Here is a 57,671-nt window from a genome sequence, read left to right as displayed (position 1 = left end):
TCTGGAGCCCATGATCATCGATTACCTTGGCTACCAGTGGGGATCGGACAGCAAGGTGTACCAAGCAAAGCTCTCGTATATGAGACCCAATCACTTTTCTCTAGAAGGTTCGGTTATTGTTCATCGACAGGGAAAGCTGACCTATGGGGCTGCCCATCATGTTGATTCTGTTAGCAACAATACCGACTCTCCCAATGTAGATGGTCCCTCTCCCTCCGGTGACAGCATCACCGAACGCCTCATCATCGGCCTTACGGGTATCTATTATACAGAATGGAAGAATCTTGATGTGTATGCCCAAGCCAACTGGATAGGAAGGAGAATCTACACGAAGAGTACGGCCCTCTATTCCTCTGAGGCTTCAGACCTGCAATTGGTATTCGGTATGAAGTTCAAGTTCTAGAAATCTGATAAACCTAACCTTGTATTCCTTGACGTCAGCTTTATCTTACAGAAAGCTGACGCACCCTTCTTCTACGTAAGGTATTTCTTTCCAAATACTATAATTAGGTCCTCATCGGACTTGCGTTTTTGTCTACAATGGCGGTAGTATCTGCACGGGACCAACCTACCATGAAGAAAAGAACCGCCTCGTTGCTCAAACCCTATATCCTCATACTGCCCGCACTCGCCCTTGCGGTGGTTTTTGCATATCGACCCTTCCTGCTTACCTTGCTCAACAGTCTGCATACCGTCTCCCTTCAGGGACAGCGGCTCAGTTTTGTAGGCTTTGAGAACTACCAACGGCTGTTCGTGAGCCAATCATTCCAAGCCAGCCTTTCCAACACCTTGCGTTTCACCCTCTACTTTGTTCCTACCAATTTAATCATCTGCTTAGGCGCAGCGTTGCTTTCGAACCGCAAGGGAAAACTGGCAACCCTTAATCAGATATTCTTCTTTCTTCCCATGGCCGTCGGTCTTTCCAGCGCCATGATGATCCTGAAAATGATGTTCAACCCTTCCATCGGCATCATCAACCAGTTGTTCGGCTCTGACATTCAATGGTTCAACGACAAGCATGCAGCGATGGCCTTGCTTGTCATCGCCGGGGTATATCTCGATATCGGACTGAACTTCCTTTTGCTGCATGCAGCATTGCGTAACGTCCCCTCCGAACTTCATGAAGTTGCAAAGATTGAGGGAGCGAACAGCCTGCAGGTCTTTCGGTACCTCCAAGCCCCGCTCATCGCTCCCACCTTTGTATTTGTCCTGATGACCAACATCAAAGATGCAATGCTTATATCCTCTCCGGTCCTCATTCTTACTGAAGGGGGCCCCTTCCGTTCCACCCAGACATTGGTTTATCAGATGTACCTTGAAGGGTTTAAGAGCGGCAACTATGCCATGGGTTCGGCGATAGCAACAGTAGTTTTTCTGCTCACCTTATCGGCACTGTTGCTGCTTCTCCATCTGGAACGAAGGAGGGTCTACTACCAATGAAAAAACTGACAGCCCTCATCGCCACGCTCTGTTCCCTCGTTATCGTGTTTCCCATTTTCTACTCTATCAGCGCCTCGTTTTTCAGCTATGCCGACTTCACCAGTATTCCGGCTAGACTCCTTCCTTCAGTGCCGACGCTGGAAAATTATGCCAGAGCGTTCAAGGAATCGAATCTTGAGCGGTTCTTGGCAAATTCGTTACTTACCGCTTCGCTGGGAACTGCATTACGCATGGCTATCAGCATTATAAGTGCCTATACGTTCTCCTTTTTTACATTCAAGGGAAGGGATACTCTGTTTGTGCTCATAGTGGCAACCATGCTCCTTCCCTCCGATGCCCTCTTGCTTGCCAACTACACAACCATCCGCGCTCTCAGGCTCACCGATTCCTACCTGGGGATTATCAGCACCCTGTTGCTCGCCCCTACCCACATATTCATGCTTAGGCAGTACTTCAAGACGGTAAGCAGCGAATATCGTGAGGCAGCAATCCTTGAAGGGTGTGGGGATATCCGCTTTCTGACCACCCTCCTGATTCCCATCAGCAAGGCTGTGGTGATCACATTGGCAATCCATAGCTTCAGCACCATTTTCAACGATTACCTTTGGCCTTTGCTGGTCACCAACAAGGAGAGTATGAGAACCGTCCAAGTCGGCCTTACCATGCTCGGCTTCTCGGAGAACCTCGATTACGGTCCGCAGTTTGCCGCAATTACGTTGTTGATAACCCCGATTCTCATCGCCTTCGTCGCGATGCATAAACCAATCCAAACCAGCGTGAGTACACGCTTTGCAGGGAGATAACCATGAAACGATTGTTCATCTATGCACTACTAGTTCTTTTGGCTACCCAGAGCTTGTCCGCCCTTGGACAAGAAGAAAACCAGACCGATGCGGTAACCACCATTACCTGGTGGCATCCAAATAGCGGCCTTGCCGGCAAAGCCGCAGAGGCCCTTGTTGAAGAATTCAACAGCACCGTTGGTAAAGAGAAGCATATTCAAGTACAAGCTGTGTACCAGGGAAAGGCCAACGATGTGCTTACCAAGGCAAAGGCGATTCTACAGTCATCCATAACCAGCGACCTTCCCGACTTGGTCCAGCTGGATGGTGCTGCAGTCCTGGACATCCGGGACAATGCCAACCTGATAGCCATGGAAGATTTGGCAAAAGCCGACAACTACGACCTGGCCCAGATCATGGAAGCTGCCCGGCTCTCGATCACGTACAAAGAGAAAATGATCGCCATGCCCTTCAATAGCTCCACCATCCTTCTCTACTACAACAAGACTGCCTTTGATGAGGCGGGAATTGCCAAAGCTCCCCGTACTCTCGATGAGCTAGCCCTCGTTGCAAGCAAGCTCAAGAAAACAGACGACAAGGGAAAGGTAACCCGCTATGGCTTTGCCAATGTCCCCACTACCTATGAGTTGATGGTTTGGCTTGGACAACAGAACGGCCTCTCGTATTTGACAGATTATGAGAATGGGCATACGGGCAACCCCACCAAGGTTCTGTTCCACGAGAATGGGACAATGGTCAACTTTCTTACCAAGTGGAGAGCCTTATATGCAACAGAGTCATTGGAGAACTTGACCAGCGACCTCAATGGAGCCTTCGCCAGCGGAAGGGTTGCCATGATCGTTGCGTCGACCAGCAACCTTACCACCATTCAGTCGATGGTCGGTGATAGATTTGAGTTCGCGGTTGCTCCCTTCCCCATGGTCGATGAGAAGGCAACCGGGGGCGTGAATGTCGGCGGTGGTGCCATATACGCCTTGAACAATGGTTCGGGTAATGAGGGGGCAGCATGGGAATTCGTCAAGTTTGCCACCAGTGCTAAGCAGCAGCTCGTGTGGCATATTGCAACCGGCTACTTCCCGGTTAATCGTGATACCTACACGCTGCCTGAGTTTGAGGCGCATCTACAAGCAAACCCCCACTACGGGGTTGCCATCAAGCAACTCTTGGATAGCAATCCTAAGCTTCAGGGCATGTGGGTTCCCAGCGCCTATCAGATCTATTATGCGCTACAGAGCGGCATCCTGAAAATGCTGACAGAGAACCTGAGCCCCGAACAGACCAGCAAGGCTCTAGAGACAGAAATAAACAGTTACTTCACCGAGTTCCTACGGATGCAGAAGTAGTGAGAATAGCTACCAGCACCAACCTTATCAGCTTCAATCGTGACGGAAGCAAGACAGAAATGATCCACCTCCTCGGCCTCTATGCCAAGGAGGGCTTCAAGGTATTGGATCTGAACCTGTGCGAGATGCTCAATCCCCAAGGAAGCCTTGCCGGAAGTGATTGGAAGCACTATGTTGGTAAGTTGAAGGAACTGAAAAGCCAACATGCCCTCACCTTCAACCAAGCTCATGCTCCCTATGCTTCTGATGGACATATCCTGGACGAGTTGCTCAATCGCTGTCTGGACATTTGTCAGCAATTGGGCATTCCCCTGTTGGTGGTACATCCCACCAAGGGGGGTGTACAGCAAAACTTGGGGGCGTATGAAAGCTATGTGCACAGTGCTGAACAGAAAAACATCATCCTTGCCTTTGAGAATTTGAATGCCGATGACGAGATGACAGAAATCACAGAGCTTGTCGAGCTAGTCAAAGCTTTCAACTCACCATCTGTGGGTATTTGTTACGACACCGGCCATGCCCACCTACGTGGCCATGACCTTGCTCTGGATATCCATGTGATGGGAAGCTATTTGGTGGCGACTCACATTGCCGACAACAAGGGAAAGGAAGATGAGCATCTGCTGCCATTCTATGGAACCATCGATTGGGATGCGGTGGTTAGGGCTTTGGTAGAGACCAAGTATGCCGGCGATTTGACGTATGAGTGCATGTTCTTCAACCAACACCTTCCCTTGGAGCTGAAGCTCCAAGCCCTGAGGCAAGCTCGGGTTGTGGGAGAGTACCTGCTTACTAGAGCTCTCTAAAACGGCAGTTTTCCTTGAAGGTGCAACTCTTGCACATCAGACCGGGGCACTGCTGGAAGTCATCGTTGGTCTCTAGTTGCTGGATATGCCAGCTAAGGTCTGCAACACGCTTTTCGATGGCGGCCTGACGTTCCATGGCTTCACTGAGCTTGCTGCGATATTGACGAAGCAGCTCGTTTCTTCGCTTCTGTCCGGTTGTGTCCTCATTGCCCATCAGAACGATGGTTCTGATTTCACTGAGGGTAAAATCCAGGTCCTTGAGTTCAGCAATTCGGTTCAGGTACACAACATCGGCATCGGTATAGTAACGCTGCCCACCATCACTGCGATGGTTGGTTTTCAAGAGGCCGAGTGACTCGTAGTACCTGATGGTTCGAACGGTCACGTTGCACTTTCTTGCCAGTTCTCCGATGCGATACGTTTGTTGCATACATGCATTTGTACCACAACTGTGCATGAGGACTCAAGCAAAGCGGTACTCTCTTTGCCTTAGCTGAGTATGAAATACCTAATTAGTGAACCAACGGAACAACGAATCCAGGAAATGGCGGCTTGTGATAGACCACGAGAGAGAATGCTTGAGCGGGGAGCTGAAGCCCTCAGCGACCAAGAATTGCTGGCCATTCTCATCGGGAGCGGGAACAAGGAGCGGTCGGTGAATGCAATCGCAAAGGACTTGTTGGAACTGCTCGATAAGAAGGCAGTGGTGTCCAATGATGAGCTGATGAACATTCCCGGCCTTGGTACCGCCAAGGCAACGCTCATAGGTTCTGCCTTGGAACTGGGAAGAAGGCGCCTACCTCCAAAACGTCGACAAATATCCACCCCCTCAGAGATCTACCCGCTTATTCAGCACTATGCCTCACGGATGCAGGAGCACTTTCTGAGCATTTGCCTCAATGGGGCACACGAGGTACTTTCAGTAAATGTTTGTTCGGTTGGGCTGGTCAATAGAACACTCGTTCATCCGAGAGAAGTATTCACCGAGGCAGTAAGACAACGAGCAACTGCAATCGTGGTTGCCCACAACCACCCCAGCGGCAACCTCCAGCCAAGCATGGAGGACAAGGATGTGACCCGCCGACTCAGGCAAGCTGGTGATATTCTGGGTATCAAGATCCTGGACCATTTGATCTTCGGGGAGGAAGGATACCTTTCCATGCTGGAAGGGAGTTTGTTTTAGTGATTACGTTGCCTAGCCGAAGAAACATGAGAGAACTATCCGAGATCTATGTTCTTATTAGGTTTGACGTTTTCAGTTTCCATGTGTATCATTATGAATATTGATACACATGGCTATCTGGAGGTTTCAATGCGTACGAACATAATCATCGATGACCAGTTGATGAGCGAAGCATTACTGATTTCTGGGTATAAAACTAAAAAAGAAGCGGTAGAGGAAGGCTTGAAGCTCCTCATTACCATGAAAAAACAAGAAAAGATCCGTGAACTCAGAGGTAAGCTCACATGGGAAGGCGATCTTGATGCAATGAGAACCAACAAATGATGGTTGTAGATACCTCTGTCTGGATTGACTATGTGAATGGGGTACGTACCGCCCAAACTGATATCCTGGACAGAGAATTGAAACAGGACCGTGTTGTAACGGGTGATTTGATCATTGTGGAGTTTTTACAGGGATTCCGGGACAACAAGCAATTCCAGCAAGCTAGGAGGCTTATGGATTCTCTTGAGTATTATGACTTCATTGGCAAGGATATGGCCATCAAAGCCGCACAAAACTTTCGTTTGCTCAGAAAGAAAGGCGTTACCATACACAAGACCATCGATGTGCTCATTGCAACCTTTTGCATTGAGCACGGGTTTGGGCTTCTTCACAACGACAAAGAGTATGAACAAATGGAAAAAATCCTTGGACTACGGGTAAGACGCTGAATATGTTTTCTGTCGCTATACCTGCTCGGGCAAAGCTCAATAAACCATTTTGAACATGCAATTCTTTAAGACAATGGGGAAATCCTGGTTAGTAGTAATACTACCAACCTACGCTGGAACCTGCACCAAGTGGGATTCTCGCAGCAAGTCCATAATGAGTTCATGACCTTTTGCACTAGGATGTATGCCATCGATGCAAATAAGAGAATTACAGTTTCTTTTTGCTAAGAAGCCGCTACGGATATCAATAAGCTGTGTTTGTGTCTCCAAAGCCACTGTTGCTATCCGTAACGAGTAGAGTTCTTGGTATCGCTCGATATTATATAAGTCACCCAGCCAATGGAGAATACGGTTCCGATCCAAACCTCCCCTACAGATATGATCGAGATACCTATCTGAATTGATGGGAGGAAGTGTCATAAGAATCGGCTCTACGGCTATTGATCTGAGTTCAGCTATCATTGCCTTCAGCGTCTGGCCGAATGGTATCAAGGGTGTCTTTGGCAGGTGTTCGCCATTCGGCTGTGCTGAGACTTCATCCCAGAGAAAATCACAGTCATTGCCACCATATTCGAGTAACACACGGGTGCAATCCAATCCCTTTCCGATGGCCTTCTGCAGCAACTGCATACCTTTTGTAATCGTGCAACCAAACATAGCACTATTCTGAAATGCAATGCCTAGGCTAATTCCTAGCTGCTCGAATCCATTCGGCTGAAGTGGCACGTAGCGATTTTCCTCCTCACTATATACCACACCTTTCAATATTGAATCTCCGAAAATGCGTATTTTTTGCATGTCTTTACTCATGGAATTTGTACCTCCAAGCACTATAAACAAATAGTACTGAGTTAAATTGCTGGGAACTATAGCCTATTTGCACCATATAGGTACGAATGAACGCTCTCTGACAGAGGGTGTAAACGTACTATGCCTAGCACAAGCAGAATTCAGATAGCGTGTAGAGTGATTCAACATCAGGTGATGAGCACGGGATCAAAATACATAAAGCATGCATTTCTCGTAGTTTTCACTATGTACCAATAAGGTAGAGGGCAACCCTCCTTTCATCCTATGCAATGAGCATCGGATCACTTACGAGTTTTTTTTCCATAAAACAATCCTTATGTGCTATTACGCACAGACCCGACTTGATTCCGGGTATATGCTCAATAGTACAGGGTGTCCGGGAATCATACTCATGATTCCGAATGTCACTGAATTCTTCGAAGACATTTCTACTCTGGACAGGGAATACCTGAAGACTACCAGCCTGATGGGAATCGGAGCAAAATTGCGATTCTGACACAAGTGACACTTGACTACACCAGAGGCTGAAGTCCTGGTGATGTCTGTTTTTATTAAAGGACTGAAAATCAGCTGTATGGATGCAAATCCAACAGTCGATGCATCGATGAGCCCTAAAAGGGATCAATTTCACACAACCCAAATATGGGAGGAGGTACGTGAAATCCCTGGATGACTCCAACGGCCGCCAGGATGGAACTGCAAAGCCATGTTCTGTCCCAGGCAAACAAGTAATCTGGAGGAATTTCATGAATAAAAGAAATACGTATACAAAATATGTGACGATCATTGCGCTCATCGCAATACTCACATTCATATGGGGATGTAAGGCAGACATCGAAGCCCCGCCAGTGGCAGTGACCGGTATTACAGTCACAGGAGCTGGTGATGCAATCACGGTAGGCAATGGTTCAACATTACAAATGAGTGCAGCAGTACTACCTGCCGATGCAACCGATATGAGTGTGACATGGTCAGTTGTTGCAGGTACAGGTACCGCGACGATCAGCGAGACTGGTCTGCTCAGCGCAACAGGCGCAGGAACAGTACGTGTGAATGCAACTGCTAACGATGACTCTGCAGCAGTGGGAGAACTTGAGGTAACCGTGACCGCTGTCATGCCAACAACTATTGATGTGACAACTATTACAGTCACAGGAGCAAGTGATGCAATCACGGTAGTAAATGCTTCAACCTTGCAGCTTAGTGCGTCTGTACTACCTGCCGATGCAACCGACAAGAGTATTACTTGGTCAGTTGTAGCCGGAATGGGAACAGCCACTATCAGTGAGGCAGGTCTGCTTACAGGAACAGCAGTTGGCACAGTCACCGCTAAGGCGACAGCCAACGATGGTTCAGGTATTGTGGGAGAATTAGCAATCACCGTGACCGCTGTTGTACCAACACCTATTGATGTGACAACTATTACAGTCACAGGAGCAGGTGATGCAATCACGGTAGCGAATGGTTCAACCTTGCAGATGAATGCAGCAGTACTGCCTATCGATGCAACCGACAAGAGTTTTGTTTGGTCAGTTGTAGCCGGAACGGGAACAGCCACCATCAGTGAGACAGGTCTGCTTACAGCAACAGGCATGGGGACAGTCACCGTCAATGCAACGGCCAATGATGGTTCAGATAGTGTGGGCACCTTAGGGATTACCATCACTGAAAAAGTGATCAGTGCCAAGGCAATCACTGGCTTGACTGCACCGGTAACGGGAGAGAGCCCCGTCACTGCAATAACGAATACTATAGAGTATACCAGCAGTAGTGTGACATGGACAAAGGCTGATCTCACCGTATTGGCACCAGAGGGCACGTACGAAGTGGATACCGTGTACATAGCAACTATTACATTGGTGCCGGTAACTGGATACACCCTGACCGGTGTTACAGAGAATTTCTTCACAGTTGAGGGAGCTACAGCGACCAACGCCATTGACATCGGGGTGGTAACGGCTGTATTCCCTGTCACAGTAACAGCTCCAATAGTACCCTTAGCCAGGGTGGATATGGGAACAGCGGATGATTTTGTAATACTGGCTAAAAGCGGGATTACTACTACCGGAGTAACGGCGATTACTGGTGATCTAGGAATAAGTCCTGCTGCCCGTGCCACTGTAACGGGTTTCGCTGAGATTCTTTCCTTGGACGGAACATATGCTACATCCGGTCTTGTATTGGGTGGAGGGAAAATCTATGCTTCAGATTTTATTGCACCCACTCCAGATATGTTAATTGCGGCTATTCTTGATATGGAAACCGCGTATGACACCATAGTTGCGTTAACAGATCCTAGACCTGAACTTATTGCTGGCGGTACAACTCTTTACCCTGGGCTCTATAAATCGATCCCTGCAGTAAGCCTCTCAATAAACCTTACTTTGGACGCAGAGGGGGATGAAGCAGCTGTTTGGATTTTCCAGATAACCGGCGCCTTAAATGTGGCTGCCGAGGTAGAGATTGTATTACTCAATGGAGCAAAGGCTGAAAATATTTTCTGGCAGGTTACAGGAGCTGTCAGTTTGTTGGCTAATTCCAAGATGCAAGGAATTGTCTTAGGTGAGGGCGTAATTGCTCTTACAGATGGTGCTACGATCGAGGGTAAGTTATTGGGTCAAACCAATGTAACGCTTATCGGAAATACAGTTGTAGATCCGTTGTTTGTACCTATGCTTTAAAGGTAGGACTTAACTCGTTGATACTGAATAAAGAGTATTGAAAACGTGTATCAACCGATGGTGCTGGGAGGAATTTACTCCTGGCACCATCTCTTTCTTGTTCTGAATCAACCACAAAAAATCAAATCACCAGCCAAATTCAACCGAACCATGCTAGCAGAAGACTACAAGCAATCATTGTCCATCTAAGACCAAGAACAGCTTCTTGAAGAAGTAGGTGATGCAAATGACCAGAAGAAGATGCTCTACTTGCTGCCTACATTGCTGAAACTCTCAGATAAGAAGGAATAAAGAAACCCTTGCATGCATATCCAGTTGAGGGGGACCATCACGCATCCACGTATCATGTTTGGAAGTAAAAAAGGAATGAGCTGATAAGACTGGCGTAAGCATCCAGCGCATCCATCAAGCTGGAATCACTATCGAATGGTCCATATATATCCTGCGAATTCTCAGCTGCTTCCATCGCAGTCAGAGTCACATCGCTGGGAGTCATCAGCACCACTTCGAAAAGAATCCTTTACAATAGATCGCCTGCCTTAAAAATACATGATAGCAGTGGTCATGTGCATGCCGAGATCAGTAAGAATCATCTGTAAAGGATGGAAAACACATGCTTTGTTTTGGTAGCAATAGAGAACATTGGCTCCCAAAATTGTATGCAGACACCTCAGAGAAGAGGACAAAGGGTAATTAATATGCGGATTCATCAATAAATTTGGTCAATCATCACATCACCTAAGTTCACAAAATTAATCCAGTATTAATTCTTATTGCACTATGACTTATGCCACTTGTCATAGCATTTCTTCAGCCAAAATATCGTGAGTAAAATACTAATCCATTAGGAGAGATACAATAATCTATTTTTTTATTTCTGATTTCTTTGACAATTGTCACAACATTGTTGTTTTAGTCTCTTTTGCTAAATGTGACATATGCACTAACTGTTTATATTACATTAATTTATTTTGCATTTATTTTATTGACATCTCAATTTTGGTGTGCTCTACTAGACCAGAAATCAAACACATATGTATGCTTTTTGGTTACACAAACAATATGTATACGATTCCAAATGTTAATCGGAAGCGATTTTGCTTTTGATATTTTTTTGTAAGGACCATTGGAGGGAAAGCATGAAGGAAAAGACAAATTTATCCGTAGGAGTTGATTTAGGTACCTCGAACCTTCTCATCTATGTTGAAGGCCAGGGTACGCTATTCAATGAACCATCGATCATTGCAATCGACAAAGCGACGCGCAATGTAGTATCCGTTGGATATGAAGCAGCTAAACTTGATGGGAAAACCCACAGCAAAGTTGAAGTTGCCAGACCGTTGCAAGGAGGAGTAATCTCTGACATCCAACTGATACGAGAAATCCTGCTGTACACTTTGGATAAGATTTTTCTCTCCAATCTCGACTCGATCAACAAGCTCCTCATCTGTATTCCCTCGGAAATCACCAACACCGAGAAGGAAGCAATCGTGGAACTCGGACATAGCCTGGGTATTCAAAACACGGAAATTGAAGAAGAAATCAAAGCAGGAGCCCTCGGCTCCGGTCTTGATATATTTGCACCAAAAGGCCACATGGTAATCGACATCGGCGGCGGTACAACCGATTTCGGCATCCTCTCCCTTGGTGAAGTGGTTCTTTCGAAATCCATCAAGATTGCAGGCGACTATTTCGACCGGCAGATCATTGACTACGTAAAAACCACCCACAAGCTGGAAATCGGCAATCAGACTGCAGAACGAATCAAGATTGCCCTTTCTTCGCTGACAGGCCCCTATCCGATGGATGAGGATTGCAACCTGATCCACGCAGAAGCGATGGGCAGGGACTTAGTCTCCGGCCTACCCCGCCAAATTACCCTATCCCCACAGGAAATCCGTGAAGTGCTTCTGCGAAGCTTCGACCCGATTAAATCCATATTGCTCGCAACATTGGAAGAGACTCCTCCTGAATTGGCAGGTGATCTCGTTGATTCGGGAATCCTATTGACCGGCGGCTGTTCTCAGATTCCAGGAATCAAGGAATACTTTTCTGAAATCGCGCAAATTCCTGTATATCTCTCCGAGGTTCCTTTGACAGCTGTAATAGATGGATGCAAAAAAATGCTCAAAATGACGAGTCGTTATTTTTATAGTGAAGTATAGGATGGGTAAGGAAATGAGTGCAGTAATAGCGAATGATAGACTGGGTTTGGGCATCGATCTTGGAACTGCCAATTTGTTGGTGTTCCTGGAAAAGAAAGGAATCATATTTGATGAACCATCGGTGATCGCATTTGACAGAGAATCTGGAAAGATTGTAGCTGCCGGGGAAGACGCTCACAAAATGCTTGGTAAAGTCCACTCAAAGATTTCCGTCGTGAAACCCTTGAGAAATGGTGTTATCTCGGATATGCGTGCTGCTAAAGCTCTCTTGAGCTATGTTCTTGGGAAGGTTGAAAACCTAACCGAGAAGGATATCTCCAAAACAACCTGTGTAATCTGTTGCCCTTCGGAAGTAACAAAAATCGAGCGTGATGTAATGACTGATCTGGCAACAAAAATGAATATCACCGATGTGTTTATTGAAGAGGAGATAAAGTCAGGAGCGCTTGGGGCGGGTGTGGATATTTTTAAGTCAAAAGGCGTGATGGTCGTGGATATCGGTGGAGGAACCACTGACGTCGGCGTTATCTCTTTTGGTGATATCGTACTCTCCCGTACAATCAGGAAAGCAGGAAGTTTCATGGACGATGAGATTTCCAAATTTGTTAAAAAAACCCAGAGTGTTGAAATTGGTGAATTGACTTCAGAAAAAATGAAAATCGAACTGGGCGACTTGCATGCAGAGGCAAAAAACGTTGTGAACCGCTATGCCGGAAGGGATATGGTAAAGGGAATTCCCAAATGGGTCATGCTTTCAACTACTGAAGTACAATCAGTCCTGATACCGGTATTTGAGGAAATCGTGAAACTCATCATGGGAGTATTGAAGGATACCCCGCCGGAATTATCCGCCGACATCTATAAGAACGGGATATTGCTCACCGGAGGATGTTCGATGATTCGCGGTATAGAGGAATATGTGCAAAAGCGGATTCAGGTTCCTGTAAAAGTGGTACACAACCCCCTTACCTGTGTAGCAGAAGGCACCAAATATTTATTGAAGAATCGCGGAGACTACTTGGTCAATCCGCTTCAACTGTAGGAGATTTTCATTATGGCATTATCCATTCGAAAACAAGAGAAAGAAGAAAAACGCTCGGTGGGAAAAAATATCGGTATTGACTTGGGTACGGCAAACATCCTTGTCTATGTTGAAGGTGAGGGCATAATTACCAACGAGCCTTCAGTTATCGCCTTCGATTATGAAACCAATGAGGTGATTGCTTCCGGAAGCATGGCTGCAAACATGATAGGGAAAGGGCATCACGGAATTAAGATTATAAGCCCGTTGAATCAAGGGGTCATTTCCGATATTGAGGCTACCAAGAAACTCATCGAGATTTCATTGCACAAGATTGAGAACATAAACATCGATATCAAAGAATCCACACTGCTATTGTGCTGCCCTTCCGAAGTCACACAGTTGGAACGTGACTCTTTTATGGCACTTGGCAACAAGCTTGGAGTCAAGGAAGTGTTCATTGAACAGGAAGTTAAAGCAGGCGCTATTGGATCAGGTCTCGATATTTTCAGCAGTAACGGGTCGATGCTCATCGATATCGGTGGAGGTTCGACCGACATCGGTGTCCTGTCCTTGGGTGACATTGTGGTATCCGAATCAAATAGGATTGCAGGAAACTATTTCGATAATGAAATCATGAATTACCTGCAGTATAAGCATGGCTTGCTCATTGGAAAGAAAACGGCGGAACGAATCAAGATGGAAATAGGTTCGCTGCGCAAGGAAATCAAGGATCCAAGAGAAACTTGGGCAAGCGGAAGGGATGTGGTCACTGGACTCCCTAAGAAAATTACCATAACAGAATCTGAAATCCGCGATGTCCTGGTCAAACCGTTCGAATCAATCTCCACCATGGTGCTGAAGGTGTTGCAAAACACTCCCCCCGAGCTCTCCTCGGATATCATAGTCAACGGAATCTATATCAGTGGAGGTGGTGCCCTGATCGACGGAATCGATGAATTCCTGCACGAACGGATTGGTATGGACTTCCATATCTCCAAACGACCACTGACGGCGGTAGTCGATGGAACCAAGTTGTTGCTCAAGAATCGCGGTAGTTATTTTGTAAAACCGACTGACTAACAGTTGCACCAATCAAGAGCCTTTCTTCCCTACACACAGGAAGAAAGGCTTTTTATTGCTTTTATAAAGGAACAAACTATGAAATTCTTGCAGCATCATTCTCTTGTATTGGGGTGTGCCAATTTCGTTTTGCTTGTCATAAGCTTCTCGTTGGGTTGGATTAGTGCCGGTCTAGCTTTTTCCCTGCTGTTTCTGATCAATGTGAACATGGGATTCCATTACATCAACCACTGTGAACCATGGAGATATACAAGTAAGGCACTTTCGAAGTGGTTGAGGCTTCATGAGCAGTCCAATCTTGAGTCCCTGTTTTGCCTCTACCTTTCAATGCATACAAGAGGGGTCTTCCAGTCCTGTGTAAACCGGGAACGGCTTGAGGAAGTCTCTTTGCTGTGTGCCCAGGAACTCATGGACTATTTTGGTACAAACAATACACAAAGGATGACCCATGAGGCCTTTGTAGTTCTCAGGAATTTTCCGTCTGAGATGCTATCCAACGAGAAAGTGAAGGCTGAATATCAGGCTATCGTTTGCCAGACAATACTAGAGAGACTGCAAAATAGGTTTGATGCACGGCGAACTTTCCTACCACCAGTTGAGATACTCATCGGATGTGCAGCGTCCGGAATCCGGTACCGTACGGCCTCTCTCGAGCAGCTGGTCGATCTCGCATATGTTACGCAACAGGAAGCGCAAAGAAGCTATAAAACCTGGATGGTCGCAAATTCAGAAATCCAGGCAAGAAAACTGGACATCGATGAGTGTATCCAAGGATTTCAATCACAAGGATGGGAAGCGGAATTCAATCCCTTCTTCCAACCGATTATCGACTCAGAAACCTTGTGCGTTGTTGGCTCTGAAAGTCTGGCACGATGGCAACTTGGCGGCTTTCGAATTCTTTCAGCAAAGGTGTTCAAGGATATCGCCGGCGAATTGCATCATATTGAAGCCATCGACATGGCTATCATTACCAAAACCTTTGCAATCATCCGGAAAATGATGCTCGCCCGTATTATTCCGTATACGTTCAAAATAGTCTTGAATGTCAGCAATGAAAGCCTGAAAAAGGGATTTGCAGGCCGTATGCATTTTCTTGCCGAACACCATGGGCTGCACCCTACACAGATAGAATTTGATCTCAAGGATTCAGCATTCTCAGAGCCGGAATCCTTGGCTGTGATCAAAGAACTCAGGGAAATTGGCTTCAGGATCTCCCTGGATGTGTTTAATGAGAATGCATTCGACCTACAAGCATTTGCTCGGGCAGATTTCGATAGCATCAAGCTCGATTTTTCCGTGTACTCCTTGCAGCTGCAGCAGGTGTACGCTTCCCTCAAGGAATCAGCGACAAGGAAAGGAATCGAGGTTCTGGCAAAGGGCATTGAGAAGAAGGAAATCCTTGAAGCAGCAACAAAACTTGGATGTACCTATCTGCAAGGTAATTATTTTACCCAGCCGATACCGGAGTCTACCTTCGAAGTGTTTATGCGTAAGTACCAGACGGGGCTCCTGCTTGACACATGCCTGGGATGACCGTTTCTCCTCTTTTGCAACTACGCAATGCCCAAGATTGTGAATCAAAGAGCAGGTATATGACATCCTATCCTTCAAAGACATCAACAGCCTATGAGTATTGGCCGTAAGCCGATAAAAATCGTACTTTTTGCTCCATCCTCCCCTTGCTTTGCTTGACAAATGGAAGCTGAAGTTTACATGCTAAATATCATATTTTTCCCGGAAAATAAGAATCATGTAGGAGGATTCAATGAACGGTATAGCCATGCTCGTTCTGTCCATCGTCGTACTTGTAGGTGCGTATCTCGTCTATGGCCGCTATCTGGCAAAAAAATGGGGAGTAGATGCAAAACGAAAGACCCCTGCCATGGAAATGGAAGATGGAGTGGACTATGTGCCCACCTCCAGACAAGTGGTCTTCGGACACCAATTTGCTTCCATAGCCGGAGCCGGACCGATCAACGGCCCGATTCAGGCAGCAATCTTCGGATGGGTCCCGGTTCTGCTCTGGGTACTCCTGGGTGGAGTGTTCATTGGAGCCGTGCAGGATTTCGGCTCCATTTTCGCATCTGTACGCAACAAGGGCCGCTCCATCGGCTATATCATCGAACTGTATGTCGGAAAACTGGGGAAGCGACTCTTTCTGCTCTTTGTCTGGCTCTTTTCCATTCTTGTAATCGCAGCATTCGCAGATATCGTTGCCGGAACGTTCAATGGATTCAACGCCGATCTCTCCCATAACATAATCAATGGAGCAACCGCTACCACCAGTACCGCCTTCATCGCGGTGGCAGTTGGTCTTGGTTACTTCATCCGGTACCGCAAACCCACAAACCTGGTCACCAGTGCAGTCGCCATTCTAAGCTTGGTAGCCTGCATAGTCTTCGGGTTGATCTTTCCTCTGTACATCCCCAAAACCCTCTGGTTGTATCTCGTATTCGCGTACATCATGGTAGCCTCCGTAGTTCCCGTATGGGCTCTGCTGCAGCCAAGAGATTTTCTGAACAGCTTCCTCTTGGTCTTCATGATTGCAGCCGCCGTAGTAGGAATTTTTGTGGCAAATCCTACCATCAACCTCCCCGCTTTCTCCGGCTTTGTAGTAAACGGACAACAGATGTTCCCCATTCTCTTCGTCACGATAGCCTGTGGAGCAGTATCTGGATTCCATAGTCTGGTCAGCAGCGGAACAGCCTCCAAGCAAATACGCAATGAGAAAGACATGCTCCCTATCGCGTATGGAGCCATGTTGTTGGAATCGTTGGTTGCTGTCATCTCCCTCATCTGTGCTGGGGCAGTATTCTCCAACGGGGCGCTTCCAGCGGGTACGCCTCCCCAAATTTTTGCCATGGCAGTGGCAGGATTCTTGGCCAAGGCAGGCATTCCCACGCTTGCAAGCAATACCATCATTACCTTGGCGATCAGCGCCTTTGCCCTGACCAGCCTTGACTCAGTGGCGAGAATCGGTCGCCTCTCCTTTCAAGAACTATTCATGGATAGCAGTACCGATGAAGAGCACATGGGCTTCCTGCAGCGCGTACTGACCGATAAGTATGTTGCTACCATTATTACTTTGCTCTTTGGCTACATGCTCTCCGTGAATGGCTATGCCAACATCTGGCCGCTCTTTGGCTCAGCCAACCAGCTGGTAAGTGCCTTGGCTCTCTGTGCCATCGCCATTTTCCTGAAAAAGACAAGCAAGAAAGGCTCCATGATCTGGATTCCGATGTTCTTCATGCTTGGGGTCACCTTCACTGCATTGGTCCAGATTATCATCGTGCGCTTCACCAGACTGGGCAGCGGCAATTTCAAGCTACTTTCCGATGGTATGCAACTCGTATTTGCCATCCTGCTGGTAGGATTGGGTTTGGTCATCGCATTCAAGTCGATCCATACCTTGTTTTTTGATAAGAGCAAGGATGCGGCAAAGGCTGCAGCTTGATCTCCGTATTGTATCTGTGGAGAGGGTAACACCAACTTCTCCATGATTTTTTAATCCCTACGAATCGACAACAAGCACGTGTGCTGTATGAATGCCCCTTTCCAAAGAAGAGGGGCATTCTTTCATCTGTAGGGATTTTACACGAGAAAAAAGCAGATTCTTCATATCAGCTGCCTTGTAGATGAAAAGTGATCAAGGCAATTGCTCAGTCTGTGCGGCAGCGAACAAACAAAACTCTCGACAGCGTATATACTTCAGATGGTATTTCAACCGTTCGTTGAGGGAGTGATGAAAAGTAACGTAACGTATAAATTATTAAATGGAACTCTATCCTTATTCAAGACACGAACTCTTCGTTTCTTTCGGCAAAGCTACGAAACTGAAGAACCCTTGCACTCTGAATTATTCAGCCCCGAACAGATGCAGAATTATGGAAAAATCCTTGCCCAATCACATATACTTAGCACCTCTACCCATAAACAAAATGGGTTCCTCAAGCGAATGGATATTAACCAGGCAGTATTGGAAGATGTTAGGAACTTATTGACTGAGACGGTAAATGCAAACAGAAGAATAGTTCCCGCAGGAGAATGGTTGCTTGATAATTTCTACCTGATTGAGAATATCATTCTAACCACCAGACGCGACCTGCCGTTGAATTACAGCAGAGAGCTCCCACGGTTGCAGAACAGTACCGATGAAGGCACCCCCCGCGTGTATGCTATTGCCATTGAGTGTATCTCACATGGCGATGGATATGTTGATGCCGAAGCCCTCCCGGGCTTCATCAATGCGTATCAAACGATCACAAGATTGACACTCGGTGAATTATGGGCAGTGCCCATAATGCTTCGCTTAGCACTAATAGAAAACCTGCGAAGAATTGCCATTAGGATATCCAGAGGAATAGATGCAAAAAAACAAGCAACTATTTGGGCCGAGAGAATCATAGCCCAGGCTGAATCGGATCCCAATAGTCTCTTTATTCTGGTTGCAGACATGGCTCGTTCCAAGCCGATGCTAAGCAGTTCCTTCGTGGCGGAATTATCACAAAAACTGTACGGGAAAGGCACGGTTTTTGCGATGCCGCTGACTTGGATTGAGCAGAAGCTCTCTGAGTCGGGATTGACTATAGAATCGCTTGTCCAATCAGAAATCCAGCAACAAACAGCCGACCAAGTCAATATAAGCAATACCATAGGCAGTCTTCGTTCTCTCGATGCAAATGATTGGAAGAACTTTGTTGAATCCACAAGCCATGTGGAAAAGGTTTTGCACAAGGACCCTTCCGAACACTATGCAAAGATGGACTTCCAAACTCGCGACACGTATCGGCATGCCGTAGAAAAGCTTGCCAAACAGAGCGGACTGGATGAACAAAACATCGCATTCCTTGCCATTAAGCTGGCACAGGCACATAAGGGGAAGAAGGAGAATGACAAACGTTTATTGCATGTAGGGTATTACCTATTGGACAAGGGGTTGCCTTTATTAAAACAAGCTATTCACAGCAAGTCAAAAGCATATAAGTTCTCCTGGGTACTTGGGACTCAAGGAAAATTAGTACTGTATATCGGATCCATTGGTTTCATTTCTGCCCTTGTAGCATTGTTCTTTATGGCCATAGGTTGGCATGCCGGATTATCGGGTTGGAAACTCATTGCAGCCGGCTTCTTGGCCTATATCGGTGCAGGGGGCTTTTCCAGCAAACTCGTTAACTGGATGGTAACCATGCATATCCCCAGCAGTACTTTGCCCCGGATGGATTATTCAGAGGGCATTCCTGTTACCTCGCGTACTCTGGTCGTGGTCCCCTCGATGCTAGCCAGCACCCATGCGATAGAGTCCCTCACCGAAGCCTTGGAAGTACGATTCCTGGCAAATCGCGACAGCAATGTACTGTATGCATTACTGACTGATTTTTTGGATGCCAAGAACGAAACGTTACCAATGGATGGGGAACTTGCATCCTATGCGCAACAAAAGATTCAGGAGCTAAACGCTTTGTACAAAACCCCTGAGGGGGAGCCTTTTTTCCTTTTCCATCGAGGAAGGAAATGGAATGCCTCAGAGAAAATGTGGATTGGATATGAACGAAAACGAGGTAAATTGGCAGACTTGCATGCCCTTATTCGTTCGAATCAGAAAGACCCCTTCGATCTCATCGTCGGAGACTTGTCCCAGCTTGAAACGGTAAAATATATTATTACCTTGGACACGGATACCACCTTGCCCCGGGACTCAGTCAAGGAACTTGCGGCAACGATGGCCCATCCACTCAATTGCCCGCAATATGACCTGGAGCATAGTCGTATTATTGCAGGTCACGCACTCTTGCAACCTCGTATCAATGCAAGTCTGTCAGGGATATCGCAATCACGCTATTCAAAACTTATAGGAAGCGACCCCGGTCTCGATCTGTATACCCGTGCTGTCTCTGATGTATATCAGGACCTCTTCTCTGAGGGATCCTTCATCGGCAAGGGAATCTATGATGTCGAGGCCTTTGAATATATTCTGAAGGATAGATTTCCCGAGAATCGCATCCTCAGCCATGATCTGCTGGAAGGCTGTTATGCACGCGCAGGCTTGGTTAGCGACATTCAATTGTTCGAACATATCCCTACAACCTATCGTGCTGATATGGACCGTCGCCAGCGATGGATTCGAGGCGATTGGCAATTATTTTCTTGGCTTTTCCCCCACGTTCCGACCAACAGGAACATACGGGAAAAAACCAGCCTATCAGCGTTGTCAAAATGGAAAATCCTGGACAACCTCAGAAGAAGCATTACTTCCATAGTCCTTACCGCTCTTCTTGGTATCGGCTGGACAACCTTAACCAATCCACTGCCATGGACGCTTTCCATTCTGAGTTTGCTATGGGTCCCTCAGCTGATTATCTCTACTGTCTCATTATGTAAAAAGCCGTATGATATGCCCCTGCTTGCCCATATAACCTCGACAGTCCATTCGTTCTTTAGAAATCTGATATCATCTTTCTTTGACTTGGTTTGTATGCCGTATGATGCATACATCAGCTTTATTGCAATCACCAAAACCTGCTGGAGGATGTGGATTTCCCACCGACATCTCTTGCAGTGGAATCCTTCAGAGACCAACACACACAACGGATACCAGACGCTGGGTTCTTCGATTCTGACTATGTGGATTGCTCCTGTATTTTCCTTGGCACTTTTTTCTCTTCTCACTATGCTTGCACCGGCGACGATGATGGTCGCTGCTCCTGTGCTTATCCTTTGGTCGTTTTCTGCTGGTATCGTCTGGGAATTCAGTAAACCAATTAAAAGGAACAAGGAACTATTGACAGAAAATCAGGACAAATTCATTCATAGACTCGCTAGAAAAACTTGGGCATTTTTTGAAACCTTCGTAACCTTGAAAGATAATTGGCTTCCTCCCGATAATTTCCAAGAAATACCGATTGCAAAAATTGCCCATCGGACTTCACCGACAAACATCGGACTGGCTCTTCTAGCCAACCTTGGGGCGAGAGATCTTGGGTACATTACCGATGGATTATTGCTTGAGCGAACCAGTCTCACGCTACAGACATTAGAAACGCTTGAAACATTCAAAAAGCATTTCTACAACTGGTATGACACCATAACACTACAACCTCTTTCGCCTCGATACATTTCAACCGTAGATAGCGGCAACCTCGTTGCACATCTTCTCACCCTGCATTCCGGTTTGCTATCACTAGCTGATGAGCAATTCTCCGATACAAGAATATGGAAGGGACTTGAAGATACTGCGTTGAATCTCCAGGCAGTCCTTGGAGACGCATCGCCGCAGGGGTTGCTCTCATTCCAGGATACACTTGCTTCGGTGATGAGAACACCGCTAAAAACTGTTTCCGGTGTATGGTCGGAGCTTGAAAAACTCGTTGCAATTGCCCTAGCGATTCGTGTGTCACTTGAAGACGAAAAGGATCCCATAATGCAATGGTGGGCAGATATGCTCATAAAGCAATGTCACGACTTTCTTGGGGAATGTGAATATCTGTTCCCCTGGGCAAGCCACGCCTCTCTGTTCAAGCATGAAGTGGAGTTTCAGAACCTGAGTATGGTATCGAGCCTACGGGAATCCTATGCTCTACAAAGCACTATGGTAGAGACGCTTAACATCAGAATCCCTCTCTTAGGCGAACTGCTCTCTGAAGGCCGTACCCATGCCGAGGAGCGATTCTCATTGATCAATACGATTGCTCTTCAGATTGAGAATTTGACATGCATGAATTTTACCTTTCTTTACAATAAACGTCGAAACTTGTTCACAATCGGATATACAGTCGATAGCCGTCGGAAGGATTCAGGACATTATGATCTCCTTGCATCGGAAGCAAGACTCACGAGTTTTGTTGCAATCGCTCAGGAGCAAGTTCCGAAGGAAAACTGGTTTTCTCTTGGCCGGTTGATCACCAAATCAGGTCGCGAGACGATGCTCTACTCATGGAGCGGCTCAATGTTTGAGTATCTGATGCCTCTCTTGGTGATGCCTACCTACAAGGGAACAATTCTTGACCAGACATGCGAGGCTGCAGTACGTAAACAAATAGAATATGGACACTTGCTAAGTATTCCTTGGGGAATTTCCGAGTCGGGTTACAATGCCTACGATGTCTCGCTCAACTACCAATACCGGGCCTTTGGCGTTCCAGGATTGGGTTTGAAACGAATAGTGTTGAATGACTTGGTAGTAGCACCCTATGCAACAGCCCTCTCACTGTTGATTGCGCCCCAAAAGGCTTGTCTTAATCTCATCCAGCTCTCCAAAAGCGGATTTGAAGGCGCCTACGGAATGTATGAAGCCATCGATTACACAAAATCCCGCGTAGCATCTGGTCAGAAGTACGCCATTGTACGATCGTTCATGGCTCATCACCAAGGAATGAGTTTCCTCTCGTTTGTGTCACTCTTGCAGGACGGTCCTATGCAAAAGAGATTCGAATCGATTCCCATGATGCAAGCGACAACCTTGCTGCTTGAGGAAAAAAGCCCAAGACCGACGTTTTTATATTCACAAGAGATGACTCTGCCTGAAAAGCGAGTACCACATAAAGAAATAAAAGCAATTGCTCGTACATTCAATACGTATCAGACACGGATCCCGGAAGTACATTTGCTCTCCAGCGATACCTATCATGTGATGGTAACTACTGCAGGAGGCAGCTATTCCAAATGGAACAAGCTTGCACTCACCCGCTGGCATGAAGATACAACCCGGGATAATTGGGGCACCTTTGTCTATATCCGAAACGAGGCCACGAAAGAGTATTGGTCGAATACGTTTCAGCCTACACTGAAAGTTCCTGAAAAATATGAGGTGGTCTTCTCTGAGGGACGGGCGGAGTTTCGTCGGCGGGACAACGATTTCGATACCTATACGGAAATTGCAGTTTCTCCTGAAGATCCCATTGAATTGCGTAGGCTGACCATAACCAATCGTTGTTCAGCCAAACGAACCATCGATGTGACCAGCTATGCAGAAGTCGTGCTTACCGATGCCCCAACCGACGCGGCACACCCAAGTTTCAGCAACTTATTTGTTCAAACAGAAATTGTAGAAAAATTGCAGACTATTCTTTGTTCGCGTCGTCCCCGGTCTGAGAAAGAAAGCTCTCCCTCCCTGTTTCATCTGATGAAGGTACACGATGCCAAAGTACTTGCAACTTCGTATGAAACAGATCGAATGCGGTTTATCGGACGGGGAAATACCGTGGCCTCTCCACTAGCAATGCAAACCCTCGGGCCTCTATCGGGAACACAGGGTTCGGTATTGGACCCTATTGTTGCCATTCGACAGTCTATTGTGCTTGAGCCAGAGACCTCTGTGACCATTGATATTATCACTGGAATAAGTAATTCCAGAGAATCAACCATGCAACTAGCTGAGAAATATCAAGGTAAATGGTTTTCTCATCGAGTATTCGAATTATCCCAAGCACATAGTCAGGTAGCTCTCAAGCAAATCAACAGCAACTCAAAAGCAGCCCTTTTTTATGACCAGATTGCAAGTTCCATTCTCTATGGCAATGCTCGCCTTCGTTCTGATGCCGCCACCCTTATCGCAAACCATCGGGGTCAATCGGGTTTATGGGGATACTCCCTGTCAGGTGATTTGCCTATTGTTTTATTTACGATTAGGAATCTTGAGAATATCAGCATGGTGCAGCAAATAGTGCAGGCACACACCTATTGGCATCAAAAAGGTCTTGAAGTGGATTTGATGATCCTGCATGAGGAAACTGAAGGATACCGACAGGAACTGCAAGAACAGGTTCTCGCGATGGTCACCGCCACTGGGGGAAAAACCATAATCGACCGACCCGGAGGAATTTTCATCCGGGGTTCTGATCAGTTTTCAGTGGAAGACCGACAATTGGTACAAGCAGTCTCGCGAATCGTATTGGATGACAGCAGCGGTCCTCTGGAAAACCAGATTATGGAACAAGGTGCGAGAAAAATGTCGGTTACCAAGTTGAGACCTGTACACGGGTTAAGGAAAACCGACAAGAATCCTACATCCTCCCCAGATTTGGAATTGCAATTTTCCAACGGAATCGGGGGATTTGCCAATGCAGGTAAGGAATATGTCATTATTACCGGAAAAGGGAAGAAAACACCCTCTCCTTGGTCCAATGTGATTGCAAATCCAGATTTTGGTACGGTCATCACCGAGTCCGGAACAGCATATACATGGATGGGAAATGCTCACGAATTTCGTTTGACGCCCTGGTATAACGATCCAGTAAGTGACACCAGCGGTGAAGCTTTCTACATCCGTGATGAGGAGAGCGGTGAATATTGGTCACCCACCCCTTCTCCGCGTCAAGGCAACGGTCTCTATACATGCAGACATGGTTTCGGTTACAGCACCTTCGAATATTCAGAATCCGGGATTCATTCGCATCTTTCTGTATTCGTCGCACAAAAGGCATCCGTAAAATTCGCCATGCTCACCCTGCGCAACGATTCTCAACGAACCCGTAGACTTTCAGCAACCAACTATGTGGAATTGGTACTCGGCAACCTGAGGGAGAAATCTGCAATGCACGTGGTGACTGAATTCCAAGAGGATACTGGAGCTATCTTTGCGCAGAACTGGTATAACACAGATTTTGCCGGTACTACGGTGTTTCTCAATGCCACGGGAAGTAATCATACCGTTACTGGTGACCGCACTGAATTCATAGGACGAAATGGAACGCTTGCCAATCCTGAAGCCATGACAAAAAGAAACCTTTCCAATTCGCTTGGGCCGGGCTACGACCCCTGTGCTGTAATCCAAGTACCTTTCGTGCTTGAGAAGGGAAAGGAAATTGTTGTTGTGTTCACGTTAGGGGCAGGTAAAGATAGTGAGGAAGCCAAGTCTCTGGTACATCGTTATACGTCGATATCCTCGGTAACATTGGCTTTTGATGAGGTTCGCACGTTCTGGGAACAGACTGTATCGGTTATTCAAATCGAAACGCAGGATAGTGCACTCGATATTCTCACAAATGGGTGGCTTGTGTACCAGATGATTTCCTCCAGATTGTGGGGTCGAAGCGGGTTCTACCAGTCAGGAGGAGCTTTCGGGTTCCGCGACCAGCTACAGGACATTATGGCACTCATCTATACCGACCCTACCCTTGCACGCTCCCATATATTGCTTTGTGCCGCTCATCAATTCGTAGAAGGCGATGTACAACATTGGTGGCACCCGCCCCAAGGCAGAGGTGTGCGAACCCATTGTTCCGATGATTACCTGTGGCTCCCCCTTGCTGTCTGCCGTTACCTATCGATAACCGACGATACAGGCATCCTCGATGAGATAGTCCCCTTCATTGAAGGTCCGAAGCTAAAAATGGACGAAGAGTCCTCCTATGGCATGCCACGAATCAGCAAGGAAACGGCAAGTCTGTACGACCATTGCACCAGGGCGATCAGCTTTAGTTTCCACCGAGGTGTGCATGGTTTACCACTCATGGGATCTGGAGATTGGAACGATGGAATGAACTTGGTTGGGAAAGAAGGAAAGGGAGAGAGTGTATGGCTGGGATTTTTCCAATATTCCTTATTACTCCAATTCAGTGACATAGCAACACAACGAAAGCACGACAAGTTTGCCGCTCTCTGTCGGAAGAAAGCGTATGAACTGCAGATACATTTGCATGATAACGCATGGGATGGCGCCTGGTACTATCGTGCCTGGTTCGATGACGGCAAGCTGCTGGGCTCTTCAAATAATACTGAATGTAAAATCGATTCACTTTCTCAGAGCTGGGCTGTTCTTTCGGAAGCAGGAGATACAATTCGTGTTCGAAAGGCTATGGATTCAGTGTATGAATTCTTGGTAAAACAGGAACATGGTGTAATACAGTTACTTGACCCTCCGTTCGATACTTCCAACCTGGAACCCGGTTATATCAAAGGGTATGTCCCTGGTGTTCGGGAAAATGGCGGACAGTACACCCATGGAGCAATTTGGGTCGCTATGGCCTTCGCTCAATTGCGTGATACAAAGAGAGCATGGGAACTCTGCTCGATGATCAACCCGATAGAACATTCCAAAACTGCTGCTTTGATGGATGTATACAAAGCGGATCCCTATGTTATAGCGGCTGATGTGTATTCTTGTGCACCGCATGCCGGGCGCGGCGGGTGGTCATGGTATACCGGTTCTGCAAGTTGGATGTACCGTCTCATAGTGGAATCTCTTCTAGGTTTCACCCTCACCGGTAATACATTACAGATAAAACCTCTACTCCCACCAGAATGGAAGGCTTTCAAGCTGCATTATCGATTCGGAAAGACAATGTATCATATCAAGGTTGTGCAGGCAGCAGCAGGGGCAAACAAAGAAGTACTGGTAGATGGAGTGCAGCAAAAGGATGAGGGCATCATACTTGTTGATGACCAGAAAGAGCACGCAATTGCATGGCATATTCCTCGTGAAACTGATACGTCAACGCAATAAAGGCATGTTCAACCCAGCTGGAATCAGAAACTTTGGTGATTGCCGATATTTACCGTGTGCTTTGCTTGAAGACGTGCTAGGATTTTTCTTAACTGATAGAAAAAATTTCACTAGGAGGTTTCTGTGAAGAAAATTATCATTATCCTACTGGTAGCTATAGCAGCAGTTTCTGGTCCCTTGTTCGCTACTGATCAAATACTTCGTGCCGGGATGTGGGCGGAAGTGAGTGACCTGCTTGATATACGTACTCCAAGTGAGTTTGTGTATGTGGTAAAGCCCTATGCAGAGTATCTATACGGCAGGCAATCGAATGACAACCTGACAGGGGGGACGCTTCTCAGTACCTACGCACCGTATGAAATTGGATCCGAGCTCAGTGCAATCAGGCCTTCGATTGAGAGCTGGCTTGATTTTCGCTTCAATGAAAAGCAGGACCAACTCATGCAGACCGGCCTCAGCCTATACAGCAGCCAGACATCTTCTACCGGCACCTTCCTGTCCATGAATGGTTATTTCACTTGGTATCCCTATAACAAGGCAAAGGAAGTCATGGTTCACCAACACTTTAGAGATCTAGTTGAAGGACTTCGCCTTGGCGTGGGAATTGATGGCGGTGCCTTCGTAAGCCAGTTGTTCGAAGATGCCGATAGTGCCACCGACCTGAATGTTGGAATATCGGGAACTCTTGAATCTGGGGCGAAACTGAGTGATCATCTCTGGGTTCAAGGGTACGTGGTATTGGTTTTGCCAACCATCAGCATGCCGTCTTCGTTTGACACATTTGAAGTATCGGCAAACAACCAATTCATGGGATCACTGACCTATAGCAGCGAAAAACTTAGATTGGTTACCGGCATCTCAGCAAGCATTTCTGCCGACAAACTTTGGACTCAGAATGGATTTTTCGATGGCTCAGGCCTGGATTTCTCCTACATGGCTCTTGGAGAGGCCGGATACTTCTTCACCGAAGATTTATTTGCATATGCTGGAGCTGAGCTCTATGGTGGCAAGGATTCATTGTTTGGCAGTTCCAATGCCTATATCGGAGCACAATATTTCTTGTTGTAATAGAAGTATATGAATGCTATACGGAGGGCGTTATCGTCCTCCGTTTTTCTTGGGTGATGCAAGAGCACGAATGTAATCACCCATCATACTTGACTTGGTTTGCTCCTCATTATGAGCAGGGAACTTTCTTTAGCATGGCAAGATTGGATTTCACACTATTGATAATGCTCTCTCAATGTTTGTTATAGAGTACCGGCGTCTTGTATTTCCACCTCTCCCACAACACCTCATCGAATACGAGATCAGCCATAAAGCATGCTACGTTGATTCTGCTGGTTTTCCCTGCATTGAAAACAGGGCTTCGATTGGTATGCTCAAGTGCTTCATACGCACTGCTCTGCTCCTCATCAATGAGGGTATCGGGACGTACCGCCACCCAGGAAAAGGCTTCGCTCTTTCCAATGCGATGCACAAGATGGTCGGCACTAAGCATATTGTCCCGATGAGGCGAAAGCAACACCTTCAACAGCGAAAATAGGATTGCCTCCCCTACGCTGTTCTTCTCGCCTGTGGCTTTATTGGTGTAAGCGGTAGTGCTCATAAGGATGAATTTCTGAGAACCGGCTCGTGTTTCCATAGCCGCAGTAATTTTCTGGACTGCGTGAAAAACAAGCGCATGCGGCTTGCCAAACATTCCTTTCATTGTTGTCTTGTGGCCAAGACAGCAGACAGCTGCATCACAATCCTTGAGAAGGACCTCCATTGTCTGCTGGGTAAACGTATCAATATCTCCGGTTACGATCTCAACAAGAGGATTCTCTTTGAGAGCCTGCGCAAGTATTGCCTTCTCTCGTACTACGATTCTGGCGGTAATCTTCCTATTGAGCAACTCTGAAACAACCAATGTCCCTGTAGCTCCGCTGGCACCGAGTATCAGTACTTTCATAGCCTTGTATCCTTTGGGAAATGCAATATTCCCTAAGCAATCAAACACTCAATCTGCGTGTAAAAAATTGAGAACATCCTCTTTGAACCGTTTACCACCAGCAGGATGTCCCATATCTGGATAGAGGCACAGTCTGGCATTGGGAATACCTTGGGCAGTTTCCTTGAAAAGTTGGGAGCTGTAAAAGTAGTCATCCTCACCCCCAGCTACCAAGGTTGAACAGGAAATTTCACCTAACCTATCCAAGAACGCATGCTTGTCCTCGGCTTGCACGGTCACCAACAAGTCGTTGGCGTCTTTTGGGTGATGCACCGAGAGCAAAAAAGCGATGACGGCAACCAACGGTTTGCTGAGTTGAAAAGCAAACCCGGATTGGGGGAAGCCCGTTGCAACAAGCAGGCTCCAAGCCTTTCTCCACTGCCCTTTTTGTGCAAAATGCGCAATATCGAGCTGAAGTTGCTTGGCTTTGTCGTTAAGGGTGTGAGCACTTGAATGGAGGATCAGATGACGTACCAAGTCGGGATAAAGGGCGGCAAAGTGCAGTGCAATCGAGCCTCCGGTGGAAATCCCGATGATATCCACTGGAGTGGAAAATTCTTCCTTTAACATTTGAGCATAGTCCTGGGCCATATCGTCCAAGGTATAGTCCTCTGGCAACTGAGGTTTGCGCAACACACTATAGATGGTGTAATCCTTCTCGAGGAACGAGTAGATTTTGACCATGGCCGGCGACTGGGGTTTGTGTTCGAAGGTTAACCCATCGAACACAACCAAAGGCTTCGGGCCGTTTCCTATCTGCGTGTAAGGCAACCCGCCACGAAAGTATCCGCTATTCTTCATGAGATACTCTGCTTTGCCCACTGAACGGCACGCTCAAGCTCGCCGTCCTTCAAAGGACCTTCCTTGTCACTGACAATAAAGCCTTCAGGAGAAGCAATGCTCAGGCCTCCCTTTTTCATCAAGGTAGCCGCTATTGGCTTGGCAGCGTAGCCGAAGAGGTTTGCCATGATGGTAAGAAAGCGGTTATTGACTGCAGCCACATCCATTCGGGTATCGAAGGATGCAACCTTGACTCCTTTGAGTGCTCCAAAAGGGATTTCCTTCAGAAAGGTTTTCATGGGCTGCAAGGGTTGAAAGGCCTGTGTCGGAGAACCGACAAGAAGAACGTCCAGACCGGTAAGCTGATCTGGCTTCACCTCACCTGCACGAAGCACGTCAGCCCCGATTGCGGCGCCGATGGCCTGCGCAATTTTCTCCGTATTTCCATACATAGAATCATAAACAACCAAAATACTCATCAGCTCTCTCCCCATTTTTTTTGATTCTACCCTCCCGCAAAGGAATCAGCAACGGAACCACCCCTCCATGGGAGACATACAACCTATGAAAGTCACTTTGTTTTTCGAATAACCGGGTATATGCTGTAGGTAGGGATACGCATCGCACCGACAAGTGAGCCAGCATATGAACACAAGAAAAAATCGGCACCCTGCATTCTTACTCTTCTTCCTCATACTCGTACTTCTCACCTCGTGCCGTCCAGATGACGGTTGCACCATCGATCCGAAAGCCCCGAAACTAGTAGCTTCTTCTCCATACGACAATCTCAATGCTGAGGATATTCAGTATCTTACTGACCGGTATGGACTTCCTAAGAGCACTTTGGACGCAATCACGATAACCGATGATGCATCCAAAGAGACGTTGGGAAACACTATTCTGGCATGGCAACACGATCGGATGAAGCTTACCGACCCCAATACCCAAGCTGATGTCTCCTATCCGATGCGTTGGAACTACATTATGCCGGGTATCTACCCCGTAACGGAAATGATACGACAGCGCAGCATGACCGATGCATCGCAGACCAAGCTCTATGGAGTCTGTTGGGACTTTGCAGCAGTCTTTTCTGCCCTTGCCATCCATTATGGACTAGGAGAGGGCACTGATGTTCGTATCACCGCTTGGAAGAAGTACATGTCTGATGAGATGGATGGAAACCAGCGACTGGGTGCCGACTATGGAATGAGCCCGGATGAATATCGAGCCCTTTCTGAGAGATTGAAAGCAAACGACCTATACTTCCCAGAGTGCCAGATACAGGATGCAGCGGTTGAAACCTATATCCACTACAGGCCGGAAATTTACATGGACGGGGCCTGGGTTTCCTTCGATGCGACCTCTCCCAATGAGGAATATCAGAATGCACCCTATGAACTTGTACTCTATAGCGATGGGGCCAATACTGTTCTGTGCATCATTTGAACCTCTTTCTATAGATCAGGAAGTTTAGTGCTGTAAGGCTTGAAGAAATGCATCCAATGACACGCAGCCATGATCCACGTACCAGTAGGCTGAAGTAAGGTACGTGATCATCAACATGAAAGTTAGTCTACATGTAGACGTACTTTCGATTTCAATTGCATAAATAGCAAGCAAGAGGCATAATTGAGTTGAAAGTTAGTCAACATGTAGACGTACTTTCAATCGAGGGACTATGCATATTCAGAGAGCCAGGTATTTGGAACAGCTTAAGGCTAGCAGATTTAATGGACAGGTCAAAGTAATAACAGGATTAAGAAGATCTGGAAAAAGCTATCTCCTTTTCAAGATTTACCATGACTATCTCCTCGAGGATGGTGTGAAAGAGGACAATATACTGCAAATTATATTGGATGATGATGTATTCGAAAAGCTACGTGATCCAAACCAGCTCTCTCTATTCATCCGCTCGCGTATTACTGAAAAGGACCAACAATATTATGTATTCCTTGATGAAGTACAATATGCGATTTCCCAAGAAGAGATGAAAAATCCTGACAAACCTATCTTGCTTTACAGTGTTCTGAATGGGCTATTGCACCTTGGAAATGTTGATCTTTATGTAACAGGAAGTAATTCAAAATTTCTTTCCAAAGATGTCATGACAGAATTTCGGGGACGAGGAGACGTCATCCATGTCCTTCCATTATCGTTCAAAGAGTTTTATTCCCACATTGGGGGAGAGAAGGCTGAAGCATATGAGCAATATGCGATGTACGGTGGGATGCCCTTTGCCCTCTCAAAACAATCGGATGAAAAAAAGGGACAATATCTTTCAAGTCTGTTCACTGAAGTGTATTTCAAAGATATCACCGAACGCTATAGCGTTGATCTAACGTATGTCCTGAACCAACTAACAGACAACCTCTGCTCTTCTATAGGCTCTTTGACAAATGCAAATAAAATATCAAGAACATTATCTAGTGACAGAGGCAAAAAAATCTCCTCGGAAACAATAGCGAAATATATCGATTATCTACTCGATTCGTACCTTTTCAAAGAAGCTAAACGTTTTGATGTAAAAGGAAAGCACTATTTCCAATATCCCAATAAGTACTATTGCACTGATATCGGGCTTAGAAATGCTAGAATCAATTTCAGGCAACAAGAGGAAAGCCACATCATGGAGAACATCATCTTCAATGAATTGATAGGAAGAGGGTATTGTGTGGATGTTGGTGTAATTGAAATAACAGAGACAAATGGAGAGGGAAAAAGGCTTCAAAAACAATGCGAAATTGATTTTGTAGTACATTCCGGATCTTCAAAGTACTATATCCAAGCAGCGTTGAACCTCGAATCAGAAGAGAAAAAAAAGCAAGAATTGAGGCCACTTCTTGGCATTAACGACTCATTCAAGAAGATACTGATAACAAAAACATACGCAAAGCCTTGGACAGATGAAAAAGGTATCCTTCACGTAGGACTTTATCAGTTTTTACTTGACGAATATTGCATTACCTTGTGATGGGGTGCCCTGTGTATAGTGCATCCTATTGCACTGTTCATTTGATGGGGCCAATACTGCTCTGTGCAGCCTCTAGGTAAAAAACTCCTTTTTCTTTTGACAGCACAACATCCTCGGCTATAGTAATAGATGGTTGCCAATATGTTCCCATGGAGGCTGTATGAAACCGAGAGACGAAAGTATCATCTACTTCTGCCCTCGTTTTCATGTGAACTTCTATCACTCCTACCGTGGCGATACTGATGATGAACAAGGGTTCGGCAAGGACATCCGCATTATCAGAGGAATCCTAGACGACCTACAGAGGTTGGAGTCCAAAGGAATTTTTGTCCACTGCGCCTGGGATTTTGACAACGTGTTTTCACTGGGACACATCATCCCCAGCCATGCACCCGATATCCTTGAACGTATTAAGGGACGGATAGAAATAGGTCTTGATGAAATCCACGTGATGTCCTGGAATAATGGATTGCTCAGTGCTCATACCCCTGAAGAGTTCAATCTGGCTATCGGATGGGCTCTCAAAGCACCCGATGGTTCGGGCAATCTCGATGTCTTCCCTACTTGCACTACCATTGTCAGGCCCCAGGAATGTATGCTCACCCCCTCCCACCTAGGACTCTACAAAAAGTTGGGAATCAAGACTCTTTCGGTATATTACAGTGCAATCCCCTTCAACGGGTTTGGCTCATTCGTGCCAAAGCTTGGTATCGAGCAACGCTACAATCCCCTGTTGTTGGTAGATGCAGAAAGCAAGGAGTCGATGCGCTTGCTGCCAGCGATAAACCAAGGAGACTTGGCCGAGTATGGATTCAGTGCAAAGCGTATGCTCAAGAGAATCAGAAAAGAGCAACGGAAACTCACAGATCCAACCGATCTTCTCGTCCTCTTGGACATGGATGCCGATGACACCTTTTGGGAGGGGTTCCTCCCACCTTCCCTAGGCTTTGCCGTTCCCTCTTTTTCAGGACTCTATCGCCTCATTACCAGCATTGCCTCACTTTCATTTGTATCGTTCATCAAACCAAGCGAATATTTGGCAACTCATGAGAATGCAGGCTCGATTACCATCGGACAAGATCTGGCAGATGGAGCCTTCGACGGCTACGCCTCTTGGGCTGAGAAGTATGAAAACTACATACTCTGGACCATGGTCACCCAAGGACGCAGCTATTGGGATGCTGCAAAGAACTTGGTTATTGCAGCAAACAATCTTCCCCCTTCAGCCGGATTTGACTTCAGCCGATGGAGCGACGTTCTGCCTGAAGAACTTCGCTCGCTTGCTGTAAAAACCATCGCCACCCGACTGAAAGTGCTCAGCACCACACACTTTGGCCTATCGGCTCCGGTGATGAATGTCCATCGCCTGCAGACAGCTACCGAGCTTGCTGAAGAAGCGATACTACAAGCAAGAAACTTCCTTGAACAAGTCAATGAAACCTATGGTTTGCGTTCAGAGCAAGAGGACTTCTACGTCGGGACTTCTTCTTGGAAGTGCAATACCTTGGCATTGGAAATACAAGCTGATGGAAAGATTTTTGGGAGAACCCAACACCCCGACTGCCTGCAAACCTTGCAGGTGAACACACCCTGGATTGAGTATGATGCAAAGGTTCATCACAGCAAAGTGCAACTCTCTGACACCGGCAAGACTATGGGAATACTTTCTCTTGGCACTGACGTGCAGTGGAGTCGGACAGTCAAAGTAGATGAGAGAACACAAACCTTGCTCATTGATTGCCTCATCGAGTATCCCACCACTACCCAACAGGGGTATGAAAAGGTAAAGGCAGAACGGCTGCAAAGAACGTGGGATGCACGATGGAACCAAGTAGCACCCTGTGAAATCATTGCCTTCGAGGACATTCCCCTTTCCCATACGGTTACCGTGTGGAAGCAGGATTTCGGAGGCATAATCCAGAGCTACCTGTTGCAGTATTATGCCTATGGCAAAAACAAAGGACTGGCTTCGATCAACAACCATGTCACACCAAGCTGGCTTGCCCTCAGTGATGGTTGTACGGGCGTTCTCATAGCACAGAACCGCAAGCACCTGCATGGCTTTGCCTTCTGCCCCCTGCGACAATCCATACAGGCAGGAAAGCAGACTATTCGGGCAAATCCCTTCGGCACCTATTGGGGAAAGCAATACAGGTATCCGCTGGCGGTCACAGGTTGGGGACGGACAGCCGCCCTTTTAACTGCAGAGCACCTCTATCCCTCCGCCCCTTCCTATGAAGGCGAGCAGATACATGTAGGCCTCCTGATTGCAAGCTATCAGGGAAGCCGTCCACCACAAGCACTCTGTAATCTTGCCCAAACGTTCTCAGAAACAGGAGCGTGTTCATGATCGATATCCGCACCATCACGGGTGGTTTTACACTCTCCTACCAAGGCATACCGGTACTGCAACATTCAGTAATAGTTCCCTGTATCGGGCTGGGAAAGGGAAGCTGTACCATTACGATGCCCCACGGCATGTACCACATCAAGCAAGAAAAGCTCTCTTGGTGGAAAGAAGCCTCTCGTTACCGTATTGACGAAAGCCTCTCGGAACAAGGCATCATCCATATTATTTTCGAGGGCCTTGTGAGGTTGGAAATCCATGAAACGGCCTTTGGACTGCGACTTATTCCAGTTCCTCTTACCACTGAAAAACCCAATCGGTTTCGCATCCGACTGCTTCTTGCTCCCGATGAACCTATATTCGGCTGTGGAGAACAGTTTTCCCATCTTGACCTACGGGGTAAGGTACTGCCGCTGTGGGTATCGGAACCTGGTATCGGCAGAGGACCCACCTATGTAAAAGTACTTGCAAACCTTCACTCGGGGCGCGGAGGTTCCCAGGAACACACCTACTTCCCCCAGCCAAGCTTTGTTACCTCCTCGGGCCGTTGGGCAGTTCTGGATTGCTTCTCTTTCTGCCGCTTTGACTTTACGCACAAGCATTCTTGTGTACTTTCATCCCACGCCATCCCGGCTTCTCTGTGTATCGGACAAGCTTCCTCAGTAGGCGAGGCAGGTGCAACTATCAGCTCAATCCTGGGCAGGCAGAAACCTCTCCCTTCTTGGATGTACCAAGGCATAATTCTCGGTGTACAGGGGGGTCAGACTATCGTTCGTCAGAAGCTCAAGCGAGCAATCGAAGCTGGTATTCCGGTGGCTGCCCTGTGGTGTCAGGATTGGCAGGGAACACGAATGACTGAGTACGGCAAGCAACTCTTCTGGAATTGGCAGTATGACCAAACGCTGTATCCAGACCTTCCGCTTTTTATCAAGGAATTGCACGGCCAAGGCATCAAATTCCTAGGGTACAACAATCCCTTCCTCGCCACTGATGCCCCCCTCTACGCTGAGGGAGAGCGTAAGGGATACTTTGTGCGTAAGAAGCAAACAACCTCGCCCTACATCACCAGTACTACCACCTTCCCCGTTGCATTGGTGGACTTATGCAATCCTGAGGCATATACGTGGTACAAGGGGATAATCAAGGAACATATGTTGGGCATCGGCATGGATGGCTGGATGGCCGATTTCGGTGAATACCTTCCTCCCGATGGAGCCCTTTTTGGAGATTCGGATCCCTACCTGGAGCACAACAGGTATCCGCTGCGATGGGCACAACTCAATGCACAAGCGGTACAGGAGGCCGGGTTCGGCAATGAAATAGTCTACTTCTGCCGGTCTGGCTTCATCGGCAGCAGCCCCCACGTCCCCTTGTTCTGGGCCGGCGACCAGAGCGTGAATTTCCTCAAAGACAGCGGTTTGCCCTCGGTGGTTCCTGCAGCCATCTCTTCTGCACTATCGGGTATCGGGTACTGGCATTTCGATATTGGAGGCTTCTTCTCGTTTGCCTGGATCAAGCGCAGCCGGGAACTGTTGATGCGTAGCTGCGAACTTGCCGCATTTACCCAAGTCATGCGAACGCATGAAGGCATTAATCCGAAAGTGAATGCACAGTTTGATTCCGATCAAGAAATGCTAGCACATTTTGCACGGATGGCCCGTATCCACCAAGCACTGCTGAGCTATCACCTGCATGTTTCCGAGCAATATCAGGTGACAGGCGAACCACCGATTATGCCGGTGTTGAGAAAGGGCAATCACGCAGTAAGGGGCCAATATTTCTATGGTGAGGACCTCTTGGTAGCCCCGATCCTGAGAAAACGTGCAAGAAAACGGAAGGTGTGGATTCCTGAGGGCAATTGGGTGCACTTCTTTACTGGCAAAGTACATAGTGAAGGTTGGCATTCGATAGCATCTGAAATCGGCTATCCACCGGTTTTCATACGCGCTACCAGCAAATTTAGGCAACAATGCCGGGACATAGTCGAGAAGGAGCAATGAACATGGCGAACAAAGAGCGTACGGTAACGTTTAAAACCCTCGTTTCCTATGGATTGGGTGATATCTACGGCGGCGGTGCCTTCATGATTGTAGGCCTGCTGTTCCTGTTCTACCTTACGGAGGTGGTGGGACTTTCCCCTGCCCTGGCAGGTCTCGTCTTTGGCATAGGCAAGGTTTGGGATGCCGTCTCCGATCCTCTGATGGGCTACCTTTCCGATAGGACGAAATCACGATTCGGACGGCGGCGGGTGTACTTCCTAGCGGGCATTGTCCCCATTACGCTCTCCTTCATCCTGCTCTGGCTCCCGATGGATTTCACAAGCCAAGGAGCCCTGTTTCTCTACTACAGTTTCGCATATATCCTCTTTGCTACTGTCTTTACCATGGTCATGATTCCCTACAGTGCCCTGGCAGCAGAACTATCGGGTGATTATAAGACACGCAACAAACTTTCAGGATCCCGCCTGTTCTTCTCCGGCTTCTCTTCCCTGCTGGCTGCCACCCTACCCAAGATTATCATCGACTCTTCCAAAGGTGATCCCTCAGACGGGTATGTTGCCATGTCGGTAGTGTTCGGCATATTCTTCGCCCTTCCTTGGGTATTCACCTACTTCGGTACCTGGGAAAACAAACAAGCTGTGCAACAAAGCATCCCCAAGAATTTCATGAAGGAATTCCTTACCATTTTTCGCAACCGTTCCTTTCGCATCCACATCCTGATGTACGTGTTTGCCTACAGTGCCATGGATTTGCTCATGGCTCTCTTTACCTACTACCTGACATATTACCTGAGGCGCCCAACACTCTACTCGGTGGCCATGGGGACGCTCATGGTGGTACAACTGGCAATGATTATGGTGTACGTACGCATTGCAAACAGCAAGGGCAAGCGTTTTGCCTATAGAATGGGCCTTCTTATCTGGTTGACAGGCATGTTCTGTACCCTCTTGCTCAGTTTTACATCACCGGTCTGGTTGGTTGCCATGGTGTGTGCAGTGATAGGGTTGGGAACTTCTGCAGCAGTGTTCATTCCCTATGCAATCCTGCCTAATGTCATCGATGTTGATGAGCTTATGACCGGCAGCCAGCGATCCGGAGTCTATTCGGGAGCCATGACACTTACCAGAAAGCTCGTACAAGGAGCATTGGTCATGCCCATGATCGGCATGTTCCTAGAGATGGTGGGGTTTGTATCCAATACAGAGCAGACAAACCAGGTACTCTCCCGTTTTTTCCTATTCTTCATCGGTGGTCCTGCCCTTTTAATCATCGCAGGTATCGTAGCAGCCACTTGGTTCGAGCTCAGCCCGAAAAATAGCGAGGTGGTGGCTCAAGAACTTGTTCGACTCCGTTCAGGAGGGAATTTACAGGATGCCTCTGCCGAAGTGAAGGCAATATGCGAAAAAGTGTCGGGAAGGAAGCACGAGCTATGCAACTGGTAGGCATAGCCGATTCAACCTGCCACGCACGTTCATACCAATTTTTCCAATACCTTGCGATATAGCACGATAACCCCTACCACAGAGGTGGCAAGGGATGCAAAGAACCAACTCGGTGACCCCTGAAGGGCATACCGTGCCAGCCAATACGAAGGGAGTGGACTGAATACGTATTGCCATGAGGAATGCAAGAAAAATGGTACGGGAAGGCCCATCAGAAACAAGCCGGAGAGTTTGCCCATTGCCATGCCTTCCACCTTGTTTCGGGAAAAGGCAAAGAGAAACAACGAAACCGCAAAACCACAGATCGCAGCAAGCACGCTCGTCCCGATAAGGGAGGGTAGATTCCATGGTGTCAGGCGAAAAGCAGCTATGAGGAGCATGGAGACAAGAGAGGCAAACCCTGCGGTGAGTCCCAACCGAGAAACAAGGTATCCATGTGTTTGTAACGGCGTAACCCACAGGTATTGCGATAGATTTTGCTCATGTTCATCGAGCATGACCATTGCGCAAGCAAAACAGAGCATATAGGGGGCAAGGAGTATCAGCAGCAGGTCGAAGAGCCGGTAGTAAGGCTGGAGAATCGAGCTTGCTGCAAAGTAGATGCAGAGATTTTTCTCCAGAATAGGAATAGCAATTTTAAAGAATATTCCTGCAAGAACGGAAGCCAGGGAAACCGCTACCAACATGCCGTCGCTTAGTATCTGACGCAGCACCATGACAAACGAGACAAGGATGGTCTTCATGTGCATGTTCCTCCCAACGTAAGAAAGAATTTCTTTGTTGCGTATATGGCCAACCACACACAGAGCAGGGTCCATACCAGTAATGAGAAGAAGGCAAACAGGATGTGCTCGTCAGATAGGAATAGCGTGATGAGGCTTGAGCCCGGATGCAACAAAAACCATGAAGAGCTATCCCAAAAGAGGTACAGAATGGCAGGTACGGTGATCACCAGCTCGCACGGGGCGGTGGCAATCAAGAATTGATTAAGTGTACTGGTTTTGGTTGCCAAAACCAGCCCAAGCGAGGAAAAGAGACAGGAGCCTAGAAAAACCGCGATGCAAAACCTGATTGGGTGATCCAAAACACCACCCACAGAAGCAAGCAATAACGCTACCAGCGTGGAGATAATTCCCAGTGAAACAAGTTTGGAGAGCATATATTCATACACCGTTGCAGGAGAAACAGCGATGCTGTGCAGCGTATGCTCTTCCTTCTCAAACTGCAGGATAGCTCCCATGAAGAACAGCCCGAGCATGGCCGGGTCGGAGAGTACCATCAGTACCGAGACATTGGCTTTCCAAGCTTCGGGCAAGAGCTGCAAAATGACTGAATACATCAGGCTAAAGATGCCATACAGAAAATAAAACCCGTATTTGTACTGGAATCGGATATCGCCGACAAGCAACGCTACAAACCTCATTGGAGCTTCCTCCCGGTCAGTTCGGAGAAAATATCGTTGAGGGTGGGTTCGCTCGAATGAATGCTCAGCAGTCGGTTCTCCTGCAATATTCGGAGCAAACGTTCATCGCTTGCAGTTTGTGATACCGTTGCAGTACCCTGATGCTCCCCACCGTTTTCCCTATAACTATAGGTTACGGTCGCAGCTCCCCTACTCATGATCAAATTCCTGGGTGTATCGAGGGCACGGATGCTTCCATCCACAATAAAGGCCACCCTGTCGCAGAGCTCGGTGGCATCATACATGTTGTGGGTGGTAAGCACGATGGTAGCCCCTTGTTCGCGTTGCTGGAGAATCAGGTCCTTCATCACCCGGGCATTGGAGGGGTCGAGTCCTGACGTTGGTTCATCCAGAAACAGGATGGAAGGGGCGTGCAGTAAAGCCTTGATGAAATTGAGCCGCGATTTCATGCCCTTTGAATAATCCATTACTTTCTTGTCAGCTTCATCTTGGAGCCCGACTGATTCCAACAACGGTTCAAGAGGAAGCGAATGCGTGTACAGCGAGGCAAAATAGCGAAGGTTTTGCAAAGCAGTGAGTTTCTCGAACAAACTAGGGACTTCGAAATCTACTCCGATGTGTTCATAGAAAGCTGAATTACGCTTCTTTGCTTCCGTTTGGTTGACCACCACACTGCCTGTGTAGGAGGGGATGAGACCGGTGAGAATTTTCTGTATGGTACTTTTCCCTGCTCCGGAAGGCCCCAGGAAGCCAAAAATCTCACCGGTATGCACACTGAAGTTCATGGCTTCGATAAAGGGCTTACGAGAATAACTGAAGCTGAGATTTTCAACCATTATCATGGGGTTCCTCCAAAAGTTGTGCAACGATACCGGTCAGCATGAGCAGCAGAGCCTCGTCGAATACGTCTTCCCCAATCTCCGACTTGTGCAACATGGATAAGAACACGGCACGCAAAGCAGCACTGAACACCTGAACACGATGCTCCTCAAGCGTAAGCGGAAGAAACGAGAGAAAGTGTTCCATGCTCAAGTCGTCAGTCCTCTGGTGGTCTTGGACCAACTGAGGCGGAAGTTTTCGCATCAGCAGTTCTATGTCGTTGTTCTGAATCATGGCCGCCAGAAACGAGCCGTCAACGCGTTTGAACAAGGAGTACAGTATGGCTACAAGATTCTTGGTATTGAACGTCTGTTGTTGTTCCACTACGCTAATCAAATCGGCCTGCAGTTCGTTGTGAAAGTCCATAAGGACATCGAAAAAGAGTAGTTCTTTGGATTGATAGAACAAGTAGAACGTCCCCTTGGGAATGTGTACCCGACCCACCAGTTCATCGACTGTCGTCTTCTTTATCCCCAGGGTACGCAAGCACTGTCTTGCTTCACTCTTGAGTCGATTCTGTATTGTTTCTCGTTCTTGTGCAGATAAAGCCTTGGGCATGCCTACCTCTTATATAACGTTTGACTAAATTGATTCTAATAGTCAAATAGAAGAAAAACAAGAGCATCATAGCCCACATACCTAAAGAATATCTTTTCTTGAAGACTCACATCCAGGGAGTTTCGTTGCTCTCGTTGGTACTGGTGCTAAACCTCATTGTTTGCTTCACACCACCATATTCACCTTTGGCACTGTCCAGCAGTTGAACTCTGGCAGGAAGTCAAATACGGTAATTGAAGCATAGTCGATGGTAAAGAGGTGTCTTCGATAGGCTGGAAGGCCCAACACTGAACAGAGCAGGATGCGGGTCAATCCCTCATGGGTTGCCAGAATATAGTTCTTTGTTCTGTCCAAGGAATCGAAAAGGCTTCTGATGCGCTTCTCCGCCTCTTCTCCAGTTTCACCACCGGGCATTCGAAATTCATGGTCTCTGGTATGATAGGAATCCCAGAAAGAGGGATACTGCTCTTGTATTTGACCATCAGTCATCTCTTCGATACAGCCGATATCAATCTCATTGAGTCTGTTGTCTACTACGGGAACCAGAGCTTTCGCCTCTGCAACGTAGGCAATTGTCTGTTGTGTTCTGAGGTACTCACTGATGTAGATGAACTCTATGTCCAGGGAAGAGAAGAAATCAACCAACCGTCGCGCACTTGCAATGCCAGACTGGGTAATCGGCTGGTCATTGAACTTCAGCCCCTGGTGATGGAAATCACCCTTCTGTTTCTCAGCATGCCGGATTACATAGATGCTCATACTGTATGCCCCCTGTTCCACAAGTGTAGATTCGAGCGATGCTTTTGTATACCGCACCATCATAAGGAAAAGCTGTACAAACATATGTCGAGGTCTTTGCAAAAAACATCACCTACCATTTGATGGCAGGTGATGTTTTTCTTTACGTACTGTATTGGTAGTGTTTGACGGTTGCTCGCTTAGCGGCTGTGTCTTCCCTTCAGGACATCGATGACCTCGGAGAATTGCACATTCTTCTGGGTAAGGAGAACCAAGAAGTGGTACATCAGGTCCGCAGCCTCACCAAGGAAGAGGTTCTTGTTGTCATCCTTGCTCTCGATTATCAACTCAACAGCTTCCTCACCTACCTTTTGGGCAATCTTGTTCAACCCGCGACTGAACAGATGGTTGGTATAGGAACCCTCTTGGGGGAATTCGCGGCGGTCGTGGATGACCTCCTCGAGATAGAAAAGGAACTCGGTAGAAGAAACCTGCTCCGGGTCGTTGACTTCATCGAAGCATGTATCGGCTCCGGTATGGCAGACAGGACCGGTGGGAACAGCCTTGATGAGCAGCGTATCGTGGTCGCAGTCCTCAAGGATCTCCCTGACCTGCAGATAGTTTCCGCTGGTCTCTCCCTTGGTCCACAAGGCCTGGCGGCTGCGTGAATAGAAGGTTACCAGGTTCTTGTCGCGCGTCAGCTTGAGTGCTTCCTCGTTCATATATCCAAGCATCAGGACCTTGCGTGTAACGGCATCCTGTATAATGGCGGGAATCAAGCCTCCCTGTTTATCAAAATCAAGTCCCATGATAGAAATCTCCTTACTAGCGGGTACGCATAGTTATACCACGTCGCTCAAGAAAAATCTTCAGCTGTGGGATATCTATTTCATGAAAATGAAAAATCGACGCTGCAAGTGCGGCATCGGCCTTTCCTTGCGTGAACACCTCTTCAAAATGTTCCATGGTTCCCGCCCCCCCGCTGGCAATGACGGGAATGCCCACAGCCTCACCGACGCGACGAGTCAAATCAATGGCAAATCCGCCCTTGGTTCCGTCGTGCTCCATGCTCGTGAGCAAAATTTCCCCGGCTCCTCGACTATAGGCTTCCTTTGCCCAGGTGACAACTTCGATGCCGGTGGGCTTGCGTCCGCCATGCACATACACCTCCCAACCTTGCTGAGATGGAGTATCGAAGGCAGGATTGAGCCTTGCATCGATGGCACAAACCACACACTGTGAGCCGAAACGCAAGGCAAGAGCATCAATGACATCAGGATCAGATACCGCTTGGCTGTTGATGGAAATCTTATCCGCACCACTATCCAGAAGGGAAGAGACATCTTCGGAATTGCGGATACCTCCCCCCACCGTGAAAGGAATTGCAATATTCTGGGCAATGCGCTCAACCAAAGCGCGGAACGTGCTGCGATTCTCCACCGTTGCGGTAATATCCAGGAATGTCAGCTCATCAGCACCACAGAGGCTGTATGCCTTTGCGAGCTCTACCGCATCCCCTGCATCCCTGAGGTTGACAAAGTTCACCCCTTTAACGGTCCTTCCATCCCGTACATCCAGACACGGTATAATTCGTTTAGCCAGCATCCTGTTCCTCCCCGAAGCGTTTGAGCGCTTCCAAACTGATCCTTCCCTCATAGATAGCCTTGCCGATGATCGCCCCGTACAGGCCTGCTTGTTTAAGGTCCATCAAATCCTGCATAGAAGAAATTCCTCCTGAGGCGATAAGACGCAAAGCAGGGCGGGTAGAAAGCAACTGTTTATAGAGCACCAACGAAGGCCCCATCAGCATTCCATCCTTAGCAATATCAGTACATATAACAGTATCCAGGCCATCGTTGTGATATGAATCTATGAAAGGGCCTACTTCCAAGTTGCTTGATTCCAACCATCCGCTACTCTGAATCAGCCCATCGCGGGCATCGGCACCAAGAATCAGGCGCTCCCTGCCGTAGAGGTGTATCCATGAGCGGACAAGCTCACGATCCTTTACCGCGATCGACCCACAGCTCACCATGCTCGCCCCTGCATCGAAGGCGGAACGCAAGTCCTCGGTCTTCTTGATGCCCCCGCCGAAATCGATGACCAACGAGGTATTCCTGGAAAGACGTTCAAGGATGTGCAGGTTGACAATGCCCTTGCCCTTGGCCCCATCCAAGTCGACCAAGTGCAGACGCTTGATGTTGGCAGCCTCAAACTGCTTGGCAATTTCCAACGGGTCACTGGCATAGATTTTCTTGGAATCGTACAGACCCTGGCTGAGGCGCACTGCCGCCCCGTCAATGATGTCGATGGCAGGGATGAGCTGCATCACAGCACCTCCAAGAAATTCTTCAGGATCATCTCCCCACTCTCGGCACTTTTCTCAGGATGAAACTGACACCCATAAAAATTGTCCCTGTGCAGAATTGCCGTAAACTCCTGCGAGCCGTACTCGGTGCTGGCAATGGTGCTGCTGCACAAGGGCACATAGTAGCTGTGCACAAAGTAGCACCATCGTTTCTCAGGCAAGCCCATAAAAAGGTTGTCTTGCTTGCAGGACAGCGTATTCCAACCCATATGCGGCACCTTGTACTCACAAGTGAGACGGAACTTACGAACAGGAACGTCGAAGATTCCCAAAGTCGTCGTGTTGTTCTCTTCGCTTCTCGCACACATCAGTTGCATGCCCAGGCAGATACCCAAAAAGGGTTGCTTGAGGTTGACCAGAACCTGATCAAGACCCTTCTCCCTCAGGTAGGCCATTGCCGTCGACGCTTCCCCCACCCCGGGGAAAATGACCCGGTCGGCTGATTCCAAGGCTTTTTGGTCATCGGTGACGATGCCCTCGTAACCCAGCCGTTGCAGGGCACACAGCACCGACCGGGTATTGCCGGCATTGTATTTGACTATGGCAATATTCATAGCACCCCCTTGGTGGAAGGCAGGTCCAGAGAATACGGATTGCGGTGTACCGCTTTCTTCAGAGCCCTTGCAAAAGCCTTGAACAGAGCTTCACACTGATGATGGGCATTACCTTCTCCTACCTTGAGCGCAAGATTGCACTGAGCACTGTCGCTGAAGGACTTGAAGAAGTGCTCCACCATTTCGGTGGGAAATGTGCCGATATATTCACGCTTGAAGTCGACCTCCCACTGAAGGTAGGGCCTTCCTGAGAAGTCGATGGCAACCTGGGCAAGCACCTCATCCATCGGAAGCAGCTCAAAGCCGTATCGGTTGATACCCCGCTTGTCACCCAAAGCCTGGCGGAAAGCCTGCCCGAGAGCCAAGCCAACATCCTCGACCGTGTGATGTTCATCAACGATCAAATCGCCATGGGCATGCAGGTTTACGTCACAGCCACTGTGACGCACCACTTGCTCCAGCATATGGTCGAAGAAGGGAATATGGGTATGCACACTGCCCTGTCCTCCGCCATCCAGATTGAGCGTCAGGGTAATCTCAGTTTCTTTGGTCTTGCGTTCAACAAGGGCAAGACGTGGTGCAAGATGGCTTTCATCCAGCAAGAACGAGGCGACCTGCGCCCAATTGTCACTGATGAATATGCAGGTTTTTTTCAAATCCTCAGGAAGTTCGCAGGAACGTGAAGTTGGAGCAAACCACACTGCCTTGCATCCAAGATTCTTGGCAAGCTGGACATCAGTTAAGCGGTCGCCGATCATCACCGAGTGCATTAGGTCGTACCTATCGCTCTGGTACTCACCGAGCATACCGATTTTAGGCTTTCTGCCCGGGCAGTTGTCGGAAGGTAGACTGAAGTCGATATGGATGGCATCGAAGGCGATTCCTTCTCCACGCAGTGTCTCAAGAATTCGCTGTTGGGGAATATCGAAGGCCTCTTGAGGATAGCTAGGAGTCCCCACCCCATCCTGATTGCTCACCATGGCAAAGTACCACAAACCGGAACTGCGAAGTCGGGAGAGAGCGGAAAACACCCCGGGGATGTACTTGATTTTTTCCAGACTGTCGACTTGGGTCTCTTCGACAATAATGCCGTCACGATCAAGGAACAGAACCTTCTCACGCATGCTCATACTCCTTCAGGGCAGCGACCAACGCTGCATTCTCTTCCCTGCTGCCGACAGTAATCCTCAGGCAGTTTTCGCAGTGCATCTCTTTGCTTCGGTTACGCACAATAATACCTTTGCCGAGCAGATAGTGGTAGATGGCAGCAGCGTCGCTGACACGGACCAGAAAGAAGTTGGCGTCACTGCTATAGACCTGCTGGACACAGGAGAGCTCCCTAAGCATTACGGCAAGACGCTTTCGCTCCTCCTTAATGAGGGCAAGCCCCTTCTTGACAGCTTCTGCCTGCCCGAGAGCCTTAAGGGCTAGGTTCTGCGAAGGACCGCCTACATTATAGGGATACTTCATGCTCCTGATTATGGCGATGATTTCGTTACTTGCAATGGCAACTCCAACTCGGGCGCTGGCAAGTGCCCAGCACTTGGAGAGGGTGCGCAGCACCACCAGATTGGAAAACTCCCCAAGCAGGCTGATCGCACTTGCTTGGTCGCTGAAGTCAAAGTAGGCTTCATCGACAACAACGATCCCATCGAACAGGGAACAAATCGTCTTCACTTCACTCAGGGGAAATGCATTTCCACTGGGGTTGTTCGGACTGCAGACAAAGAGCAACTTCAGCCGGGACTCAGCTGTCCGCGTCTGCTTTTCCTGCATGAGAAAGGACGTAAGGGCGGGCAGGTCAAGCTGGAAATCAGATTTCAGGGGAACTGTATGCACCTTGATGTCGTTGATATCGGCAAACACACGGTACGCTCCATAGGTGGGTGGCATAAGAAGAACCGAGTCCTTGCCCGGACGGCAGAAACAGCGGAATAGATTGTCGATCAATTCATCGCTTCCGTTTCCGATGAGTGTCTGCTCGAAGGGAAGTCCGAGCACTTCATCCAGGGCCTTGCGCACTTGACTGGCCAAGGGGTCGGGGTAGCGGTTGGCATCCACCTTGCCCACGAAATCCTGCCAGTTCTCATTGGCGTCCAGGTAGACATCCGCCTCCCCGGTAAAATCATTGCGGGCACAGCTGTACGGCTTAAGCGTAGCAATATTCTCTCTGAGCAACTCCCTCATCTCTTTCCTCCCAATCGAATCGCAACTGCATTCTTGTGTGCATTCAACATCTCGCCATCGGCCATCGTGAACAAGGTTGGAGCAAGGTTTTCCAAGCCCGCCTTACTCAACTTCTGGACGGTAATTTTCTTCAGATAGGAATCGGTGCTTACCCCGCTGTAGCATCTTGCCCAGCCGTTGGTAGGCAGGGTGTGGTTAGTACCGCTGGCATAATCGCCTGCACTCTCGCAGGAATAGGGGCCGAGGAAGAGGGAACCTGCATTGACTATCTGCTCTGCGATCTGGTTCTCAACAGTTTCATCCTGCATAGTGATAATGAGGTGCTCGGGGGCATAGGCATTAGCCAGAGCCACACACCGCGTAAGGACAGGATTCACAAACGCTCGACTGCTTGCCAGACTGGCTAGCAGGTATTCCTGTCTACCAAGGGTGGCAAGCTGCTCTTCAATGGCTTGCTCAACCTTGTCCAAAAAAGCGAACCCTTCCTTTCTATCTGCACAGACCACCAGCATCGCCTGGCTGTCCCGACCGTGCTCGGCTTGGCTGAGCAAATCACTGGCTACGAAAGCAGGATTGGATGAAGGGGAAGCAAGGACCATCACCTCGCTCGGACCTGCAGGCATATCGATGGCACAGCAACTGCTGCTCACCTGAATTTTCGCCTCGGTGACATACTGGTTGCCCGGGCCAAAGATTTTGTCCACAGCTTTGATGCTCTGTGTCCCATAGGCCATGGCGGCAATAGCCTGAGATCCGCCTATTTTATAGATTTCTTTCACCTTGCACATCGATGCAGCATACAGAATGGCAGGGTGTACCTTTCCCTCCTTGTCAGGGGGGGTACAGAGCACCACCGAAGGACAGGCGGCCACCTGGGCTGGGATGGCCAGCATCAAGGTGGTGGAAAAGAGAGGTGCAGTCCCTCCTGGGATATAGAGGCCAACCCGTTGGAGGGGAACAATCCTACGGGAAAGCTCGATACCCGGGGCTACAGAAAGGGTTTCAGGACGGGGAAGTTGCTCGCTGTGGAAGGCATGGATGTTTTTATACGCCACAGACAGGGCTTTCTTCAAATCGTCGGAAAGCTTGTGTTCAGCTTCCTGTATTTCTTTTTCAGTGACCCGCAACTCGGAAAGATCAACCTGGTCAAATTGCTTGGAAAACCGAAACAACGCTCTATCGCCTTCTTCTCGTACCGCCCTGAGGATGGCACTCACCCGAGTGCTCAAGTCTTGGGAATTGGTCTTGTTGCGGGCGAGCAATTGTGGCAGTTCTTCGTCTTGTGGGTCATAGAATCGCGCAAGATAGGCCATACTTCCCCCTATTCGGTCATTTTCTCGATCGGAGTGACCAGAATGCCCTGGGCTCCAAGTGCTTTGAGTTGCTCAAACACATCCCAGAAGGTGTCTTCGGCAACAACAGTCTGCACGGAAACCCAACCCGCTTCCATCAGACGGGTGACAGTCGGGCTCTTCATGCCGCCGACAATGTGGGATACTTGGTCCAGGTGTTCCTCGGGCAGGTTGAAAATGACATATTTATAGGAGGCTGCACGCATTACTGCATCGATACGGAGCATCAGGCGCTTCAGAATCGCTTCTTTTTCACTGCTGCCGATCTGCTTTCGCCCGATCATGACAGCTGTCGAAGTGTAAATCGCCTGCACTTCCTTCAGTCCGTTCATTGCCAAGGTCGCCCCGGTGGAAACCAAGTCGCAAATGGCATCGGCAATACCCACTGCCGGAGTCACTTCCACCGAACCGGAGACTTGTACAAAACTGGCCTGGACGCCCTGCTCCTTCAGAATTCCTCCCAAAATATTGGGATAGCTGGTAGCAATACGCATTCCTTGCAAACAAGCAAGGCCGGTATATTGCATGTTCTGGGGAACGGCGATACTGAGGCGGCACTTGGCAAATCCCAAGTCCCTGAGCACTTGCAGGTCGATGGCCTGCTCATCGTATTCATTACGGCCGACAATACCGATGTCTGCCACCCCGTCACGAATATAAGCAGGAATATCATCGTCGCGGACGTAGAGAAATTCCAAGGGGAAATTGGAAGCCTGTTCCTTCAAAACACGCTCATCGCTGCCAAACTTGATGCCGCATTTTTTGATGATCTCAAGCGACTTCTCGCTCAGTCTGCCGCTCTTCTGGATTGCAATTCTCAACATTTGTGCCATTGCCTACTCCTTTCAGGGTATAAAAAAACCCCCGCGACATGCGGAGGTCTGTATCTATAGGTATCAGAGCCCACCTGTCTACGGTTGGTTATAGAAGTGATGATGGTGCTCGTGTGAAAAGGTTTTGTTCATGGCGAAACCTTACTGCCGCTTTGAGGTTTCTGTCAATACCCAAAGTAGTGAACTGCATAGATATTCAACTTTCATGCATTACAATCTTCCCGTTTTAGGCATTGCAATCAGTGCTTTCGGTACTCTTCTGCTCTTGCAAGAAAAAAGCTGCAGGAAAATCCTGCAGCCCCGATACAATGCATCAAGTAAAAAATTAGTTGGCCATCACCAGATCCAAGTCAATCTCACAGGCGATGGTAGGCATGGTGCTGCCCCAGTTTTCCAGAACCTGGGGGTGAATTTCACCAAACACACCCACTTCAGTCTGACCGATCATGACTCGTGCCGAGCGGCCTTCGATGAACCTGAGGTCCCCTTCCATGGCAGCGAGCGTAAACTCCTTGCCCAGAAAGTACAGGAGTGTGTTGACCAAGGACGAAACATCGTTGTACCCCATCACACTGTCACTGGCCAAGAAACCAAGGGTGTTGCGGGTCGTCGTCCCACTGTTGTCGTGTTCATCGCGGAAGGCAACCTTGCCCACCTCAAAGATTTTGTGGGGGAACGGAGCATGAGCGCTGACACTCTCGCTCTCAAGCAGTGAGGGAATAATGGAGGGCCGAACCACTTCATAGTTCTCACTCATGGGATTGGAGATGAAAATACACTTTTCTTGGGGGAAGGCCATGTTGTCCACATACTCGCGCTTCGAACCAAGGTAGTTGTACATCATCTCCTGGAAGCCAAGGCCTACCATCAAATCCTTGACTTTGCGTCCCATTTCCTCGGCAGGACTGAGCCTTCCGAGGGTAAAGTCCTGGGGCATCTCAGGCTCGAAGTTGTTCAAACCGTAGCCAATCATTACATCCTCGATCAAATCGGCCGGATGCAGAAAATCGTTACGATACTCAGGAACGGTTGCATAGATGACGTCATTGTCGCAAATTGAGTGGATACCCATGCGATGCAAAGCCAGTACGACGTCCTCAGAACTCAACTTCGTTCCCAAGGTCTTGTGAATCTGAGCCATGGTGCAGGAGATGGGATCCTGGAAGTAGAAGGGCACCGTGATTTCACTGCCGAACTCGGTCTCTTCGCCGAGCAGCACCTTCACCGGAAGAATCTCAAAGCCCATATCGCTCATGTCGCAGGCCATTATGGAGGCTGCGAGCAACAGGTCTTTCAAATCCATGCCCGAAAGTTCAAGGAAGAGATTCTCATCCCCTACTTCCACAGCCCCTATACGGTCACTGTTGATGACCGGCGGGAAAGAGAGCACATCGTTGTTGTCGTCGTGCAGGAAGGGGAAGAGTTTGTGGTCACTGACGATGGGTCCATATTCCCTTCCCTTGGGATGTTCAGTGCAAATCTGGCGGAGCGTCAACTTCTGCTCCATTCCCAGGGGGACGAACGAAGTGGCATCAGGGTCGGCACCACGGTAGTGAACCGGGTACTTGATCAGGTCGGAACGATAGATGCCCATTGCGATGGTTTTGCGCTTGCGACCGAAGTTCGAGCACAGCTTCTCCTGGCTCTGGATCAGAGCCTCCAAATCATCCGCCCCGACTTTATGTCCGCGGGCTGCAAAACCGATGGAAAACGGCCTGACTTCCTTAACCGAGGCATCGATGATCAACGATCGGCCTTCGCAGTCAAACGTTTCATCCAAAGTGGAGAAAAAGTCATACAGCAGTACATTCTCCTGGTTGTAGGACTTGAGTTGGCGGGCAATACCGGCAGCAGACCACAGGTCGGGCCGGTTGGTATCGTTGAGCTCAATCTTGAGCACATCGCCCTCATGTCCGTCCAATTCCGCCTTGGCAACCGGCAGGATTGCTTCCAGCTCGCTATCACTCAGTGTTTTTCCCAACAAGCCGTAAAACTGCTTGCCGGTGGTTTCAATCTTTGGCATTAGTTTCCTCTCCTCATGCGAACCGACTCGATGTTCGGGGTAAAGAGTTCACGAAGGTCATTCAAGCCCAGGTGCATCAGCGCCATGCGGTCGATACCCAAGCCCCAAGCAAGAACCGGAACATCAATACCAAGAGCCTTGGTGACCTCGGGACGGAAAATGCCGCTTCCACCGAGTTCGAACCATCCCAGCACGGGATGCTTGATGTGCACTTCGATCGAGGGTTCGGTGAACGGGAAGTAGCCGGGAACGTACTTTACTTCCTCAGCTCCAGCAATCTCTTCGGCAAACATTTTCAGAAGTCCAAGCAGAGTCTTCAGATTTACATCCTCACCCAGCACAATGCCTTCGGTCTGGTAGAAGTCAGCCCCATGGGTGGCATCGACTTGGTCGTAGCGGAAGCAACGGGCAACGCCGAAATACTTGCCGGGAACCTTGGCCTTGGGCAGCTGATGGGCGGACAGGACGGTGCCCTGGCTGCGCAATACCTGACGACGGGTAAACTCATGGTCGAAACTATACCTCCAGCCACGGCTGCCGGTGTTCCATCCATTCTCATGCGTTTTGGCAACCTGGCTGAGCCATGGTTCCTCAATCTCTTTGCAATGTACGGGATCCTTGACGTAATAGACGTCATGGATATCACGGGCGCTATGGAACTGAGGCATGAACAAGGCATCGCCGTTCCAGAACTCATTCTCCACCAGCGGACCGTCGAACTCTTCGAAGCCAAGGCTGCACAGCTTGTCCTTCACCCACTGCAAATAATTGCCGTAGGGGTTGTGGCGACCAGGGATCAATCGGCTGGTCGGGGCATTCAATCCGTAGGGACGGAACGAAGCCTGCTTCCAACTACCGGTTGAAAGGATTTCACTGGTAACCAAACCCAGTTCCTCACCGGTGATATGAGCCTTCAGGATCGCCTCTTTTGCACATTTGCCCTCTTCTGTCAAAGCAAAGGTGATGAATTCGCGTTCTATTACCTTGAACGGGGAGTTTGCAGAACCCCTCTTCTTGGCAATTTTTGCCATGGCAGCCTTCTCAGCCTCGCTCATGGATGCTTCTACAAGTTCACCACCAAGGCCGCGTTCAAGCAATTCTGCAGTAAGAATAAACTCGCCTGACAGCTCCTCTGAGAGGGCTTGGGCCTTGTTATCTGCATTCATTTTGGCAAAACCAGCCTTGGAAAGCTGGCCGAACGCTGAACCAATTTCACTTTTTTCCAGTTGCAGGGCCGAGGCGAGGTCAGGCAAAGCCTGAGGTCCCTCAGCCTTGATAAACGTAAAGATGCGCTGGGCGGGAGTACCCTTTTGCTGCTGTTCTCGACCGAACTCAGTCAGTTCATACATGACACGTGTTTCACGGCTCGTTTCGACCAGGTAGCCCTTTGCGCTCAACCAGCTGAAGGCCTGGTTGCACTGCCCCACGTTGTAGTCAAGCTCACCGATGATGCGCTCGGCTGTAATCTGCTCTGCCAGATCGACATGCCGGAGCAGGCGGACTTCCAGTGGATGCAGGTTCTTTACATCGATATCCATGCTGTTCTCACTCCTATAGATACGCGCCGCAAAGTTCTGCGGCGCAAGTGAGTTGTATTCTAGCGTCTACAGGAAAAAAAGGAAAGGCTATCCAGCTTAGAAAAGTAAACGAACCGCTTGCACAACCGCTTCCTTGGAAGGAATTACTTCCAGCTCCAGTTCAGGAGCAAAGGGTATCGGGCTCTCCTTGCCGCATAGGCGCCTGGGAGTCGCCTGCAAGCTGGCCAAAGCATCACTGTCACTGGTTACACAGGCTATGACCTCTGCGCCGTAGCCGCCGTACTCAGGGCTGTCATGCACCACCAAAAGACGACCTGTTTTCTTTACAGATCGCAGAATCGTCTGCGTATCCATCGGCTTGAGGGTGGCTAGATCGATGACCTCGGCTTCAATTTCGTCCTGAAGACTCAAGGTAGCGGCAGCTTCAAGGCAGGTGGTCACCGCGTGGCTGTAAGAAACGATGGTTACATCCTTTCCCCTCTTCTTGGTGATGGCCTTGCCGATCGGCAGCAGGTACTGCTCATCCCCAACCGGTCCAAGGTTGTTGTACAGATGCTTGTGTTCAAAATAGAGCACCGGGTTGTTGCTGCGGATGGCGGTCTTGAGTAACGCTTTCGCATCGCCCGGACACGAAGGAGCCACAATGATCAGGCCGGGAACGTTGGCAAACATTGCCTCCAAGCACTGGGTATGCTGTGCTCCGTGACCGGTTCCGCTTCCTATCGGGGAGCGAAGCACCATCGGACACGAGAGCTGACCTGCACTCATGAAGCGAATTTTGGCGGCATGGTTGATGATCGGATCACTGGCAAGGGTGGAAAAGTCTCCATACATGATTTCGACTACCGGTCTCAATCCCAGCAAGGAAGAACCGACGGCAAGTCCGGTGAAGGCTTCCTCACTCACCGGGGTTTCGTGCATTTGGGAGGTATGTTTTGCATAGAGGTCTCCGGTGACCTTGAAACAACCTCCATATAAGCCGATATCCTCACCGATGAGGTGCACTGCCTGGTCACGACTCATTTCCTCGTCCAATGCCTGCCGTATCGCTTCGCGGTAGCTCATTCTGGTTGTTGATTGGCAAACCTTGTACACCTCTTCTTCCTCGTCAGCAAAGAGATATTCCATCGCCTGTTCAAGACCGATACGCTGGTCGCGAATCGCCACGGCGTCCATGGCAGCCTCGTCGATGTGCTTGCGTGCTTCCAAAATGAGGCGAGACACTTCTTCCTCGGTGAAGAGGCCGCTTTCGACCATGGTACGGGAAAAGAGGAAAATGGGATCGCGTTCACTCCATGCAGCCTCTTCGTCCCGGCTGCGATAGAGGCAGGGGTCACTTTTGGAATGCCCGCAACACCGATAGGTTTTCACTTCCAAGAAATAGGGTTTTCCGGTAGACCGGATGTATGCCACCGCCTCGGATGCAGCTCTATAGACTGCCTGGACATCATTGCCGTCCACCGTAGCATGGCTGATGGAATAGGAATCTGCACGGCTTGCAATGGAGGAAGTGGAAATCATCCTGCTGGCCGCCGCGCTCATACCGTAATTATTGTTCTCACAGAAGAAAAGGATGGGAAGAGACCAGACCGAGGCAAGATTCATGCTCTCATGCACCGAACCGCGGCTGGTTGCACCGTCACCGAAAATTGCAACGCTGATAGCTTGGCTTTCCTGCATTTTCAAGGCAAAGGCGAGGCCTGCCGCCAAATTCACCCCGCTGCCGACCACTGCAGAGGAACCGGCATTCCAGGTCTGCACATCGGTCATGTGCATGGAGCCTCCAAGGCCTTTGCAGATGCCATCGGCGGAGCCGAACATTTCGCTGAACATCTTCCGTTCGTTGGTTCCCCTAGCAATGGTATGTCCGTGACAGCGATGGGTGGGAACTATCCAATCACCCTGATCGAGTGCCAGTGCAAGCCCGGCTTGGCACGCCTCCTGTCCGATGGACAGATGGGTTGTCCCATGCATCTCTTTGCGTTTGAAGAAATCATCGATACACTCCTCGAAATGGCGTGAACGCACCATTATCGAGAGCGCAGACTGCGCCTGTTCTTTTGAAAAGTCCATGTATGCTCCCCGGCAGGATATGCAGTCCTGCCTTTTCAAGCCATCCCAGGTTCGTGGCCGGCTCTGGTATTTTTTCCATCCTATTGGTTGGAAAGAATACTGTCAATAAATCCGATGTACATCGTATGGAAGTCACCGTCCTGGTAGAACGAATCAATTTTTGGAAGCAGAAATGCTTCCTTGGCAAGCGGTAAAGCGGCAGCTTTCGTACAAGAGAAAACCAACGAAGCCTGGTTGAAGGTTACACGTTCGCTCCCATCAGGCCCGACCAAGCTGCTGACTGTCAAACCCGTCTCGGTGATTTTATCGTGGTCCCGTCCGCTGTGCTGTCCGCACCAAAGAAGTCGATCCTTCATATCCGGTGGGAAGAAGGAGACGGTAAAGCCCTCGCCTTGCTCGAGAAACTGGTGGGTGTACCGGCTACCTCTCACATACAGGGTGAGGATGTTCCTGCCCCACAGCACGCCCATGGAACCCCATGAGGCTGTCATGGTATTGAATTTCTCAGAATTTCCCGCAGTAATGAGAAAACCGTCATTTCCGATAGCTGTAAAGGGATTCATTTGCAGCAGTTCGATAGGAACATCAACATACATGATGGGCCTCCTTTTCTCTGCTTTCAGTGTAGTATTACCGCAAGAGTGTGGTCAAGTAGCAAAAATCCTTCATATCTGGTACGCTTTAGCCGAATCGTCCAACGTTGACACTGTCCCTCTTTTCGTATATTCCTACAGGCATACAGAACATGTTCCAACAGTCAATCTGTTGCGTTGAGGAGGCCCAATGAAAGATTCCCTCGCGATCCCTGCTTTGACAGAGGATCTCGCCCGTGTTCTCATCGATGCAGACACGATCAACCGCAGGGTTGACGAGCTTGCCCGGCAAATCAGTGCCGATTACAAGGATAGTGAAGGCAAGCTGATTCTGGTGGGAGTGCTCAAGGGCTCCTTCATTTTCATTGCCGATCTCGCCCGAAGACTGAATGTTGAGCATGTCGTCGACTTCATCGCACTTTCTTCCTACCGGGGAGACCACAGCGGTAATGTCAGGCTCTTGATGGACACCCGGGAAAACATGGAAGACAAGCATGTGCTGATCGTCGAGGATATCCTGGACAGCGGCAACACCCTCGACTACCTGATCCGCAACTTCAAGACCCGCAATCCCAAATCAGTACGCACTGCAGTACTCTTGGATAAGCCCGACCGCCACATTGTACCGGTGGACATCGATTATATCGGTTTCACCATTCCCGATGTATGGGTTGTGGGATACGGTCTGGATTATAATGAAAAACATAGAACCCTTCCCTACATCGCTGAGATGTATCCGCAAGCCTGAGGAGCAAGAGATGGACGATAAAAAATTCTACGTCAGTTACAATTCAGTTCACAAGCTGGTCAAAAAGCTCTCCTTGGAGTTGCTTGAGTCCGGATATGACCCCGATGTAATCGTTGCAATCGGAAGCGGCGGTTTCATTCCCGCAAGGATTATGAAGACCTTCATCAACCGCCCGATTTATGCTGTGGGTATCTCGTATTACGGCATCGACAAGAAGCATAAGGACCACCCTACCAAAATCCAGTGGATCGACGAAGTACAGTCCCAGCTTGTAGGCAAGAAAGTACTGTTGATCGACGAAGTCGACGATACCCGTGCGACGCTGGCCTATTGTGTCGGTGAGCTTTTGAAGTTCAACCCCGAGGAGATTGCCGTACTGGTTTTGCATAACAAGCTCAAGGCCAAGGACGTGGAATTCCCTGTGGAGATTAAGCGGTATTTTGCAGGCATGGAGCTTGCTGACCTGTGGATCAAGTATCCCTGGGATGCCGAGGATATTGAGGACCACACCGCAAAAGAGGCACAGATGCTGGATGCACTGGCCAAAGAAGGCAAGGAGCTGTACTGATGAGCAATGTTACTTCGATTGTTGGAGCCCAATGGGGCGATGAAGGAAAGGGTCGCATCGTTGACTACTTGGCGGTCCATTCCGATTTGGTAATCCGTTTTCAGGGCGGCGACAATGCCGGCCACACGGTTATCAACGACATGGGCAAGTTTGCCTTGCATATCATTCCCTCGGGGATTTTCAATCCAGAGACGATGAACATCGTCGGAGCTGGAACCGTGGTCAACTTTGAGACCATGGCCGAAGAGCTTGATTCCATTGCTGCAAAGGGAGTGGAGGTGAACAACCTCTTCATTGATGTGCGAGCGCACCTGATTATGCCCTACCACCGTGCCCTCGATGGAGCGCAGGAAGGGTCAAAGAGCCAGAAGATGCAAATCGGGACCACCAAGCGCGGCATCGGTCCCTGTTACAGCGACAAGGCAACCCGCTCGGGTATCCGTGCCGCCGACCTATTGGACTTTGACCGACTGCGCAATCGCATTGAGATGGCACTTCCCCAAAAAAACCGTGAACTCTCCTATTTCGGACTTCCCGAGTATACAGTCGACGAATTGATGGATCTCTGCGCAAAGTGGAAGGCCCGATTCGGCCATATGATCATCGACAGCCTGCCGGTTGTCCGCCAGTCGTACGAGGAAAACAAGAGCATTCTGTTGGAAGGCCAGCTGGGTGTCATGCGTGATCTCGACTGGGGTATCTACCCCTACACTACCAGCAGCAGTCCTACCAGCGGTGGGGCGGCAGTGGGAAGTGGTTTGGGCCCTGGACGCATCGATGAAGTCATCGGAGTGACGAAGGTCTACTCAACCAGCGTAGGCGGGGGTCCTTTCATGACCGAACTTTTGGATGAGACTGCAGAAAAGCTTAGGGCCATCGGTGGCGAGTATGGAGCCACTACCGGTCGTCCCCGCCGCTGCGGTTGGTTCGATGCCGTTGCTGCCGACTTCTCCTGCTGGATCAACGGCTTCACCGCCCTCGCCCTTACCAAGCTTGATATTCTCGATACGTTTGAGAAGATCAAGGTCTGTACTGCCTATCGGGTCAATGGTGAGGTCATAACCTATCTGCCGGAGACAGCCCTCCAGGAAATAGCCGAACCGATTTATGAGGAGTTCGAGGGTTGGATGTCGCCCACCACCGAAGCAAGGAAGTGGGAAGACCTGCCACCGAAAGCCCAGCAGTATTGCAAGCGCCTCGGAGAGCTGGTCGGATG

General features: G+C 48.7%; 47 protein-coding genes (2 of these 47 cut by a window edge). 24 read left to right on the top strand and 23 right to left on the bottom strand.

Going from position 1 to position 57,671, the window contains the following annotated elements; translation table 11 throughout:
• The 5 genes from SPIBUDDY_RS03520 to SPIBUDDY_RS03500 all read left to right on the top strand — a co-directional run.
• Window positions 1-403: the 3' end of a hypothetical protein gene (locus SPIBUDDY_RS03520; RefSeq protein WP_013606382.1), read on the top strand. The gene continues 1,283 nt to the left of window position 1, outside the view; only the last 403 of its 1,686 coding nucleotides appear in the window; its start codon lies beyond the left edge, outside the window; its stop codon occupies window positions 401-403.
• Between the two features lie 170 nt (window positions 404-573).
• A complete protein-coding gene (locus tag SPIBUDDY_RS03515; protein WP_013606381.1) occupies window positions 574-1,440 on the top strand; it encodes a carbohydrate ABC transporter permease in 867 nt (288 codons plus the stop codon).
• Window positions 1,437-2,243 (top strand): carbohydrate ABC transporter permease, encoded by an 807-nt coding sequence (locus SPIBUDDY_RS03510; protein ID WP_013606380.1) that lies wholly within the window; start codon window positions 1,437-1,439, stop codon window positions 2,241-2,243. Before SPIBUDDY_RS03515 ends, SPIBUDDY_RS03510 begins: the two co-directional genes overlap by 4 nt.
• Before the next feature lie 2 nt (window positions 2,244-2,245).
• Window positions 2,246-3,586: an ABC transporter substrate-binding protein gene (locus SPIBUDDY_RS03505; protein ID WP_013606379.1), complete on the top strand. Its 1,341-nt coding sequence runs from the start codon at window positions 2,246-2,248 to the stop codon at window positions 3,584-3,586.
• Window positions 3,586-4,392, top strand: coding sequence for a sugar phosphate isomerase/epimerase family protein (locus SPIBUDDY_RS03500; protein ID WP_013606378.1), 807 nt, complete (start codon window positions 3,586-3,588; stop codon window positions 4,390-4,392). The genes SPIBUDDY_RS03505 and SPIBUDDY_RS03500 overlap by 1 nt, the downstream gene beginning before the upstream one ends.
• Here SPIBUDDY_RS03500 and SPIBUDDY_RS03495 read toward each other — a convergent pair.
• Window positions 4,379-4,822: a helix-turn-helix domain-containing protein gene (locus SPIBUDDY_RS03495; RefSeq protein WP_041381050.1), complete on the bottom strand. Its 444-nt coding sequence runs from the start codon at window positions 4,820-4,822 to the stop codon at window positions 4,379-4,381. The genes SPIBUDDY_RS03500 and SPIBUDDY_RS03495 overlap by 14 nt on opposite strands.
• A 69-nt stretch (window positions 4,823-4,891) precedes the next feature.
• On the opposite strand from SPIBUDDY_RS03495, the gene radC reads away from it, so the two are divergent.
• The 3 genes from radC to vapC all read left to right on the top strand — a co-directional run bounded on the left by radC (window position 4,892) and on the right by vapC (window position 6,288).
• Entirely contained in the window at window positions 4,892-5,575 is a 684-nt protein-coding gene (radC, locus tag SPIBUDDY_RS03490) for a RadC family protein (RefSeq protein WP_013606376.1), read from the top strand.
• A gap of 129 nt (window positions 5,576-5,704) precedes the next feature.
• Window positions 5,705-5,899 (top strand): type II toxin-antitoxin system VapB family antitoxin, encoded by a 195-nt coding sequence (locus tag SPIBUDDY_RS03485; RefSeq protein WP_013606375.1) that lies wholly within the window; start codon window positions 5,705-5,707, stop codon window positions 5,897-5,899.
• Window positions 5,896-6,288: a type II toxin-antitoxin system VapC family toxin gene (vapC, locus tag SPIBUDDY_RS03480; RefSeq protein ID WP_013606374.1), complete on the top strand. Its 393-nt coding sequence runs from the start codon at window positions 5,896-5,898 to the stop codon at window positions 6,286-6,288. Before SPIBUDDY_RS03485 ends, vapC begins: the two co-directional genes overlap by 4 nt.
• A gap of 108 nt (window positions 6,289-6,396) precedes the next feature.
• Here vapC and SPIBUDDY_RS03475 read toward each other — a convergent pair whose 3' ends face one another.
• The gene (locus SPIBUDDY_RS03475) at window positions 6,397-7,098 is read right to left on the bottom strand and encodes an SGNH/GDSL hydrolase family protein (RefSeq protein WP_013606373.1); all 702 of its coding nucleotides are present in this window, start codon (window positions 7,096-7,098) and stop codon (window positions 6,397-6,399) included.
• 746 nt (window positions 7,099-7,844) lie between these two features.
• Here SPIBUDDY_RS03475 and SPIBUDDY_RS15620 point away from each other — a divergent pair.
• Entirely contained in the window at window positions 7,845-9,779 is a 1,935-nt protein-coding gene (locus SPIBUDDY_RS15620; protein WP_013606372.1) for an ice-binding family protein, read from the top strand.
• 343 nt (window positions 9,780-10,122) lie between these two features.
• On the opposite strand, the gene SPIBUDDY_RS16140 is transcribed toward SPIBUDDY_RS15620, so the two are convergent.
• A complete protein-coding gene (locus SPIBUDDY_RS16140) occupies window positions 10,123-10,275 on the bottom strand; it encodes a hypothetical protein (protein ID WP_155816045.1) in 153 nt (50 codons plus the stop codon).
• A 643-nt stretch (window positions 10,276-10,918) separates the two neighbouring features.
• Between SPIBUDDY_RS16140 and mreB (SPIBUDDY_RS03460) the strand changes: the two genes are divergently transcribed.
• From mreB (SPIBUDDY_RS03460) to SPIBUDDY_RS03430, 7 genes are all read left to right on the top strand, one after another.
• Window positions 10,919-11,944, top strand: coding sequence for a rod shape-determining protein (mreB, locus tag SPIBUDDY_RS03460; RefSeq protein WP_013606371.1), 1,026 nt, complete (start codon window positions 10,919-10,921; stop codon window positions 11,942-11,944).
• A gap of 13 nt (window positions 11,945-11,957) precedes the next feature.
• The gene (locus SPIBUDDY_RS03455; RefSeq protein ID WP_013606370.1) at window positions 11,958-12,986 is read left to right on the top strand and encodes a rod shape-determining protein; all 1,029 of its coding nucleotides are present in this window, start codon (window positions 11,958-11,960) and stop codon (window positions 12,984-12,986) included.
• 12 nt (window positions 12,987-12,998) lie between these two features.
• Window positions 12,999-14,048 (top strand): rod shape-determining protein, encoded by a 1,050-nt coding sequence (mreB, locus tag SPIBUDDY_RS03450; RefSeq protein WP_013606369.1) that lies wholly within the window; start codon window positions 12,999-13,001, stop codon window positions 14,046-14,048.
• Window positions 14,049-14,126: 78 nt separating this feature from the next.
• Complete coding sequence (locus SPIBUDDY_RS03445; RefSeq protein WP_013606368.1) at window positions 14,127-15,581, top strand: EAL domain-containing protein; 1,455 nt, start codon at window positions 14,127-14,129, stop codon at window positions 15,579-15,581.
• A 232-nt stretch (window positions 15,582-15,813) separates the two neighbouring features.
• Window positions 15,814-17,502 carry a carbon starvation CstA family protein gene (locus SPIBUDDY_RS03440; RefSeq protein ID WP_013606367.1) on the top strand — a complete coding sequence of 563 codons (1,689 nt, stop codon included), beginning with the start codon at window positions 15,814-15,816 and terminating at the stop codon, window positions 17,500-17,502.
• A gap of 288 nt (window positions 17,503-17,790) precedes the next feature.
• The gene (locus tag SPIBUDDY_RS03435; RefSeq protein WP_013606366.1) at window positions 17,791-26,487 is read left to right on the top strand and encodes a glycoside hydrolase family 94 protein; all 8,697 of its coding nucleotides are present in this window, start codon (window positions 17,791-17,793) and stop codon (window positions 26,485-26,487) included.
• A 123-nt stretch (window positions 26,488-26,610) separates the two neighbouring features.
• Window positions 26,611-27,555 (top strand): hypothetical protein, encoded by a 945-nt coding sequence (locus tag SPIBUDDY_RS03430; protein WP_013606365.1) that lies wholly within the window; start codon window positions 26,611-26,613, stop codon window positions 27,553-27,555.
• Window positions 27,556-27,727: 172 nt separating this feature from the next.
• Here the strand turns inward: SPIBUDDY_RS03430 and SPIBUDDY_RS03425 are convergent, their stop codons facing one another.
• Genes SPIBUDDY_RS03425 through SPIBUDDY_RS03415 form a run of 3 tightly spaced genes read right to left on the bottom strand, consistent with a single transcriptional unit; the run spans window position 27,728 to window position 29,739 of the window.
• Complete coding sequence (locus SPIBUDDY_RS03425) at window positions 27,728-28,441, bottom strand: SDR family oxidoreductase (RefSeq protein ID WP_013606364.1); 714 nt, start codon at window positions 28,439-28,441, stop codon at window positions 27,728-27,730.
• A 48-nt stretch (window positions 28,442-28,489) separates the two neighbouring features.
• Window positions 28,490-29,281: an alpha/beta fold hydrolase gene (locus SPIBUDDY_RS03420; protein ID WP_013606363.1), complete on the bottom strand. Its 792-nt coding sequence runs from the start codon at window positions 29,279-29,281 to the stop codon at window positions 28,490-28,492.
• Entirely contained in the window at window positions 29,278-29,739 is a 462-nt protein-coding gene (locus tag SPIBUDDY_RS03415; protein WP_013606362.1) for a flavodoxin family protein, read from the bottom strand. The genes SPIBUDDY_RS03420 and SPIBUDDY_RS03415 overlap by 4 nt, the downstream gene beginning before the upstream one ends.
• A gap of 166 nt (window positions 29,740-29,905) precedes the next feature.
• Between SPIBUDDY_RS03415 and SPIBUDDY_RS03410 the strand changes: the two genes are divergently transcribed.
• The 5 genes from SPIBUDDY_RS03410 to SPIBUDDY_RS03390 all read left to right on the top strand — a co-directional run bounded on the left by SPIBUDDY_RS03410 (window position 29,906) and on the right by SPIBUDDY_RS03390 (window position 38,020).
• Window positions 29,906-30,706, top strand: coding sequence for a hypothetical protein (locus SPIBUDDY_RS03410; RefSeq protein ID WP_013606361.1), 801 nt, complete (start codon window positions 29,906-29,908; stop codon window positions 30,704-30,706).
• Between the two features lie 232 nt (window positions 30,707-30,938).
• The gene (locus SPIBUDDY_RS03405) at window positions 30,939-32,231 is read left to right on the top strand and encodes an ATP-binding protein (protein WP_013606360.1); all 1,293 of its coding nucleotides are present in this window, start codon (window positions 30,939-30,941) and stop codon (window positions 32,229-32,231) included.
• A gap of 160 nt (window positions 32,232-32,391) precedes the next feature.
• Window positions 32,392-34,581, top strand: coding sequence for a hypothetical protein (locus SPIBUDDY_RS15615; protein WP_013606359.1), 2,190 nt, complete (start codon window positions 32,392-32,394; stop codon window positions 34,579-34,581).
• Window positions 34,578-36,578, top strand: coding sequence for an alpha-glucosidase (locus tag SPIBUDDY_RS03395; protein WP_013606358.1), 2,001 nt, complete (start codon window positions 34,578-34,580; stop codon window positions 36,576-36,578). Before SPIBUDDY_RS15615 ends, SPIBUDDY_RS03395 begins: the two co-directional genes overlap by 4 nt.
• A 2-nt stretch (window positions 36,579-36,580) precedes the next feature.
• Entirely contained in the window at window positions 36,581-38,020 is a 1,440-nt protein-coding gene (locus tag SPIBUDDY_RS03390; protein WP_013606357.1) for an MFS transporter, read from the top strand.
• Window positions 38,021-38,049: 29 nt separating this feature from the next.
• On the opposite strand, the gene SPIBUDDY_RS03385 is transcribed toward SPIBUDDY_RS03390, so the two are convergent.
• The 17 genes from SPIBUDDY_RS03385 to SPIBUDDY_RS03305 all read right to left on the bottom strand — a co-directional run bounded on the left by SPIBUDDY_RS03385 (window position 38,050) and on the right by SPIBUDDY_RS03305 (window position 55,142).
• Window positions 38,050-38,763 carry an ABC transporter permease gene (locus SPIBUDDY_RS03385; RefSeq protein ID WP_013606356.1) on the bottom strand — a complete coding sequence of 238 codons (714 nt, stop codon included), beginning with the start codon at window positions 38,761-38,763 and terminating at the stop codon, window positions 38,050-38,052.
• Complete coding sequence (locus SPIBUDDY_RS03380; protein WP_013606355.1) at window positions 38,760-39,443, bottom strand: fluoroquinolone export ABC transporter permease subunit; 684 nt, start codon at window positions 39,441-39,443, stop codon at window positions 38,760-38,762. Before SPIBUDDY_RS03380 ends, SPIBUDDY_RS03385 begins: the two co-directional genes overlap by 4 nt.
• On the bottom strand, window positions 39,440-40,285 hold the full coding sequence (locus SPIBUDDY_RS03375; RefSeq protein ID WP_013606354.1) for an ABC transporter ATP-binding protein: 846 nt from the start codon (window positions 40,283-40,285) through the stop codon (window positions 39,440-39,442). Before SPIBUDDY_RS03375 ends, SPIBUDDY_RS03380 begins: the two co-directional genes overlap by 4 nt.
• The gene (locus SPIBUDDY_RS03370; protein WP_013606353.1) at window positions 40,272-40,880 is read right to left on the bottom strand and encodes a TetR/AcrR family transcriptional regulator; all 609 of its coding nucleotides are present in this window, start codon (window positions 40,878-40,880) and stop codon (window positions 40,272-40,274) included. The genes SPIBUDDY_RS03375 and SPIBUDDY_RS03370 overlap by 14 nt, the downstream gene beginning before the upstream one ends.
• Before the next feature lie 165 nt (window positions 40,881-41,045).
• A complete protein-coding gene (locus SPIBUDDY_RS03365) occupies window positions 41,046-41,639 on the bottom strand; it encodes a histidine phosphatase family protein (RefSeq protein ID WP_013606352.1) in 594 nt (197 codons plus the stop codon).
• Between the two features lie 179 nt (window positions 41,640-41,818).
• Window positions 41,819-42,430 (bottom strand): bifunctional phosphoribosyl-AMP cyclohydrolase/phosphoribosyl-ATP diphosphatase HisIE, encoded by a 612-nt coding sequence (gene hisIE / locus SPIBUDDY_RS03360; protein ID WP_281047968.1) that lies wholly within the window; start codon window positions 42,428-42,430, stop codon window positions 41,819-41,821.
• A gap of 13 nt (window positions 42,431-42,443) precedes the next feature.
• Window positions 42,444-43,223, bottom strand: a complete 780-nt coding sequence (gene hisF / locus SPIBUDDY_RS03355; RefSeq protein ID WP_013606350.1) for an imidazole glycerol phosphate synthase subunit HisF — start codon at window positions 43,221-43,223, stop codon at window positions 42,444-42,446.
• Window positions 43,213-43,947 carry a 1-(5-phosphoribosyl)-5-[(5-phosphoribosylamino)methylideneamino]imidazole-4-carboxamide isomerase gene (gene hisA, locus SPIBUDDY_RS03350; RefSeq protein ID WP_013606349.1) on the bottom strand — a complete coding sequence of 245 codons (735 nt, stop codon included), beginning with the start codon at window positions 43,945-43,947 and terminating at the stop codon, window positions 43,213-43,215. Before hisA ends, hisF begins: the two co-directional genes overlap by 11 nt.
• The gene (hisH, locus tag SPIBUDDY_RS03345; RefSeq protein WP_013606348.1) at window positions 43,947-44,540 is read right to left on the bottom strand and encodes an imidazole glycerol phosphate synthase subunit HisH; all 594 of its coding nucleotides are present in this window, start codon (window positions 44,538-44,540) and stop codon (window positions 43,947-43,949) included. The genes hisA and hisH overlap by 1 nt, the downstream gene beginning before the upstream one ends.
• Window positions 44,537-45,664, bottom strand: coding sequence for a bifunctional histidinol-phosphatase/imidazoleglycerol-phosphate dehydratase HisB (hisB, locus tag SPIBUDDY_RS03340; protein ID WP_013606347.1), 1,128 nt, complete (start codon window positions 45,662-45,664; stop codon window positions 44,537-44,539). Before hisB ends, hisH begins: the two co-directional genes overlap by 4 nt.
• The gene (gene hisC / locus SPIBUDDY_RS03335; protein WP_013606346.1) at window positions 45,657-46,727 is read right to left on the bottom strand and encodes a histidinol-phosphate transaminase; all 1,071 of its coding nucleotides are present in this window, start codon (window positions 46,725-46,727) and stop codon (window positions 45,657-45,659) included. Before hisC ends, hisB begins: the two co-directional genes overlap by 8 nt.
• Window positions 46,724-48,040, bottom strand: a complete 1,317-nt coding sequence (hisD, locus tag SPIBUDDY_RS03330; protein WP_013606345.1) for a histidinol dehydrogenase — start codon at window positions 48,038-48,040, stop codon at window positions 46,724-46,726. Before hisD ends, hisC begins: the two co-directional genes overlap by 4 nt.
• An 8-nt stretch (window positions 48,041-48,048) precedes the next feature.
• Window positions 48,049-48,912, bottom strand: a complete 864-nt coding sequence (hisG, locus tag SPIBUDDY_RS03325) for an ATP phosphoribosyltransferase (protein WP_013606344.1) — start codon at window positions 48,910-48,912, stop codon at window positions 48,049-48,051.
• Window positions 48,913-49,237: 325 nt separating this feature from the next.
• The gene (gene pheT, locus SPIBUDDY_RS03320) at window positions 49,238-50,935 is read right to left on the bottom strand and encodes a phenylalanine--tRNA ligase subunit beta (RefSeq protein WP_013606343.1); all 1,698 of its coding nucleotides are present in this window, start codon (window positions 50,933-50,935) and stop codon (window positions 49,238-49,240) included.
• Entirely contained in the window at window positions 50,935-52,473 is a 1,539-nt protein-coding gene (pheS, locus tag SPIBUDDY_RS03315; RefSeq protein ID WP_013606342.1) for a phenylalanine--tRNA ligase subunit alpha, read from the bottom strand. Before pheS ends, pheT begins: the two co-directional genes overlap by 1 nt.
• Before the next feature lie 96 nt (window positions 52,474-52,569).
• A complete protein-coding gene (locus tag SPIBUDDY_RS03310; RefSeq protein WP_013606341.1) occupies window positions 52,570-54,546 on the bottom strand; it encodes an alpha-ketoacid dehydrogenase subunit alpha/beta in 1,977 nt (658 codons plus the stop codon).
• 80 nt (window positions 54,547-54,626) lie between these two features.
• Window positions 54,627-55,142 (bottom strand): flavin reductase, encoded by a 516-nt coding sequence (locus SPIBUDDY_RS03305; protein WP_013606340.1) that lies wholly within the window; start codon window positions 55,140-55,142, stop codon window positions 54,627-54,629.
• 187 nt (window positions 55,143-55,329) lie between these two features.
• Between SPIBUDDY_RS03305 and hpt the strand changes: the two genes are divergently transcribed.
• The 3 genes in view from hpt to SPIBUDDY_RS03290 are tightly spaced (at most 10 nt apart) and all read left to right on the top strand, a layout consistent with a single transcriptional unit that may run on beyond the window.
• Window positions 55,330-55,887 carry a hypoxanthine phosphoribosyltransferase gene (hpt, locus tag SPIBUDDY_RS03300; protein ID WP_013606339.1) on the top strand — a complete coding sequence of 186 codons (558 nt, stop codon included), beginning with the start codon at window positions 55,330-55,332 and terminating at the stop codon, window positions 55,885-55,887.
• Window positions 55,888-55,897: 10 nt separating this feature from the next.
• A complete protein-coding gene (locus tag SPIBUDDY_RS03295) occupies window positions 55,898-56,455 on the top strand; it encodes a phosphoribosyltransferase (protein WP_013606338.1) in 558 nt (185 codons plus the stop codon).
• Window positions 56,455-57,671, top strand: partial view of an adenylosuccinate synthase gene (locus SPIBUDDY_RS03290; protein ID WP_013606337.1) — the 5' portion only. The gene runs 55 nt beyond the window's last position; 1,217 of the gene's 1,272 nt are visible here — the first part of the coding sequence; it begins with the start codon at window positions 56,455-56,457; its stop codon lies beyond the right edge, outside the window. Before SPIBUDDY_RS03295 ends, SPIBUDDY_RS03290 begins: the two co-directional genes overlap by 1 nt.

The organism is Sphaerochaeta globosa str. Buddy, from assembly GCF_000190435.1.
Lineage (GTDB): Bacteria > Spirochaetota > Spirochaetia > Sphaerochaetales > Sphaerochaetaceae > Sphaerochaeta > Sphaerochaeta globosa.
Note: the sequence above shows the minus strand (reverse complement) of the source record. Positions and strands in the feature narration are given on the sequence as shown.

Excerpts from the sequence above, each read along its gene's own strand:
- pheT (WP_013606343.1), bottom strand. The coding sequence starts at position 50,935 with ATGCCAAAGATTGAAACCACCGGCAAGCAGTTTTACGGCTTGTTGGGA.
- SPIBUDDY_RS03420 (WP_013606363.1), bottom strand. The coding sequence starts at position 29,281 with ATGAAGAATAGCGGATACTTTCGTGGCGGGTTGCCTTACACGCAGATA.
- SPIBUDDY_RS15620 (WP_013606372.1), top strand. The coding sequence starts at position 7,845 with ATGAATAAAAGAAATACGTATACAAAATATGTGACGATCATTGCGCTC.
- SPIBUDDY_RS03365 (WP_013606352.1), bottom strand. The coding sequence starts at position 41,639 with ATGAGCATCTATGTAATCCGGCATGCTGAGAAACAGAAGGGTGATTTC.
- hisB (WP_013606347.1), bottom strand. The coding sequence starts at position 45,664 with ATGCGTGAGAAGGTTCTGTTCCTTGATCGTGACGGCATTATTGTCGAA.
- SPIBUDDY_RS03310 (WP_013606341.1), bottom strand. The coding sequence starts at position 54,546 with ATGGACTTTTCAAAAGAACAGGCGCAGTCTGCGCTCTCGATAATGGTG.
- SPIBUDDY_RS15615 (WP_013606359.1), top strand. The coding sequence starts at position 32,392 with ATGAAACCGAGAGACGAAAGTATCATCTACTTCTGCCCTCGTTTTCAT.
- SPIBUDDY_RS16140 (WP_155816045.1), bottom strand. The coding sequence starts at position 10,275 with ATGACTCCCAGCGATGTGACTCTGACTGCGATGGAAGCAGCTGAGAAT.
- pheS (WP_013606342.1), bottom strand. The coding sequence starts at position 52,473 with ATGGATATCGATGTAAAGAACCTGCATCCACTGGAAGTCCGCCTGCTC.
- vapC (WP_013606374.1), top strand. The coding sequence starts at position 5,896 with ATGATGGTTGTAGATACCTCTGTCTGGATTGACTATGTGAATGGGGTA.
- SPIBUDDY_RS03295 (WP_013606338.1), top strand. The coding sequence starts at position 55,898 with ATGGACGATAAAAAATTCTACGTCAGTTACAATTCAGTTCACAAGCTG.
- SPIBUDDY_RS03515 (WP_013606381.1), top strand. The coding sequence starts at position 574 with ATGAAGAAAAGAACCGCCTCGTTGCTCAAACCCTATATCCTCATACTG.
- mreB (WP_013606371.1), top strand. The coding sequence starts at position 10,919 with ATGAAGGAAAAGACAAATTTATCCGTAGGAGTTGATTTAGGTACCTCG.
- SPIBUDDY_RS03485 (WP_013606375.1), top strand. The coding sequence starts at position 5,705 with ATGCGTACGAACATAATCATCGATGACCAGTTGATGAGCGAAGCATTA.
- hisG (WP_013606344.1), bottom strand. The coding sequence starts at position 48,912 with ATGGCACAAATGTTGAGAATTGCAATCCAGAAGAGCGGCAGACTGAGC.
- SPIBUDDY_RS03415 (WP_013606362.1), bottom strand. The coding sequence starts at position 29,739 with ATGAGTATTTTGGTTGTTTATGATTCTATGTATGGAAATACGGAGAAA.
- SPIBUDDY_RS03395 (WP_013606358.1), top strand. The coding sequence starts at position 34,578 with ATGATCGATATCCGCACCATCACGGGTGGTTTTACACTCTCCTACCAA.
- SPIBUDDY_RS03390 (WP_013606357.1), top strand. The coding sequence starts at position 36,581 with ATGGCGAACAAAGAGCGTACGGTAACGTTTAAAACCCTCGTTTCCTAT.
- SPIBUDDY_RS03505 (WP_013606379.1), top strand. The coding sequence starts at position 2,246 with ATGAAACGATTGTTCATCTATGCACTACTAGTTCTTTTGGCTACCCAG.
- hisF (WP_013606350.1), bottom strand. The coding sequence starts at position 43,223 with ATGCTGGCTAAACGAATTATACCGTGTCTGGATGTACGGGATGGAAGG.
- hisD (WP_013606345.1), bottom strand. The coding sequence starts at position 48,040 with ATGGCCTATCTTGCGCGATTCTATGACCCACAAGACGAAGAACTGCCA.
- radC (WP_013606376.1), top strand. The coding sequence starts at position 4,892 with ATGAAATACCTAATTAGTGAACCAACGGAACAACGAATCCAGGAAATG.
- hisH (WP_013606348.1), bottom strand. The coding sequence starts at position 44,540 with ATGAATATTGCCATAGTCAAATACAATGCCGGCAATACCCGGTCGGTG.
- SPIBUDDY_RS03410 (WP_013606361.1), top strand. The coding sequence starts at position 29,906 with ATGAACACAAGAAAAAATCGGCACCCTGCATTCTTACTCTTCTTCCTC.
- SPIBUDDY_RS03380 (WP_013606355.1), bottom strand. The coding sequence starts at position 39,443 with ATGAGGTTTGTAGCGTTGCTTGTCGGCGATATCCGATTCCAGTACAAA.
- hpt (WP_013606339.1), top strand. The coding sequence starts at position 55,330 with ATGAAAGATTCCCTCGCGATCCCTGCTTTGACAGAGGATCTCGCCCGT.
- SPIBUDDY_RS03385 (WP_013606356.1), bottom strand. The coding sequence starts at position 38,763 with ATGAAGACCATCCTTGTCTCGTTTGTCATGGTGCTGCGTCAGATACTA.
- SPIBUDDY_RS03510 (WP_013606380.1), top strand. The coding sequence starts at position 1,437 with ATGAAAAAACTGACAGCCCTCATCGCCACGCTCTGTTCCCTCGTTATC.
- SPIBUDDY_RS03495 (WP_041381050.1), bottom strand. The coding sequence starts at position 4,822 with ATGCAACAAACGTATCGCATCGGAGAACTGGCAAGAAAGTGCAACGTG.
- hisC (WP_013606346.1), bottom strand. The coding sequence starts at position 46,727 with ATGAGGGAGTTGCTCAGAGAGAATATTGCTACGCTTAAGCCGTACAGC.
- SPIBUDDY_RS03375 (WP_013606354.1), bottom strand. The coding sequence starts at position 40,285 with ATGATAATGGTTGAAAATCTCAGCTTCAGTTATTCTCGTAAGCCCTTT.
- SPIBUDDY_RS03370 (WP_013606353.1), bottom strand. The coding sequence starts at position 40,880 with ATGCCCAAGGCTTTATCTGCACAAGAACGAGAAACAATACAGAATCGA.
- hisA (WP_013606349.1), bottom strand. The coding sequence starts at position 43,947 with ATGCAGCTCATCCCTGCCATCGACATCATTGACGGGGCGGCAGTGCGC.
- SPIBUDDY_RS03445 (WP_013606368.1), top strand. The coding sequence starts at position 14,127 with ATGAAATTCTTGCAGCATCATTCTCTTGTATTGGGGTGTGCCAATTTC.
- mreB (WP_013606369.1), top strand. The coding sequence starts at position 12,999 with ATGGCATTATCCATTCGAAAACAAGAGAAAGAAGAAAAACGCTCGGTG.
- SPIBUDDY_RS03475 (WP_013606373.1), bottom strand. The coding sequence starts at position 7,098 with ATGAGTAAAGACATGCAAAAAATACGCATTTTCGGAGATTCAATATTG.
- SPIBUDDY_RS03405 (WP_013606360.1), top strand. The coding sequence starts at position 30,939 with ATGCATATTCAGAGAGCCAGGTATTTGGAACAGCTTAAGGCTAGCAGA.
- SPIBUDDY_RS03440 (WP_013606367.1), top strand. The coding sequence starts at position 15,814 with ATGAACGGTATAGCCATGCTCGTTCTGTCCATCGTCGTACTTGTAGGT.
- SPIBUDDY_RS03435 (WP_013606366.1), top strand. The coding sequence starts at position 17,791 with ATGAAAAGTAACGTAACGTATAAATTATTAAATGGAACTCTATCCTTA.
- SPIBUDDY_RS03425 (WP_013606364.1), bottom strand. The coding sequence starts at position 28,441 with ATGAAAGTACTGATACTCGGTGCCAGCGGAGCTACAGGGACATTGGTT.
- SPIBUDDY_RS03305 (WP_013606340.1), bottom strand. The coding sequence starts at position 55,142 with ATGTATGTTGATGTTCCTATCGAACTGCTGCAAATGAATCCCTTTACA.
- SPIBUDDY_RS03455 (WP_013606370.1), top strand. The coding sequence starts at position 11,958 with ATGAGTGCAGTAATAGCGAATGATAGACTGGGTTTGGGCATCGATCTT.